We start from the raw sequence: 57,671 nt of genomic DNA, 5'->3' as shown, positions 1-57,671 counted from the left end.
CCAACCGATGAAAGATACCCTCCGTCCGTCGCCCAAGGGGACGCTTCGACAAGCGGCACCTCCCCTACCACTTTTTCATAATATGTTCCAATTGTCTTCATGAGCGGATGATCTATTTCGAGATTGCCAGGCAGCCATCTTGCCCCAAACCATTCTAATTCAATCGGTTTTTCTTTAAACCACGCATCACTCTCGTTTAAAGCATCTATTCGCTCCATCAGCGATTTTTGTGCTTCTTCCATGGTTTCTGTCGGTGCGATGCCGAATCTACCTTCCAGAACGGCTGTATCCGGCACGGAGGAAGGCCAATTCCCGCTTTGAATGCTACCTATGTTGATTGGAATGGGGATAGGGACATTTTTATAGAGTGAATGACGGAGTGACTCATTCCGTTCTTGTTCGAGCATCTTGATTTCTTTCATTACACTAACCGCTTTATCTATTGCACTGACTCCTTCATACCTATTGCCTCCATGTGCAGACTTGCCTTTTATTTTCAGTCGAAACCACATCGAACCTTGCTGTAAAGGGAATAGTTTCATATTTGTAGGCTCCGGAATGATTGCTCCATCAGCTTTGTACCCCCGTATGACTGCCGCAAGTGTGCCGGCACCACCGCTTTCCTCTTCAATCACACTCTGGAATATCACATCCCCCTTCAATTTGATTCCGGATTCGACGATCGCTTCAATGGCCAGCAATAAAGATACATTGCCGCCTTTCATGTCCGTCGTTCCCCGCCCGAAAACTTTCCCGTCCATTAACTTGCCGCTATAGGGTTCATCGTGCCATGCTGCAAGATCTCCTTCAGGAACTACATCAATATGTCCGTTTAAAATAAGGGATTTCCCCTGTCCCGTTCCCCTTTTAATAGCCACAAGATTCGGATTTCCTTTAAAATCCCGGCGGTCGCAATAAAAATGGGGATGTTTTCTTAATTGTTCATCCCCGATTTCCCAAAGATCTATTTCTAGACCAAGTTGTCTGCACTTCTCGACCACTATGGCTTGTGCACTTCCTTCTTGCCCCCTTTTGCTCGGTTCCTGAACCAGTTTTTGCAAAAGCTGAACCCCATTCATCCGATGTTCATTCAACCATGTTCTTATTTTTTCCTCATACATATCCATTCTCCTCTCTCATTCTTTTAAAATATGGATGTTTTCAGAGACGGTAAACGAGGCTTCGGTCCGATTCCTGATTTCCTGAATGCTGGACGCATCAAATACATCAGTTAAAAGGAGGCCCTCCGAAGTTACGGAAAACACGCCTAATTCGGTGATGATCATATGTACGCATTTCTTGGCAGTTAACGGCAACGTACATTTTTTGACTAATTTAGACATGCCAGCTTTATCGTTATGCTCCATCAAGACAATGACCTTTTTGGCCTTTGCCGCCAGCTCCATGGCCCCGCCCATGCCTGGCACCCGCTTTCCCGGGACAATCCAATTAGCGAGATCCCCCGCTTGACTTACTTGAAGGGCTCCTAGAATCGTGATATCCACCCTGCCACGCCGTATCATCCCAAATGCAACAGTACTGTCGCAGTAGGAAGCCCCGGCTCTAATGGTGATCGGCAGTCCGCCTGCATTGCAAAGATGCGCATCTTCCTTTCCCGTTTCAGGAGTACTGCCTATTCCCACAAGGCCATTTTCCGCATGAAACATAACTTTATGGTCATTCAACAGATGATTCGGTACAAGTGATGGAATGCCGATTCCCAAATTGACCAGCATCCCATCGCTTATTTCTGCTGCTGCCCGTTTCGCTATTCTATTCCTATCTTCTGTTCCCAAACCCATTTCCAATCGACTCCTTTTGATGGAATGATATAATCCACAAAGGCACCCGGAACAATGATGTCCTCTGGATCCATAGAGCCAAGCGGAACGATTTGCATGGCTTCGACTATAGTGATTTGTCCAGCTGCAGCAACGATTGGATTCGTGTTCCGGGCGCTTTTATCAAATTTAAGATTCCCATAAGGATCTGCCATTTCTGCGTAAACAATGGCGATATCTGCAGTTAATGCCGGTTCCACCAGATAATTTTTCTTACCTAGCTTTACGGTTTGCTTGCCGTCCCGGACGATATCTGCTTCCATTCCAATATCGGTCAATATACCGCCTAGTCCCATCCCTCCGGCCCGGATGCGTTCGACAAGTGTCCCTTGCGGAGAGAACTCCACTTCGAGTTCTCCATTGTTCATTAATAGTCCTGCATTAGGATTGGAACCGATATGGGAAACGATGATCTTTTTCGCTCGGCGTTGCGTGACCAGTTTTCCGATTCCGATATCGGGGAAACCTGTATCGTTCCCAATCAAGGTTAAATCCTTAATACCTGATTCCAAAATCAGATTGATCAATCCCGGGGGCGTCCCTATGCCACCGAATCCCCCATAGAGGATGGACTGATTATCTTTAAAGTGATGGCGGACATCCTCCAAACGACAAATCTTCTGGAATGTATTTTCCACCACTATGACTCACTTCCTTGTTGTGATGATCGTTTACCTATCGATTCATTGAATTGCCTAAAAGTTATATCGACCCTCATTAACAATTCAGCACACTCCTCTTCCGATATCGTTAACGGCGGGGAGATGATGATGGCTGCCCCGGTTACACCATCAAGGCCTGCGGCGGCGGGATAAAGAAGTATTCCATTTCTCATTCCCAATTCAATGATTTCATTGGTCACGTCTGCCTCCTTCGGAAATGGGTCCGATGTTGCTTTATCCTGGACAAATTCGATGCCAATCAATAAACCTCTCCCGCGTATATCACCGATAAAGGAATACTTCCCTGCCAACTTTTTCAATCCCCTAATCAGGTAATTCCCTCTGTCGGCCGATTTTTCGACAAGTTCATTCCTTTCGACATATTCCAAAACGGCCAAAGATACCGCACACGATAACGGATTTGCACTAAGAGTATGGCCTCCTATAATGGACTTCGAGCCTTTCAATATGGGCTCCATGACGTTTTTGGTCATTACTGCGGCTGCTATCGGGGTATACCCTCCGCTCATGCCTTTACCAAATGTTACGATATCAGGTTCCACATCCCAATATTCGGAAGCAAGCATCTTTCCGGTACGTCCAAATCCGGTCATTACTTCATCCGCAATGAATAAAATATCATTCTCTTCGCATATTTTCTTGAGTTTTCGAAAATAACCATCAGGAGGAACGATTGCCCCTCCTGCAGCGCCGATAACAGGTTCTGCAATGAATGCAGCTATATTTTCACTGCCAATACGCCGGATTGATGCTTCCAATTCCGAAGCGCAGGCCATTCCGCACGTATGTGAATCAAGTTGAAGTGGACATCGGTAACAATATGGAGGAGATACAGAAGGATATGATTCAAGCAAAGGAGTAAATCGTTCCCGGCGAATCGGATGTCCGGACATTGAAAGGGCTCCCATCGTGATGCCATGGTAGCTCATCCATCTCGATATGATTTTCTGTTTCTTTGGCTTCCCTTTTTCCTGCCAATGCTGAATGGCAATTTTCAATGCCGTTTCAGTCGCTTCGGAGCCGCTGTTTACAAAAAAACTGTATGTCAGTTCCCCTTTTGTCAATTCTGCAATTTTCCCGGCAAGTTTCTCTGCAGCATCGCTGGTAAATTGGGAACGATACACGAATGAAACCTGTTTAGCCTGTTCGACCATCGCCTCAATGATTTCCTGGACTCCATGGCCAATATTGGCTGTAACAGCACCGGAAGAAGCATCCAGGTAATCCTTTCCATCTTTATCGTACAAAAAAACTCCCTGACCATGACTGATAGTCGGGTAGGCTCCTCCCAGGACCGGTTTGATCAATGAAGACTGCTCCATAAGCCTGCACACTCCTTCTCTTTAAAAACAAATGCAATATAATAAAGTGTATGTCCAGGTAAAGGCAATCTTGCTAAGGAAATTGGCCTAGGCATGTAATCGGATAAGTTTCTTGTTTTCATGGGAGATCGAAAAAAAAATGGCCACAAAAAAAGTGTATCCGCAAGAGATACACTTTTTTCTTACAATGCGCTATTTAGTTTTTCTTCACGAATTGACTCCAAAAAACTTTCATCCTTTAAAACAGCCAGCACATTTTTATAAAAAGCAGTTTTATCGATAACTGAAGTATGTACATATTCATACTCTTTTAAAGACGGATGACGCAAAACATTTTTCATGCAGGAATGACAAACTTTTTTAGTTCCTAACTTATAGTAGTTCAAGTTACTTGCATCCCCATTAGAAGTGTCTTCGTTACATACGAAACATGTATGGCTCACACGGCCTTTTTTATTATACTCGGCCAAAGCCCCTTCTAAACGAATGGATGCTGGAATTGTTAATAACACATAATCACCTTTTCTATTTTAAATCTCTTAGTATTATATCAGAAAAATATAGAATTTGAACTATAAGACTCATATTCCCTAATAATGCTTGTAAAATAGGACAATTTCCAGGGCTTACAAGAGGAAAGACTCCTAAAATACACCATAATGCAAAATATATTCATACATATCCCGACAGATTAAGACACCGTCCACTTTTTGAACGGCGTCTTCATATTGTGTCATGAAAGGATCTGGATCGTCGCTTTTCCATTCTTCACCTTCATTACTGCTTTTGAACCAACCGGCACCGTTACAAATGGATGGACATGACCGAAGTTGGCATTAGCGATCACAGGTATGCCATTTATCTCCTTTTTGGAAGTGATGATTTCCTGCAAGGCATATTCAGTCACTCCTGAATCCTTTTGGAAACGGCCAATGACGATTCCTTTAATCCCACTTGCACCTGGCTGATGGAGCAAGGATTGTAAATCCCGGTCAAAACTGAAAGGATGGCTTTCTTCATCATCTTCTATGAAAAGGATACTGTCCTTTAAAGATGGCATGAACTCTGTCCCTTGTAATAGATTGAGTGTACAAAGATTACCTCCAATGATTGTCCCAGCCGCTTCACCTTCCTGAATGACCATATATCCACCATTCGGGTGGAAAGTTCGGTCATCCTGTTCTAAATGCCAGGAATCATCACTCCACGTTTCACTTGGCTCAAGATAAAAGCCTTCACTTTCAATTACAGCCTTTTTAAAATATTCCATCGTATATTCCAGACCAGCCTTCATCCCGAACGTCGAGAAATGAGGACCTGAATATGTAGTTAAACCTGTTTTATTATAAATGGCCAATAAAATTGCGGTTATATCACTATAACCCATCAACACTTTTGGATTTTCCTTAATCAAATCATAGTCGATATATCGTAACAATTGGTTAGCGTTATACCCCCCGATGGCTGTAAAAATCCCCTTCACATTTGGATCCCTGAACGCCTTATGCAAATCCTCGACCCGGTCTTCGATCGAATTCGAGAAAAAGTCATCATGGAACAAAGCCGTTTCACCATATGTCACTTTAAAACCAAGTTCAGTCAACCTTTCTTCTGCCAATCTGCGTTGTTCCCCTTTGACAATCGCCAAGCTTCTTGAAGGAGCAATTACGCGAATTTCATCCCCTGCTTGTAAACGGGAAGGTTTCATATCTTTATCCCCCTAAATTAATTACATTCTGTCGTTATTTTAGCAGAAATGGTGAACAAAGAAAAACCCAGAACCTTTATGGTATGTCCTTCACACAAGTTATTTTCTTGCAGATTGGCCATGCCCGTATCAGGATTGGAAATAGGGTTGGTTATGTATCGCCTGTCCACCTTGGATTTAACCTGCCTTTTCAGTCAACAACCATGGAATCTAAAAAGGTCCACCACATTCCTTACATAAGGAAAAAACCAGCTTTATCAGCTGGTCTTTAGGTTATTGTATTAGCAGCAGAATGAAGCGCCGATGATAATCAATAGAATGAACAAGACAACGATTAATGCGAAGCCTGATCCAAATCCGCAGCAACCGCCGCCGTATCCACCGCCACCATAACCGTATCCTGGTCCTGCAACATTTCCACCATATCCGTACATTAAGTTTCACTCCTTTTAGAATTCTTATTTCTCTTTACACCTTACCATATGTTAATACGCCCGCCTTGGTCTGTGCATTTGCCTATTTTTCTGGATTTAAGAAAAAACTTCAAGCAACACCATCTTCACCGTTAATTATTCAATGGCTGAAATACCGCAGTAACCAGAAAAATGTCAAAAAAACGTTTCATATTTATTGTGTTACGTTAAAATTGGGATATAATAAGGAAAAACAATTCTTAGCCTCTTTAAGCTATCTCATACCTATATGGATACATAAAAGGCAATACGGGGGAACATAATTGAAAACGAACGCAAAATCCTTCATCCCTTTCGCTGCAATCGCCACCATCCTTCTAATCAGCTATATCCTTCAAAAAGTCCCTAAAACATATGGATCAGATGATTCGATAAATGTTTATCAAAAATTCCAATCAGGCCAGGCCATTCAATATCTCGTCATTGGTGACAGTATCGGAAGAGGGTCGGGAGCTGAAAAGCCCGATCTAACATGGTTCAAACAGTTAGAAAATAAGATGAATGAAGCCAATGACATTGCTTTACACGGTGACTACGTGGTCCAAAGCGGAGCCACTGCTTTTGAAGGCCTATTCAAGCTTTCCCAAAGAAGGGAGCATGATCATAAAGATCTGATTTTCTTCGTTTTTGGTGAGAATGATCGCAAATATATGGATGTCGATGATTTTACCATGACATATGAAGCATTAATGAGAAAGGCGAAACGTCTCCACCCTAACGCTGAATTATTCACAATAACAGAGAGTTCCTTGAAATATGAGGAATTTGCGTCAGCCATCGGACTTTTATCCAAACATTACGGTGCAACCAATGTGGATATGCGGCCTATATTCAAAGATTCAGGATATACGGAAAAACAGCTGACAAGAGATTTGATTCATCCAAATGGGCTGGGTTATAAATTATATGCTGATGCAATTTATGAACGGTTCCTGGATAACACCAAACGGGAAAAGGCTGTAGCAGGCCTTCCATCTAAGCTGCATGCCCGTTCTGGATTTGAATTATCGGAAATTGACCACTATGGAAAAATGAGCGGTTTCCGTCCAAGGGGTGGCTATTTCACTAGCAGTGAAAAGGGCAGTGTGATTGAATATACCTTCAAAGGAAGTATGCTTGGTGTGAAACTGCTTAGAAGTCCTGATGGCGGGGAAGTGAATGTATGGATCGACGGAAGTGAAATTACGACTTTGAATACGTGGTGGCCATTTGCCCGTGAAAGATATTTATTTATCACAAATGGGCTCCGTCCCGGTTCACATACTGTCCGTTTTGAGGTGACTGGCAGGACTAAAGCAATGGAACTTACCACCATTCCATATGTCCGGATCGCGTCAATCATCACAGATTGAATATTACCCATAAATAACCCCCTACCATTAGCTGATAGGGGGTTTTGCATTCAATCAAACAGCTTTTTGTATTCTCCGTATCCTTCTTTTTCAAGATCTTGGAGCGGGATGAACCTTAATGATGCAGAATTGATGCAATAGCGTAATCCCGACGGCCCCGGCCCATCATTGAAAACATGACCCAGATGAGAATCGGCAGTTTTTGAGCGAACCTCTATCCTTCTCATACCATAACTCGTATCGAGGTTTTCCACTACTTCCTCTTCTTTAAGCGGTTTAGTGAAGCTTGGCCAACCGCAGCCTGAATCGAACTTTTCCTTTGAAGTGAAGAGAGGATTGCCTGAAACGATATCCACATATAATCCTTCCTCCTTCAAGTTCCAATATTCATTGTTAAAGGCTGGTTCCGTTCCATTATTTTGTGTGACTTCATATTGAATCGGAGTGAGTTTCTGTTTTAATTCTTCTTTACTTTTCATTTTTTTCCCCCCAGTGATGTTGTATAAATGCTTTCCGTCCTGAACCAATCGAATATCTTTCATAATGCTCAGGTTGCTTTTTATAATAATGCTGGTGGTATGTCTCGGCTGGATAAAACGTTTTGGCTGGTATAATCGGCGTTACGATCGGTCCTGAAAATTTCCCGCTTGCCTGCAGCTTAGCTTTGGATGCTTCTGCAATTTTACGTTGGTTTTCGTCATGATAAAAAATGGCCGTTTGATAAGAACTTCCCCGGTCATAAAATTGCCCGCCAGCATCTGTCGGGTCAATTTGCTGCCAGAATAACTCGATTATCTCCTCATATGGATATACGCTTGGATCAAAGGTGATTTGAACTGCTTCATAATGGCCCGTGGTTTCGGAGCAAACTTCTCTGTACGTAGGGTTTTCCGTAGTCCCGCCCGTATAGCCAGAGATAACGGATTCGATGCCAGGCTGTTCATCGAATGGTTTCACCATGCACCAGAAACATCCCCCTGCGAATGTTGCCTTCTCTAATTGCTTTGTCAAATGAAAATCCTCCTTTTTTACAAACAATCCATTGAATGAATTTTAACGCTTTTATATGACCCTGTAAAATAATATGCCGATCGACCCTTTTTACGAAAAATCGTCCCTCCTCTTTTTAAACGGGAGACACACGCCCAAGCATGACAACATATGATAGGAACATACTGGAAAAATGAGAGGTGTTGGAAATGAGCGGTAAACAATCATATTCACAAAAATCGATGACATATGATTTACTATCGTCTTATTACAAAAACAGCGATCCGCAATTACATGATTATTATTTCCATAAGCATTTGAAAAGTCTCGAAAAATCAACACAACAATTGAGATATGAACAAATGAATGTCCTACTGCCTGCACAAGTACGCTTTTTACATGCTGCCCCAACAGCTCCCTCATTTGATGTTTATGTAAATGAAATGCCTATCCTTAAAAATTTCTCATATAAAGAGAACAATGGTTATTTACCACTCCCCCCTGGCAATTACCCATTGGAAATATACCGCAGCGGACAAAGCGCCTTACCTCTTTTAAGCTGTAAAGTGACACTCGAAAGCGGGACTTTCTATACCATTGCTCTTGCATCTGCCCTGGCTAATGAATCATTGAACATGTTATCTTTCGAAGATAATCCATTTGTTCCTCCAAATGAAGCAAAGGTACGTTTCATCCAGCTTTCAAATGATTTACTCTCGGTGGATATTGCCGTCAAAGATGGAGATGTCGTTTTTGATCAACTCCATTTCAGGAAAGCAAGCGAATATCTTAATATACATCCCATGATAGTAGACTTCGAAGTGAGGATAGCTGGGACAAAAGAGATCGCACTCCCTTTGCCAAACAAAGCCTTCCGAGTAAATACTCCTACAACCATTTATTTAATTGGTTCGAATCGACAGTCATCCTCACTGGAAACCTTAACGCTATCTCCATAAATGGATAAAAAACCAGGATGCATCGATCCTGGTTTTTTATCCATCTATTCACTATCACTGTAATGATGATGGGATGGTCAATAAAAATGAAATATCATCATTTTTTAGATCGAATTCATTTGCCTTAACCCTAATATCGCTTTTCAGTTCCATATCCTGTAATGACACATAAATACTTTCGTCATTGGGACTGATGCTAACCCAATCCGGCATATTATAACGCTCATTTATTAAACTCATTACATATGAAACAGGAAGGTTCATTTTACCGACTGCAATTGATTTTTGCTTCAGGATCAAATCCCCATTCTTTTGGGCAATTGGTTCAAAAGTCAATTTCATTTCCACTTCACGGTTGAAAAATGGCATTGTTCCATATAATTCGACTTCATCCGTTAAATACACTTCGTAGTGAATGGATCCCGTCAATCCCTCTTTATCCAGATACTGGTTGATTAATCTTGTCAAATCTTCCCGATTCGTATGAATTTGAAATTGGATATCTTCTTCATGGCTTACTTTGGGTATCAGATCTTGATCTTTAGTCGGCAGATTAACTAAAATCGTTACAAACAGGATGACCAGGATGTTTAGGGCTAATAGGGAAATAAACAAAGTCTTCCATTTGACATTTGTCATTCTTGGTCATCATCTCCTTTGGCACTCGCTTCCAATGTGTCCTTTCCGATAGTGGTAATATCCATATCATTATAGATTCTTGTCGCGATTAATTCATATCCGCGGTCATTTGGGTGAAAATAATCCTCGGCATACAGCAAATCTTCTTCGGAATTCTCGAAAATGTCTGCTATTTCAATAAAATAGGCTGAATCATATTCTTCAATGATCTCTTTTCCGCTTTCATTCCAATCATTCATGATCATATCAAGTTCATAAAAGTCTCCGAACCATTTGGAAAATGGATTATAGACGCCTACAAGGTAAATTTGCGCAGAATCATTTTCGGAACGAACCTTATCAAGTATCTGCCTTAATCTTTTTTCATACCCTATTTTTGCCGATTCAAACTGATTCAGTTCCAAGTTGGAGAAATTCTGTTTAAAGACCTTCATGATATCATTTCCGCCGATTGTGACGACAATCGAGTCAGCTTGCTTTATGTCTTCTTTAATCCTAGTCTTATCCAGTCTTTTCAATAGTTGGTCGGTCCTATTTCCACGTATGCCATGATTAATCATCTCAACTGAAGTAATCGATGGTTCTTTTTCCAGCTTATTTTGTAAATAAGGCAGATACCCGCCATTATCTTTACTATCACCGACACCTTGAGTCAAGGAGTCGCCAATCGATACGATTTTCACAGGGTCCGGAAAAAAGCTGGCAGGAATGGTTTCCTTTTTACTCAGCTCAACTATGCTTTTCTGCTGAACAGATGGCTGATTTGAGGCTGTTTCACTTTGACTGCAGCCTGAAATCCATACTAGGCATATGAAAAGACAGGTGATTTTGTACCTCATGACCCTCACCTTCCTACCCATATATTATATCATGCAGAAAACGAAAGATTGCAAACAATATACCTTCATTGTACTTCCAGAATTGAGCATTCCTTACTATACAATATGAAAAATGCAGTGAATTAAAGCTAGTCCTATAAAAATTAGCATGTTACTTAGCATGTAAAATCATTCTTAACTACAGCTGTTTCTTCAAAAACTTATTGCTCATTTTCAGCATCGTTAAAGCTCCATTGAAATCCTTATAAAGGATGGATGAAAACAGAAAGAACAGGTCATTTAACCTGTTCAATAATTCTGTAAAATTTTAATATGCTTAATGATTTCATCAAAGGGAATATCCTGCAGGCCTGTATAATCCATGATGATTTTTCCTTCTTGATCAATCAGAAAAAAGCTGGTACCATGAATCACCTGATCTTCTGCTTCTGGTTTTTTGACGATCGTTTTAAAGTTATCCAATGCAAACTGCTCGATTTCTTCCTGTCCATAACCGGTCAGAAAGTGCCAGTTGCCGTAATCCACATTAAATTGGTCACCAAACTTTTTTAAAACATCAGGTTTGTCAATTTCCGGGTCCACGGAAAATGAAACGAACTCTACATCCATAATACCTTCATCCTTCAATTGCTGCTGCAGCTTCGTCATATTCGAAGTCATGGGGAGACAGACCGTCTCACAGCTAGTGAATATAAAATCCGCTACCCAAACCTTTCCTTTAAGATCGCTTTTTGAGAAAGGTTTACCCTCCTGATCGATGTAACTGAAATCTTCAAGGTCCCAATTTTTAGCATCAGGTACACCATTCGAACCACATGCTGTCAACAGCAAAAAAATTGATGCTCCCATAGCTGCCATAAGCAATTGCAGCTTTCTCATCCCTACCCCGTCCTTTATGTATAAAATATTCTGTTACTTCATTTATTCTAACAGACCAATCGGAATGAGAACAGCAACTATTTCTACGAATTAAAGACAATTGTAAAAGTGACAAAACCGCCGCCAAACGCAGTTTCATATGGTTTATGAATATCAATCCCAATAATACATGATTGCCATTGCGCCTTCACCTGTATGGGTACTGACAACGGCAGTCGTTGCTTCTATTTTTATGTCTTGATATCCTGTTAAGTCTGCAATGGCTTGGCGGACTTTATCCGCTATTTCAAGGCCATTCGCATGTACAAAACCAATGCCTCTAATTTTTTTGCCTTGAGTATCTTCTTTGAATTTCTTGATGATGAACTTCACGACCTGTGACTGGCTCCTAGCTTTGGATACAGGATTCAGTACACCATCATCAAGAAGTGCAATCGGCTTTATGTGCAGCAATGAACCAATAAAAGCAGAAACTTTGCCAATCCTTCCACCCTTAACGAGGTTATCAAGTGTTTCTATGACAATGATTAAACTTGACTGCTTTTTAATATGTTCCAGTCGATCAATTATCTCAGCTACGGATTTCCCTTCCTTCGCCATCTTCGCTGCCTCGATCACCTGGAATGACATCGCTTTTGAAATGAATTTCGAATCAAGAACGGTAACCTTCGCTTCAGACATGCTTGCTGCGCTTTCCGCTGAGCGAACTGTGCCGCTCATGCCACCTGTCATATGTATGGATATAATCTCGCTGCCGTCTTTTCCTAGTTCATCGTATACCTCCACAAAGGTACCTACGGCTGGTTGTGAGCTTTTTGGCAGTTCTTTTGACTGGTTCATTCTTTTCAGGAATTCTTCTTGTTCGATTTCAACCTTATCCAAAAAAGTCTCCCCATCAATAAAAATCGATAAAGGGACCATTGTAATATCATAAAATTCCAGTTCTTCTGGTGTCATATCTACTGTCGAGTCTGTTACTATCTTTACTTTATTCATCATTACACATCCCTAAATTAACATATCTATTGTATTATACCTATTCAAGGTACGCATTCAAACCAAAGGTTTTCTTTTTTTCAAGTGAAGTGATACTAGTCTTTTGAAATGATTACACAAAAAAAGACCGTCCCATGAGCTAACCTGAACACATGCCGACTTATTAATATTGCATGGCATTCGTGTCATCTCTTTTAACGGAGAAGTTAGCTTTGGAACAGTCCGCATTAAGCATTATTTAGTAAACTTCCAAAAAAAAGCTTGTTATAAACGGGCCATTTGAGTACGGATGCTAAATAATGCTTAAATGAGTAATTTTCTTTATGATCTTTATTGGCAAAAACCTTCTTTACAAATACTTCCAAACGCACGGTCAACATAAAAAAATCCGGATCACTAGGCAATAAGACAGGTATTTCTGAAATTGTGACCTTATGTCCAAAACAATCTTTGAATTCCAAGCATTTGAACATCAAAATATCAATCCTCATTTTTCACCGATTGCTTACATTATACACAATAAATCCAAAAGTATAAATATTCAAATGTGTAAAAAAACAGACAAATCAGATTGACTTTTACAAAAAAAAAGACCCAAAAAGGGCAAAATGCCTTTATGGACCTCTTTTTATAAACCTTCCTCGTAGGTGTCTTCCCGCAAGCTTTCACGTTTCACCCTTCGTTTATAGACGACTTTAGATAAAGAAATACTGATTTCATATAATAACAGCAGCGGAACCATCACCATAAAGTCTGACATAAAGTCAGGCGGCGTAATCGATATCGCTATGACAACCAGTACAAAGTATGCATACTTCCTTAACTTTTGAAGCACATAAGGATTAATTATGCCAAGAGAGGTCAAAAACATGGTAACGACAGGAAGCTCGAATAAAACAGCAAAAGGTATCGTCATATTAAATACGAATGAAAAGTACTTATCCGCTGTAAAACTGGTTATGAACATCCCATCGCCCAATTCAATCAAAAATTGAAGAATGGTCGGGAAGATGACAAAATAACCGAAAGCAAGCCCTCCGATAAAAAGCAGGAAAAGTGCCGGAATATAGGCAAGGGTCGCCCTTACTTCATTTGGCATCAAAGCGGGTTTAACGAATAACCAGATTTGCAGGGCAATTACCGGTATCGTTGCCGCAATGGCTACGACACCCGCAAGCATAAAGTAAATCCAGATTATATCGCTCGGTCCCAATACCATCAGTTCAAAATCGAGATCTTTCACGAACCAATTATAAATCTCCTCAACATAAATAAAACTGGCGATAAAAAAGATGACAATAGCAACAGCTGTAATGATGAGCCGTTTTCTCAATTCATCGAGATGATCGATGATATTTAATTCTTTATCTTCCAAAGTTGATCACGCCTTCATCTGAAAATCCGTATCTTGTTCCAGCATAAAGGCGCAAGACGATTCCATCTTACGCCCAGCATTCAATCATTCATGATTTTTTTGTTGCAGCTTCTTATCTTCTTCATAATCACCTTTTGTTAAATCACTCGTGGACTTTTTAAACTCACGAAGCGTTTGTCCAAAAGCACGGCCAATTTCTGGAAGTTTCTTCGGACCAAAGATAATTAATGCCAATATTAAGATGAGAATAAGACCAGGTACTCCAATGTTCGACATGGATACATCCCCTTTGGTGTTGTAATTAGACCTACTCCGATTATAATACCATTTCCAACCAATTGAAAGGGAACTGGCAATTCGTCATAGAATGGTAACAATTATCGACTGTATGCCCATGTACGACTGGGCCGGCAGAATAAAATGTAAAAACATAGGTATTATTCTATCCTAATTTAACATTTTGTCCATGATTAAATCAATAAGTGAAATAAATTACTGTCTTTATTGACCTCTACAAAAGAGAAGCCTTTCTTGTTCATCCTTTGAATGAGCCCTGCATAATCATTTTTATCTTTTAGCTCAATACCAACCAGGGCCGGCCCGCTTTCTTTATTATTTTTCTTCGTATATTCAAAACGGCTTATATCGTCATTCGGTCCTAACACCTCATCAAGGAATTCCCTTAAAGCTCCAGCACGTTGCGGAAAATTCACGATGAAGTAATAAAGGAGCCCTTCATATAATAAGGATTTCTCCTTAATTTCCTGCATACGCCCAATGTCGTTATTCCCTCCACTGACCATGCAAACAACCGTTTTGCCTTTGATTTGTTCTTTGTATAAATCCAACGCGGCTACAGATATAGCCCCAGCCGGTTCAGCTACGATCGCATGCTGATTATATAAATCGAGAATTGTCGTACAGATTTGGCCTGGGGGGACGACAATGATATCTTCCAGGTTTTCTTTACAAAGCTGATATGTCAACTGTCCCACACACTTGACGGCTGCTCCGTCAACGAATGTATCTATGTTTTCAAGTTCAGAAACTTTTCCTTCCTTGAAGGAGAATTCCATCGAAGCAGCACCTTGCGGCTCCACTCCAATGCATTTCGTTTTTGGGGAAACCGATTTGAAATAACTTGATACTCCGGCCATTAATCCGCCTCCGCCCATAGCGGCAAATACATAGTCGATTCCATCTTCACAATCATTCAGGATTTCTACAGCGGTTGTACCCTGCCCGGCGATTACCTTTTCATCGTCAAATGGATGGATAAAGGAACGGCCTTCTTTTTCACAGCATTCCATCGCCATGGCAAATGCGTCATCGAAAGTATCCCCGATAAGGATGATTTCCACATTATCCCTGCCGAATAGCTGAACTTGATCGACTTTTTGCCTTGGAGTTGTAGCAGGCATATAAATTTTCCCGTGGATACCCAATTGGCTGCAGGAAAAAGCTACTCCCTGTGCATGGTTTCCTGCACTGGCACAAACCACTCCATTCTTCGTCTCTTCAGCGGTCAGGCTTTTCATTTTATAGTAAGCCCCTCTTAATTTAAAGGAACGTACGTGTTGTAAGTCCTCACGTTTTAAATAAACATTACAATCATATTTTTCAGAGAGTCTCTGATTTTTTTGTAAAGGAGTATGCAAAACGATTTCTTTCAGTTCTCTATAGGCAATTAGAATATCTTCCAATTGGATCCCCCTATTCTTAGATGCAGTCTGATTCATAACAATCCCTCATTTCCTTCCTAATGAATTCAATCATTATAGCACTTTACTGTTATTAATGAAATTGATTTTTCTAAAAATTCTTTCTTTTGTTTGTTTCATACCAAAAAAAACCCGATTATGGTCATTTCCCCATAATCGGATTAGCACTTTATTTTTTTTGCAGAATAATAAAATCATGGGCATATCGATTTTTTTCATCGATGCTGCCAGGGTTTGAAGAGATTTTATCCCATTCATTTTCATCAATCACGGGAAAGAAAGTATCACCTTCAAAGGTTTCATGGATTTCCGTTATATACAAGCGGTCGGTAAAAGGAAGGATTTCCTTGAAGATTTCAGCTCCGCCAATCACGAAGACTTCCTCATCTCGGTTATCTGCAAACGTTTTGATTTCTGCTATATCATGTAAAACTACGCAGCCTTCCGCTTTAAAATCCTGATTGCGGGTAACGATGACATTTTCGCGGCCAGGCAGGACCCTCCCGATCGATTCAAATGTTTTTCGGCCCATGACGATCGGATGGCCCATCGTCACTTTTTTAAAATACTGCAAATCTGCCGGTAAATGCCACGGCAGTTTATTGTTATTACCTATCACACGACTTTGATCCATAGCCACTATCAATGATATCATATGCTAACCTCACCTTTTATATGGGGGTGGGCTTCGTAATTTTCCAAAACGAAGTCCTCGAAGCTAAAATCAAAGATATTTTTCACATCCGGATTGATTTTCATGATTGGCAATGGTTTGGGATCACGAGTCAACTGCAGTTCCACTTGTTCAAGGTGGTTAGAGTAGATGTGGACATCCCCGAAAGTATGTACAAATTCGCCAACTTCCAAATCACACACTTGGGCGATCATCATCGTTAAGAGCGCATATGAAGCTATATTAAAAGGAACACCTAAAAAGACGTCCGCTGAACGTTGGTATAGCTGGCATGAAAGCTTACCATCAGCGACATAGAATTGAAAGAAAGCATGGCAAGGCGGCAAGGCCATTTCGTCCAGTTCACCAACATTCCAAGCACTGACTATCAGCCTTCTTGAATTTGGATTCGTTTTGATTTGTTCGATCAATTCACTGATTTGGTCGATTTGCCTTCCATCAGCCGTTCCCCAAGAACGCCATTGATGACCATAAATCGGACCTAATTCTCCCTTTTCATCAGCCCATTCATTCCAGATGCGCACGCTATTTTCCTGAAGGTAGCCAACGTTCGTATCACCCTTCAAAAACCACAATAGTTCATGGATAATCGCTTTTAAACTAACCTTTTTCGTTGTAAGAACAGGGAATCCATCTTTTAAGTTGAATCTCATTTGATATCCAAAGGTACTGATCGTTCCTGTTCCCGTACGATCACCCTTTTGAGTTCCATTTTCGAGTACATGCTTACATAAATCTAAATATTGCTTCATGATAAACCACCTTTTCTACTTTCATTCTCCTTATTTTAACGTATTATTGCTCAATGTTTAATCTAATTGTTTAATAAAATTATAAGTCTTGGGTGCTTTTTGTCTAAGCAATTGATTTTGTTCATCGTTCACATAAAACATGGCAAACGTTTCTGCAAAGTATTCCTCAGGATAATTGGAAAAATACGTAATCCCAGGAAACAGCCCATCCACTTCCTTACCCCAAATCTTCAAATAATCCATGTCTTCACGGATTCCATCAAACACTATATTATCAATTGAATGCCCCAGTTCATGCAGTTCCAAATTAACGGAGCCATGCCCTTTGCCCTTGTCACTTGCCCCGATTTTAACCAATACCGTATGTGATCCGCCCATACCAGGCACATCATCCCAAGTTGTTTCTTTATTCAAATAACCACGCGGGGTTTTCCCCTTTAATTTTGCCGCGGATTGATTTTCTGTTAAATCACCATCGAATAGTTTGATCCTCACACCACTTTCAGCAGTTTTCACCAAAAGGGAATAAGGCAGTTTATTAATGGTACCAGCAATTTTAAGTGCTTCCCTTTCATCATACTCCTCTTCTGGAAATAAAAATATCCGTTGCAATTCTTTATTGCCTTTAAAAAGTTCAGCTTGTCTTAAAAGATTATCTTTGGGTAAATTCCGCCATTTCACCCCTTCATCCTTCGCTAATGAATAGGAGAGCATTGAGAATAAAAAGACAATTAATGCAAGTATGGATAACCATTTCTTCCTTTTCACACGCTTCTCCCCCCTTCTTCATTCCTCATTTATGTTAAGAAAATATATGTTATTTAAAAACTCTAAACCTTTGATACTATTATATTAGTATAACATATTACCCGTATGTAAAAACTCTATGTTTTTTTGGTAATTTCGGTTGCCATTCATCATGAGAAGAACCATTGATCCGCGCTTTTCATATATCAACAGTATATAATCGTAAAAGGTTTAAGGTGATCGCATGGAAACCAATAATAAAAAAGCCATCTTGAATGAGCACCGTGAACTTGCTGAAGAAGTGCTTGATATTTACAGTTTAAGAGTGTTCATCATTCTCGACCTTTTTCTGTTCTCCATCTTATTTGGCATACTGCTGCATCCGCTACTGTCTTCACTTTGGCTTACCTTTTTAATGCCATTTCTTTTCTTCACAACATTTACAGCCCTTCTTCAAATACTTGATATTTTCCAAAATAAAAGCTGACACCATATTTGATGTCAGCTTCAGACTGTAGGCAATTTAGATGAAAATCGAGTTTGCCTACAGTTTTTTTATAGGTGTACAATTTAGACATTGATTTCCGCTCCAGGCACTCGCTTTCCGCGGGCGGTCCGGGAGCCTCCTCGGCGCCTTTGCGCCTGCTGGGTCTCCCCTGGACTCGCTTTTCCCGCAGGAGTCTCGCACCTTCCGCTCCAATCAACTTTGTTTTAACTTTTAGATAGAACCCTTTTTTTTGCCTTAAGTCTTTTTTGTTTTAAAATAGAATTATTAAAACTTGAGGTAATGAGGACTTTCTAAACATGATTCTATTCAGCAAGATCAACTTGAAATGATTTTCAAAAGGGGTTCGGGAATTTTTTAATTCCGAACCCCTTTTGTCTACAATCTGAAGCACAGTTCTTTAAACTGTGCTCTTCCTCATGATCTTTATTAATTTATTGTACTAAAGCTCATCGTTAGTTATATAAACATCCTTTAATTTTCCGAACGGTTTTCAGTAAAAAATGTAGTTGAAATGTAAAAATCTTTCCCTACTAAAAAAAGGAGAGATGATGAAAATTATTTTTTAATATAATGAAGCATTGCAAGTTGACCTAATTTTTGTACTTTGGTTAATGTGAAATTTACAGTAATATCATCACCGATATAAAGGGAGATTCCTTTCCCTAAAATAATAGGTGCAATGGCTAGCTGGAATTCATCAATTAAATTTTCTTTAAAAAATTCACGTGCTAAGTTTCCTCCACCAATTAACCATATATCTTTACCAGGCTTATGTTTTAAATTTTTAATGAAAGTTTTGACATCTTCATCAATAAATGTAGCATATTCATCTGAGCCACTAACAGATTTAGAAAATACATAATTTTTATATTCACTATAAGGATAATTCATATCAAATCCACGGATGACATCATAAGTTCCTTTTCCCATTACAACAGTGTCAATTCTTTCCAGTAGTGATTTGTAGCCAGAGTCTCCTTCTACTTCTGTTGATTCTAACCACTCTAATGTACCATCATCATTTGCAATACAGCCATCAATTGAAGTACCAATGTATAAAATAATGTTACGCTGTTTTTTCATCAACAACAGATCCCCCTCGCAACATAAACTTGATATTTCTTTCATATAAACCACCTAGTAATTCCATTGATACTTCCTCCAGGTAAAAAACCATTCTTAACAAGATTAATTCTTCACTACATTTGATTCCCCTTCTTTCACTAACCTGCGTCGTTAGTTGAAGAAGATAATGGAATTCAAACGATAAAACAATGAGCTTTTTTATGGAAAGAACGAGAAATGGTAATATTCGTAATTGGGGAAGTCGATTTAAGAACAAAAAATCATAAAAGGGCTTTGGGATGATACCAATCCGAAACTTTGGCGACAAAAAGCTGCCATCATTTTAGATGACAGCTTTTTTAATTAGTGCTCAACCATGTTCCTTGAGCTTTTTCCCTTTCTTCAAATGGAATACGATCGTGGTGCCGAAAATCAGCAAAATAAAGGCAAAAAAGATCGCAGGCGGGATTTCTATCCTTGCAACAGCCAATAACATTTTTATTGCAATGAATCCGATAAGGACATATGCGGCAGTTTCCAATTCAGGAACCTTATCTATCAATTTTAGAAATAATCCTGCCACTCCCCGCATCATCAAGACACCAATCATTCCGCCTGTCAAAAGCACCCAGACTTTTTCACTCACCCCGAATGCGGCCAAGACACTATCGACTGAAAATGCTATATCCATCAATTCCACTGCCGCAACCGTTCCCCATAAGGTACCAAACATACGGATCAGTATGCTGTTTTTACTCATTCCCTGAATTTCTTCATCAGCTTGTTTTTTTCTTTTATCCCTAAAGTATTTAAATGAGAGCCAACCAAGATAGGCGGCCCCAATCACCTTCACCCACCAAAGCTTAATGAGGAAAACACCGATTCCAATCGCTATAAATCTAAAAGCGTAAGCACCTAATAAACCGTAAAAAAGTGCTTTTTTCCGTTGTTTTTCCGGAAGGTGCCTGACCATTACAGCTAATACCAAAGCGTTGTCCGCTGATAGCAACCCTTCCATTAATACGAGCGTTCCAATCAATCCCCAGCTCACCGGGTCGGATAAAACCTCCACCCACATATGCCAGTCAAAAAACTGTGCATACGTTTGCATGATGTTATTTAACAACTCTGACATGATAAAGACTCCTCTGCTACTATAACAGCAAAATTAGAAAACCTTTTAAAATAACATTGTTCCCGTAATGATAAAAACTCTGCTTTTATTTCAACACAAAATAAATACGTTGCATGACAACGTATCATTTCGATGCTATTAGAAATTCATTTCATTTTCATCATACTCTTACACTTACATAAAATCAACGAAACCAACCGCTATGAGACCCTTTGTTTACTCGTCCACTCTGGCGGCGTATTTTTATCCCAATATATTTTCCCTATATTATAATGGGTAGCAAATGAATCATGATGGGTATGATAATGAAAATCGAACCAATATCCTTCCAGTGGAGGATTTTCCTGCCTGACATGGAATCTGATGATATCCTTGCCGCTTTTTGAATCATAAATATGGAATATTTTTTCTGCCCTGCCCGCACTCGGCTGCTCAGTGATGGTTAATTGCTGTAATTTTTCATCTGGAAATTGGGCAGCCATTTCGGTAATGGCTTCTTCGATTTTTGGTAATATGGCCATTTTGAACTCATCGCCAATTTTAGGATTGATCTTATCGCCAAATTTCACAAATGCGTTTTCCTCTGCCTTATTCATTATGCCCGATAAAAATTCTTCCCGGTTGAATTCCTCTTCTAGTTCAGTCGAATTTTGCGAAGGAAGAAAGGATAATCCCTCTTCTTCCACTAACCCTTTTTTAGTATCCTTTAACGAATCGGCTTCTGCAAGCCAAGCCAGATCGGAAGGAGTGACAAGACCAAACGTCAAAACGGATACTAAAATGACTAGACTTTTCCTGAACCAAACCGCCGCTTTCAAATCACACTCCCCCTCCTTTTTTGTATTGTCTTTATATTTAGTATACTTTTATTTTTTGGTAATTACGAATATATAGTTACCCATGTTTTAAAAATCAAAAAAAAGGATAAATACCTATATAAAGTTTATGAACTCGAAATGAACTCGAACTTTTTCATTAAATATCAATAAATTTACATTTAAATGAAGGATTTTGACGATTTTTGGAGAACTTAATTAGATTCAAGTCTTTTTAAGGAGGGGTCTTAGATGGCTTCGACTGCCATGGTGGCTTTATGTCTTGTAACATTAGCATTTTTCGTATATTTATCATTTGCTGATTAAGAATAAATGAATACCTACGAAAAATCTCCTTGTCATTCTTCTACAATGACAAGGTTTTCTTTTCATTCAAACATAAGCCTTACCTTTTGGCATATAAAAGGACTGAATAATGGAGGAATTATTTTGGAAAACAACAATGAAATCATTAAAGATAAGGATTACAAAAGGGAAACAGCTACAGGGGGCGCAGGAATGGTCGTTACAGCTCATCCGGTAGCCACTTCCATAGGGGAAAAAGTATTACGTGAAGGTGGAAATGCTGTCGATGCGGCGGTCGCCATCCAATTTGCCCTGAATATTGTGGAACCCATGATGACCGGTATCGGCGGAAGTGGTTTCCTAATGGTATATAACGCTAAAGATAAGGAAACGAAAATATACGATGGCCATGTAAGAGCACCTAAAGCCGCATATCGAGACATGTTTCTTGATGAAACAGGGGAGGTCATCCCATTTAAAGAAAGATCGATCAAAGCAACAGCGGTAGGCATACCCGGAATACTGAAAGCTATGGATGAAGCACTCGCTGAAAATGGCAGTAAGCCATTGGCGGACCTCATCGAGCCATCCATTGAATTTGCAGAAAAAGGAGTTCCCGTCAATTGGGTTCTTTGCGACGCTCTTAAAAATTTTGAATATCGATTGGGCGATGAAGCGCGTAAGTTCTTCATGCCAAACGGAAAACCCTATCAGGATGGCGATTTGTTGATAAAAGAAAAACTGGCCAATACCTATCGGATCTTACAACGTGAAGGAATTTCCGCTTTTTATGAAGGTGAAATCGGAGAAGGCATCATTTCCTGTATACAGGAGCTTGGAGGTTTCATGGAGCTTTCTGATTTAAAGGACTATAAAGCTACTATCGATGTACCAATGTATGGGACTTATAAGGATTATCTAATTGCGTCATCAAATGCCCCAAGTGCTGGCGGATTCACGGTCATCCAAATCCTGAAAATATTGGAGAGCTTCCATATAGAACAATATAACGTCCGTTCTTGGGAAAAATATTATTTAATAGCAGAAGCGATGCGTCTGGCATTTACAGACAAAAAGGCATTTCTCGCTGATCCCGAATTTGCCGAATTGCCATTGGCGGGTCTCATGCATGATGAGTATATAGCTAAACGCCGTTCATTCATTAATTTCAAAACAAGAAATAATGCCATTGACTTCGGAAACCCTTGGATTTATGATTCCGTGAAGCAAAGGGAAGTCATTCCTCAGCCTAATGAAGAGGATATCAGTGAAACCACACACTTCACCGTCCGTGACAGATGGGGGAATATCGCAGCATGCACGTCTACAGTGGAACATCCTTTCGGATCAGGCATCATGGTTTCCGACTATGGTTTCATGCTGAATAACGAACTGACTGATTTCGATTCCATTCCAGGCGGCATGAATGAAGTGCAGCCCAATAAACGCCCAGTCAGCTGTAAAAGCCCGACCATCATCTTTAAAGACGGCGAGCCGATCTTGACGCTGGGTTCACCTGGAGGACCAACCATCATCAGTTCAGTCGTGCAAACGATCATCAATGTACTCGATATGAAAATGGATTTGAAAGCAGCCATCGAAGAACCTAGAATTTTCACTCCAATGGGCCCTCATATTGAATGGGAACCAGGAATTGATATGACCAGCAAAGGCCACTTGGAAGCAATGGGCTTCGCCTTTAATGAAGTTCCCCACTCCATAGGGAATGTCCAAGCGATTCAAATCAACCCTGATGGCTCTAACTATGGTGCTGCCGATTCAAGCCGAGAAGGCTGTGCCATGGGCCTGGACGAAACAGATTATAAATCTTGATCACTGAATGGAAATGAAGCCAAAATGAAATTTGGATGTTTTTCTCTTTATTACGTCAAATCCAAATTCCTCAAAGCGGGAGCTGCGAAAATGGTCTTTCAACACGACTCTCTTTCGCGCAACCCGCTTGGCTTCTTTCATTATTTCCACAGATAAATCCTTACCTTCCGCAAAATGAGTCAGTCCCCTGATCCCATTCGATTCCTGAATCGTTTCTTCAAACATGGGATCGAAATATACGACATCAAAATGATTATCCGGCAATGTTTTCAAAATTTCGTAATGATCACCTTGCATGACCTCTATTCTTCTCATCGCCGAAATCATCGTTTCTTCTGCATCCTCCCATGTCTTCATCCCATGGTCCACGAGCAAGGCCAAATATTGATTTCCTTCCAATGCGACAACCTGTCCATGTTCACCCACTTTGAAACTTGCGACAATCGCATCAGAGCCCAAACCCAAGGTACAATCAAGCACAGAGTTCCCTTCATTTATATCTCCGGCAATGAGAAATGGATCACTCTCTCCGCGCATTATCCTTTTTATACGGATCATCGCTAGGTTCGGGTGGAAAAAGAATGGTTCATTTTCCTGGTATCGATATAACTCCATCCGTTTTTTACCAAAAACAAGGCAATCATCTTCATTCTGTTCCGCTTGGATATCTCTCACCGATCGTTTTCTTCGGGCTATAAAGGGGATATGTAATTCTTCAGCTAACTTTTTCGCTAATATCATCGTTTCTTTATCGGCTCTTCCTACTGTTGTGACAAACATGGATCCTACCCCTTCATACTCTCTTAAATTTGAAAAGAATGCCCTGTTTCCAGGACATTCCGCTTTATCGCTTATTTCACTTGACTGAACGCTGCCAATAAATTTTCCATGATAGCTTCCATTGGCTGTCCTTCTATATCATGTCGTGGAATGAAATGTACGACCTCTGTGCCCTTTAAAAGAGCCATTGATGGTGAAGAAGGTTCTATTCCATCGAAGTATTCCCGCATTTTAGCAGTGGCTTCCTTATCTTGGCCGGCAAATACAGTTACCAAATGATCTGGCTTATTGTCTGCTTGCAGTACGGCTTGAGTAGCAGCTGGACGGGCTAACCCTGCAGCACAGCCGCAAACGGAATTCACGACCACAAGTGTCGTACCTTCTACCGATTCCATAAAGCTTTCAACCGCTTCAGCGGATTCCAACTCATCAAAACCTGCTTGCACCAGTTCCGCACGCATTGGTTTCACCATTTGTTTCATATATTCATCATATGCCATTGACATAAAAAAACCCCCTTGGTTACATTTCTTCAATTAGAATAATCATACTATATCGTTAAGTGAATATGCAAAAATGACGCTTAAAGCTTTGTAAAATTCATTGTTCCTCACAAAGAAACATGGTTGACAGAATCCACTTTCATTCTGCCACCATGTTTTAGTCTTCCTTTTAACTTAAACTTTCATCACTCCGCCTGAGCTGGCATTCGTTACAAGTTTGGAATAACGTGCTAAATAGCCCGTTCTGACTTTTGACTCGAAGCCTTTCCAATTCGCTTTGCGTTTTTCGAATTCTTCATCGGAAATTTCCAATTCGATTTTGCGATTATTCAAATCCAATTCGATGATATCACCATCTTCAACAAAGGCAATCGGGCCTCCCTCAGCTGCTTCAGGGGATATATGACCAATGCTGATGCCTCGAGATGCGCCTGAAAAGCGGCCATCAGTGATCAACCCGACTTTCGCTCCAAGTCCCCTCCCGACGATTTGGGAAGTTGGTGCCAACATTTCCGGCATACCCGGGCCACCTTTAGGCCCTTCGTAACGAATGACCACTACATCCCCTTCTTTAACCTTTCCGGTAATGATCCCGGAAAGTGCATCTTCCTGGGAATCGAAACAAATGGCAGGACCTCTATGGTAGCCACCAACTGATGCGTCAACGGCGCCCACTTTTACGATTGAACCTTGAGGAGCAAGGTTACCGAACAATACAGCAAGCCCGCCACGCTCAGAATGCGGATTATCCAATGGATGGATTACATCCTTGTCCAATATTTCACAACCAGCTACATTTTCGCGGAGCGTTTTACCTGAGACAGAAAGGCAATCTCCATTGAAGGCACCTGGTTTTTTGAGTAACTCATTAATGACGGCACTTACCCCACCGGCATTATGTACATCTTCAATATGATAATCGGATGCCGGTGCGATTTTCGCTAGATGCGGTACGCGGTTAGCTATTTCATTTATGCGTTCCATCGGATATTCAAAACCTGCTTCATGTGCCAATGCAAGTGTATGAAGAACGGTATTGGTCGAACCGCCCATCGCCATATCCAATGCAAATGCGTTATCAATTGCTTCAATCGTAACGATATCACGAGGCTTGATATCCTGTTTGATTATCTCCATCAACTGTTTAGCGGATTTCTTAACGAATTCCTTACGTTCTTCGGCTACCGCCAAAATCGTTCCATTTCCCGGAAGCGCAAGTCCCAATCCTTCAGCCAGGCAGTTCATGGAGTTTGCTGTGAACATTCCTGAACAAGAACCGCAAGTAGGGCATGCAACTTGCTCGATTTCCTGCAAATCCTCTTCATTGATATTACCTGCTTGATAAGCACCCACCCCTTCAAAAACGGATGTTAACGAAAGAGATTTACCATTTTTATCCTTACCTGCTTTCATGGGTCCGCCGCTTACGAATATTGTAGGAATATTGACACGAAGTGCTCCCATCATCATTCCCGGCGTTATCTTGTCACAGTTTGGAATGCAGACCATACCGTCAAACCAATGTGCCGATACAACAGTTTCCACGGAATCTGCGATGATTTCACGGCTTGGTAAGGAATAGCGCATACCAATATGACCCATCGCAATTCCATCGTCTACCCCGATCGTATTAAATTCGAAAGGAACACCGCCCGCTTCGCGAATCGCTTCCTTCACTATTTTTCCGAATTCCTGAAGGTGGACATGACCTGGAACGATATCGATGTATGAATTACAAACCGCGATGAACGGTTTACCGAAATCTTCTTCTTTAACCCCTGCTGCCCGCAGCAGACTTCTATGTGGAGCTCGATCGACCCCTTTTGTAATCATGTCGCTTCTCATATTTGATGTAGACATTTGTTGTACCCCCAATTTCCACTAAATGTTTAATGATTCAATATAATATAATTTTTAGTATACTCTAAAAATTCTAACATATTTACATACAAATGCAACCATTCAACACTAAAAATCTACAAAAATCATTTTACTAAAATAATAGAGATCAAATTTATATCTTAGAAACTAATGTTTTGGGATTCGACCTGAGGGGAACTTATGTCAAACGACTGGATATAACCCGCAAAAATAAAAAGGCATGCGGATGATTTAATCCGCATGCCTTTTGCCTGGGTTATTCCAAATCACTTGTCATTCGCTTGTCTTGATTCTGTCATTTGCTTCCAAACCGAACCTTTTGCTTCTTCCCCATTTTCTATACGGTCAATGGCCATCTTGACCTGAAGGGCCACTTCGAATTCAGGATCCTGTTCGGCTTGCTTCAGATAAGGGAGGGTCGTTTCATTTCCCACTTCGTATAAAAACATCGCCGCCCTCCATCTAACCAATTTATTTTTATCCGAAAGTGATTGAGACATTTCTCCCATCGCTTCTTCAAAGCCAAGATCTGATAAACAATCACCAGCCGTTCGTCTTACGGCCGCACTTTTATCTTTCAATGCTTTATACAAGCTCGGGAGTACTTTTCTATCCTCAATCATACCCAAGTATACGACCGCGAGCCTTCGAATGGAGACCTTACTGTCGGAGAGTGCCATGTCCAATACGGGTATATCATCAACCGTTGGATCTTCCATTTGTTCTAAAGCCTGATAACGCTTTTCCCAGCTTTCGTCATTCAGCATTTCTGCAGTCAGTTTAATTTTTGGTCGTTTCAGAAATGCTTCCTTCGTATCCACCATTTCATTTGCAGCGGCTACTAGCCGATTAATTCGTTCTTCCGGATAAGCTGCAATCAGCTCGTCCGATACTTCCTTCACGATATCTTCCATATCACCATATCTTACGCCATAATCCTTCCATTTTCGAAGCAGGACTACATTGTCATCTTCTTTTTGGGCAGCTGCAATGCCCTTTATGAAATAATCCGGTAAGGCAAAACGTTTTTCGTGTAAGCTATCACTAGCTTTAATTTGCATCGGAATGCCCTTGAATTGTTGAATGGCAACAGTTACTTCTCCGTAATGTTCATTTAATGTTGTTTGTTGATTTTGTTCTTCGGTTTTTTCCCCGAAAACCTGACGGATTTGGACCAAGATATCTTTCCAATCATATTTCGCATTCCGCTCAACGGCTAAGAAGTCCGCAACATGATATACCCCTTTCACTCCCTCGATCGTAAATAAATCTTTGATCAGCTGGGGTGCCTGATCAGCTTGATCTTTCTTATAATTATTGCTTTTACCAGCTAATAGCTCTTCAGTTAAGTTGATTTTCATTGTATTCGGACTTGGTGTAGGTTCTATCGACTTAATTTTCAATGCATTTCTCTCCTTTTACAAGACGTTTCATGTACTAGATATTATCACATCGGCAACAGATTCTCATGCAATTGAGATTGGCAAAAAAAAGACCGATCCAAGTTTGCTCCCTTGGACCAGTCTCCACGCTCATTCCTCTTCCAATTTTTCCGCTAAATATGTCCATCTTTCCATCAAATGCTCTAATTTATCCGTTAGTTCCTTTTCTTCTTCAAGCAGAAGGCGGACTTTTTCAAAATCGCTTCCCGCCGCTGACATTTCTGATGTTATGTCTTTCAGGCGCAGCTCGGCCCGTTCCATGTTCCCTTCGATTCCTTCCCATTCCTTACTTTCCGCATAGGTCAGTTTTTTCTTTTTCTTTTCGGTCCGGTTCATCTGAGGTTCCGGTGCTTTTACCGGCACGGTCTCTTCCGTCTTTTCTTCCAAGAACTCTGAATAATTGCCGTAATAGAAATCAATTTCACCTTTATTCTTGAAAACAAGAAGCTGATGGCACGTCTTATCCAGGAAATACCTATCATGTGATACGGTAATGACTACACCTGAAAACGTTTCTAAATAATCCTCCAGAACGGTCAAGGTTTGCGTGTCCAAATCATTCGTCGGTTCATCCAAAAGCAGGACATTAGGTGCCGACATCAATATGTTAAGGAGATATAAACGCCTTTTCTCCCCTCCTGACAGCTTGCGGATTGGCGTTCCATGCGATCCCATTGGAAACAAGAACCTTTCAAGCATCTGCGCAGCCGATATGAAACTGCCATCTTTAAGGGCGATGGAATCCGCCGTTTCACGAATATACTCTATCATGCGCAAATTCTCATCCATATCGACGCTTTCTTGCGTATAGTAGCCTATTTTCACGGTTTGCCCTTTTTCCAGGTTACCTTCATCAATGGATTCCCGTCCGGCCAGGATATTTAACAAGGTTGACTTTCCACTGCCATTATTTCCGACGATCCCAATGCGATCACCCGGTTTGAAAAGGAAGGAGAAATGGTTGATGATGGTTCGATCACCGAAGGATTTAGAAACATCCTGCATCTCAAGCACCTTTTTCCCAAGACGGGCACCGCTTAATTCCATTTCCAGGTTCTCGGTTTTCTGCTTATCCTTTACACCTGATTCCAATGTTTCGAAGCGTTGGATCCTGGCCTTTTGTTTCGTTGTACGGGCCTTGGCTCCTTTACGGATCCAGGCCAGTTCTTTTTTGAATAGACTTTCCTTTTTCGTTCTTTCAGCTGACTCGTTCTCTTCACGAATGGCCTTTGATTCTAAATAATCCGCATAGTTTCCTTTGTATTCGAAAAGCTGCGTTTGGGCAATTTCCCAAATCTTATTGGACACACGATCAAGGAAATATCGATCATGGGTTACAAATAAAACGGACTTTTGATATTTCCCCAAATATTCTTCAAGCCAAGTGATGCTTTCGAAATCAAGATGGTTGGTAGGCTCATCCAAAATCAGTAAATCAGGGGTCTCAATCAAGGTTTTTGCCAGGGCCGCACGTTTTTTTTGACCACCTGACAGTTCCCCCAATTTCCTTGAGTGATCAGGAAGACCAAGCTTGGTCAGAATCGTTCTGGCATTGGCACTTGTATCCCAGGCGCCAAGCGTGTCCATATCCTGCTGCTGTTTTAACAAACGGTCCTGTACTGCGCCATTCTGCGGATCTACCTGGAGTTGAACGAGCGTCTTTTCATATTCTTTAATCAACGAAAATACAGGAGTTGAACTTTCATACATATATTCCATGATCGTCAATTTCTCATCAAAATGAGGGTCTTGGGATAGATAGGAAATCGTGTAATCATTCGGGTGATCCTTCGTTCCTAAATCACTGTCTTCCAACCCTGCGATAATATTCAATAATGTCGATTTACCGGTGCCGTTTATTCCAACGATCCCGATTTTCTCCCCTTCGGTAATGGAAAAAGAGACATCTTTAAAAAGCAGCTTTTCCCCTTGGGTCTTCATTACATGTTCCATGCTAAAAACTTTCATAATCGTACATCCCATTCCTTATTAAATTCCTCTAAAAATCCAATCATATATTCATGCCTTTCACTTGCAATCTTCTTGGCTGTACAAGTATTGAGCATATCTTGTAAACGCAATAACTTTTCATGAAAGTGATGAATGGAAGAGCTTTTGCCATTCCTGTATTCCTTCTTGGTCATGTTTTCCCTTATGGGCAATGAAGGATCATACATAAGTTGTCCCTTTTTTCCGCCAAATGCAAATGTCCTGGCTATGCCAATGGCACCAATTGCATCCAAGCGGTCCGCATCCTGAACAATTTCAGCCTCGATCGAGGGAAGCTTCAACTGCCCTGCACTATATGAAATTGTATTGATGATCTGTTTGATGGCATCCACACTATCATTATCCAACTTTATTTCATCAAACCAAGCATCAAGCTTTTTCCAGCCTCCATCGGCTTCCTGGTTTAATTTATCATCCGGGATATCATGAAGTAGGGCCGCCAATTCAATGATGAACTCATTTCCTTTTCGTTCTTCTTTTGCAATATGTAAAGCCAGCTTACGTACACGATCGATATGGAACCAATCATGGCCGCTGGCATCAGAATTCAATTGGTCATATACATACTTCTCCGTTAATTCAATCATCGTTTGTTTCATTTCACCACTCCATGTCCTATCTATTTTACCATGGTTCTCAATAATGGTGTGCTTTAATCTTCATTGAACCAACTGATTCCAATCGTCTGTTCACCGGTATGCACCCCGATGGCACTGCCCAGTGGGGATACATAGGTCAACACATGAGGAAATTCTTCGGATATCATCTTTTTCCATCTTTGTGCCTGCTCCGACACTGCACCATATAATATGGTGCATTCTTTTACTTTTCCCGCTTCGACTGATCTGCGAAAATCAGTGAAGATCTGTTTTTCCGCTTTTTTAAGGTTCCGGGGTTTAGATTTAGTATGAAGCACACCGTTTTCGATTGAAATGATGGGTTTAAAGCTCAACAGGCTTCCTAGAATATACTGTGCGTTTGTTAGTCTGCCGCTGCGGTGCAGCTGATCTAAAGAACCTATTAATACATAGGTTTCATGGTTATCCGCATACATTCTCGTTTTGACGAAAGCCTCATTGATTGTATCGCCATTATCAATATGATGCATGAGCCGTTTCAAGATTAATAGCATCGGAAAGGAAATAAGTAAAGTATCAAAAACGTCAACGGGGATTGTAACCAATTGTGCAGCTTGCCTGCTCGCGGAAACGGTGCCGCTCAATTCACTTGAAAGGTGTACGGCTATGATTCGATCATAGCTTTTTTCAAGCTCCTTATATAACTCCTGGAATCTTCCGACCGACGGCTGTGACGTAGTGGCGGTGATTTTATCCTCACTCATCCGCCGGTATAATTCCTCAGGTAATAGGTCGACGCCATCTTCATATTCCTTCCCATCGATGATGACGACCATCGGAACGACGTATACATGTTCATTCAATGATAATTCTTCGTCTAAAGTTCCCGTACTGTCTGTTACCCATGCAATTCGTTCCATGTTTTCCCCCCTCATTTGTGTATTCCATTATATTCAACATCCCAACCATCTGTCCCCTTTTAAAAACGGATGCTGCATTAAATTTCTTATCTCAAAAAAAGAGCCCAACTGAAGCTTCCGTTGGACTCGATATCATTCCTCATAATAATTTTTTTATATCCTCTTCCATTTCCAGAGGTTTTGTTTTAGGCGCATACCGGCTGACGATATTTCCATCTCTGTCAATCAAGAACTTTGTAAAATTCCATTTTATCGATTTGGACCCCATCACTCCGGGAGCATTTTCAGTCAGGTAGCTGAATAAGGGATGGGCTTCCTTTCCATTAACATTCACTTTTGCAAACATCGGGAATGTTACACCATGATTCAATTTGCAGTATGAATCGATTTCCAGATCATCACCAGGCTCCTGATTCAAAAACTGATTACACGGAAAACCAAGTACGACAACCCCATCCTCTTTATATTGCACATACAGGCTTTGCAAATCATCATACTGTGGCGAAAAACCGCATTTGCTTGCGGTATTCACTATGATCATCACTTTCCCTCTATATTCCTCAAGCGAGATGGTTTCGCCATTAATTTTATTGACTTCAAAATCGTAAATGGACATATATGATCTCTCCCTTTAGTATGATGATTCATTTTACCGTATTTAAAGGTACGTTTACCAACTTTTATCCTTTGCCTATCATCCTGGAATCTTCACTGCTTGGATGGATTGAATCAAATACTCTACCATGTCTTCCAAATCATCCATTTGCTCTTCTTTTACAAGCCTTCCAAATGATACTTTATATATAGATGAAGTAACTGGTTGCATTTTTTTACTGACCGTATCGCTGGTCGTCACTGTAATGATTCTTTGATCTCCCCAAATTTTTTCCAGGTCGTTCAACAATTGTTCAGCATTCACTTCATCAAGCTTTTTGGGAAAAGAAATGAAAATATTGACCGTGCAGCCCGTATGCGTATCATCAATATCGGCATCGAGCAACTCCGAACTTAGGTTCTTGAGTGAAGCGTGTAACTCGATGGCACCTCTAATCGAAATAGGCGCCATTATTTTTTTCAATTCCATCTCAATCTTATATGATCTGGACATGGTTGAGAGATTCACTATATCATCACGGTTTATGACCAATATATCTCCAATGAAGTCACGATCGTAAACCGCTCCTTCCAATACCACTTTCATGTTCTCAAATGCTGTAGGATCAAACAATCTCCAAACACCTCTCCAACTTATAAGTTTATGTATTCATGATCTTCCCATTTTACCATTCCCGGGCCATTTCCTTCGGGATTTACAAGAAATTATTAAAATAGCTTTTCTATTCAATAATTTTCTATATAATTAAAATATTATGATTTTTGAAGAAGGAGGCTAATCATGCCAATCAGAATTCCGGAACAACTGCCAGCAAGGGAAATTTTAGAACAGGAAAATATCTTCGTTATGGATGAGGAAAGAGCTACCAATCAGGAAATCCGTCCATTGAATATATTAATTTTAAACCTAATGCCAGAGAAAGAAAAAACGGAGGCCCAGTTACTGCGCTTTCTTGGCAATACTCCCATTCAAGTAAATATATCATTCCTGCGCTTGAGCACACATGAATCAAAAAACACAAGTAAATTTCATTTAGATCAATTTTACAAATCATTTAATGAAATTCGCACGAAGAAATATGACGGCTTGATCATTACAGGCGCTCCAGTAGAAAAGCTGGAATTTTCAGACGTCAATTATTGGGAAGAACTGCAGAATATCATGAACTGGTCAAGCGAAAATGTCACATCCACCCTACATATCTGTTGGGGGGCACAAGCTGCCCTGTACCATCATTATGGAATAGGCAAATACGAACTTCCAGAGAAATGCTTCGGCATATACACCCATGAGGTCCTTGAACCGAATGAAAATCTAGTCCGCGGATTCGATGATTATTTTATGGCCCCTCATTCACGCTATACGGATATTGACTATCAAAGATTAGTTAATCATCCTGATTTGAAGGTTCTCGCACAGTCCGATCAAGCTGGTGTATTGATTGCAGCTTCGGTTGACGGAAAAAGAATTATGGTTACCGGCCATTTCGAGTATGATGCCGATACCCTAGGTGAAGAATACAGACGCGATAGGGAGCGTGGGATCAATACGCAGCTCCCTGAAAATTACTTTCCTGATAACGATCCGACCAAGGTACCTCTTCACCGCTGGAAGAGCCATTGCAGCTTGATGTTCTCGAATTGGCTGAACTATTATGTCTACCAATCTACCCCTTATGAGTGGGATTGAAAGAGTAAGAAAAAAGAAGCTTTCACTCTTAAGTGAATCGTTTTCTTGAAAAGCCACTTCGGATTATCATGGGAAACAACCTGAGTTTCTGACTCAGGTTGTTTGTTTCATGATTCTTTATTACCGAAGTACACCTCTTCAAAGGGTTGGACGACCACAAATCCTTGACCTTCGAATTTCATTTGAACGGATTCGCCGCTTCCCCTTCCAAAAAACGACTTCAATGAGACATCCGTTACGAATTCAGGCTGCAATTCCCCTGACCATGCTACTGTGGCATTCGGGTCCTTATAGACCGGATTCCCAGGTTCCACCATTAAAGTAAGCGGCTCATAATGAGAAGTGAATGCGACCATGCCTCTCCCCTCGAGCCTTACGTTGAACAATCCCCCGGCCAATAACCCGGCAATGCGCCGCATCATTTTTATATCCCATGAAATCCCCGGCTCAAATGCAAGTAAGTCATTTCCGTTAACACAGATCGATTCACCATTTAACTGTAAAATAGAAATCTTCTTCCCTTGATCCGCGACGTATAACTTGCCGCTTCCGGTCGCTTTCATCAATGATGCACCCTCACCAGTTAAGGCCTTTTTAAAGAGTTTACCAAGACCATGCTCCAAGATGCCTTCCCGCTCGAATTTAATATGGCCTCGATAAGAAACCATCGTCCCCATTTTTGCCCAGATCTGCTTTTCCAAATTAATCTCCAGGATTCGTTCCGTTTCAAGTTCGAATAATCCTTGCCCTTTATCCTGCTGCTTCGTCTTTTCAACGAATTGATCGATTCGATACTTCTCCATCACTGCCCCACCTCTTTTTGCAGGAGGAACAGCCACATGAACGATACAGCTTGCTTTAATTCCTTTGAAAAATGTCCCAGCTTTGTATAGTCCACCCCTCTCTTTGCAACGCCGGTATCAGCTACTGCCTTCCATCCCGTTTCTAAAGCCATTTTTTCAAATTCCCAAGGCTGCATTGTATTCATGATGACTTTATCTCCTAATAACCGTTGAAAACTGAATTTTTTTCGTGGTTCAGCTGTTGGACCAAGTATTCCAAAACAGGCATAACCTCCAGGCTTTAATACCCGTTGGATTTCCTTCATCACCGTTAATGGTTCACCGGTATATTCCAAAGAATTAATGACCATTGCCGCATCCATTTCTTCATCTTTAAATGGAAGATTATAAAAATCTCCTTGCAGGAAAGAAAGTCCTGTTTGTTGAGCGGTTTTTCCCTTTGCATATTCAATCATCACATTAGATAAATCAACTCCGGTTACTTCATAGCCCGCTTCGGCCAATTTTAAGGAACCAACTCCATCTCCACAGCCTATGTCAGCCACCTTCACTCCCGAAGGTACAAATTCAGAAAAGAACGGAATAATGTTTTTCCGGCTCCCCGTTTCCCACATTTCTTGCGAATTCTTCACCCACATAGGTGCAAAAACATCCCATTCCTTTTTCGACTCTTCATGCCATGTATGTAAATTCATCTCAAATTCATCCTCCCATTTAACCTCTAACTAAATAAGTTCCTGAAAAATATTTTGCCGAATCAAAATACCGGAGCTTCCCTATAGCTATTCTGCTCTTAATTCAAAAATCCTCTTTTAAAACCTCGCCCCTTAGTGATTTTCAAATACATAAAAAAAAACTGCCAGCGGCAGCTTATTTTGAATTTTCTTCATTTCTTTTTTGTATCTTTCGTAAATCCTCGACACGGTCAGGAGATTCTTCAAAGAATTCAACCAGGTCTCCAATCCTATCGATGGCATTCCAACTAAGGTGGTGTTCAATCCCCTCTACATCATGATAAATATTTTCTTCCTTGACCCCAATCAACCTTAACATCTGTTCTAAAAGTTCATGACGGTATACGAGCCTTTTACCAACTTTTTTCCCATTTGCAGTTAAAACGAGACCCCGGTACTTTTCATATATCAAATATTTTTCCTGATCCAGTTTTTGAACCATTTTTGTAACAGAAGATGGGTGGACGGAAAGATTTTCGGCAATATCGGAAACTCTTGCATATCCTTTTTCTTCAATAAGTAAATAAATTTGTTCTATGTAATCCTCCATGCTTGGTGTAGGCATTCGGAATCCTCCCATTCAAACGCATATCTAAAAATTTTACTATATAAACGGCCCTGAAACAAGAAGATATAAGTCTCAGGGCGCCTTTAATGATGTTTCTTCTCAAGTTTGCTTGACGTTTTGTTCTGTTGGGAATGTAAAACTGATCTTCTTTTCAGAATCGGACCACGATAAAATGGCATCAAAGGTCTTTTCCCCTTTTTTAAAACCGCTTATCAAATCCGTTTCACCGCTCGCCAACAGCTTTTTTATATTTGCTTGACTGATTTTCTTATTAAGGATTTTTTTGGAAATAGTGAAGTTACATTTTGTTTTCTGATAACTTATACATCCATAGAATTCCCCTTTATCGACAATCTTAGAACCGCATAGTTTACAGCTGCCCACAGATGCCGAGCTTCTTTTTTTAGGGCCGCCCCGTTGAATCGACTCGGTGTCCAGTCCTTGGAAATCCCAGCTTTCCGATGATTCCACGGCATCACTGATGATTTTTGCTGACATCTTTTTAACAGCTTCCATAAAGCCGCCAGCTGAAGCCTTTCCTTCACCGATTTCCCTCAAACGCTGTTCCCATTTGGCTGTCATTTCAGGTGAAGCCAGGATCTTCTCCCCGATGGCAGTAATCAGCACTTTCCCTTTATCTGTCGCAAAAACCTGATTTTTTTTGACATTGATGTATTTACGGTCTTTGAGCATGGTAATGATGCCAGCCCGAGTTGCTTCGGTTCCGAGACCCTCGGTTTTCATCAGCACTTTTTCTAACTCTTCATTATCCAGATGCTTTCCGGCTGTTTTCATCAAAGTGATCAGCTGACCTTCTGTATAGCGCTTAGGAGGCTGGGTTTTTCCTTCTTTCACCTTTATATTGGCGACCTTTCCAGTATCTCCTTTGGTAACGGACGGCAAAATGATATCATCATCATCCTTGTCATTTTGGAAAATCACTTTGCGCCATCCCTCTTGAATCTGCTGCTTGCCTTTAGAAACGAATTCGGCACGCTTATCGACAAGCGTTTTAATGGTGGTGTAATCGAAAATGGCTTTCTCATAATGAGCCGCAATCAACCGGCGTACCACCAAGTCATATATATTCCGTTCTTCGGAGGAAAGCCGCTTCGGGTCTGTTACCTGCTCCGTCGGGATAATTGCATAGTGATCAGTCACTTTTTTTTCATTTACAAACCGTTTATTATTCATGATGTTCGGTTGTGGCAAAGGAAACAGGGATTCATATTCTGAAAATCCGCTTAGTTTTTGCAAAATATCAGGAAATGTTTCGGCTTCCCCCTCCGTCACATAATTGGAGTCTGAACGTGGATAAGAAACGATCCCTTTTTGATATAAACTTTGTACTATATCAAGCGTCTGCTTCGGTGAATATTTATAAATCTTGTTTACTGTCGCTTGCAATGACGATAGATTAAATAACAAAGGCGGCTGAAATTCTTTCCTTTCAGTATCCATTTCAGCTATTTCAGCTTCCTTACCCTTGCAAAAGGCGGCAATTTTATCAGCCATCTCTTTTGTCTTTATTCTCGGATCATTGTTCTGCTGCCATTTTCCCTGATATTTCTTTCCATCCATCTTGAAGTCAGCGAACACTTCCCAGAACGGTTCAGACTTGAATTGCTCAATTTCCATTTCCCGCTTCACTATCAAAGCAAGAGTCGGTGTCTGAACCCTTCCAGCTGAAAACACATCCGAAACGCCCCTTTGTTTCAATAAAATACTATACGCTCTCGAAGCATTCATTCCCACAACCCAGTCCGCACAAGCTCTCGTGTACGCTTCATAATAGAGCGGCCTGGTTTTTTCCTCGCTCTTCAAATTTTGGAATCCCTCATAAATCGCTTTTGGGGTCAAAGAGGAAATCCATAAACGTTTCATCGGTTTATTGACATTGCATAGATTAACGATATTGCGTACAATCAATTCTCCTTCACGCCCGGCATCACCTGCATGAATGATTTCATCGACTTCCGGTTTCCTAAGCAAAGTCTTCACAACATTGAATTGCTTTGCCTTTTGTCGGGTCACTTCATATTGAAATTTCTCAGGAATCATAGGCAACGTTTCCATCGACCATTTTTTCCATTTTGAATGATAGGTTTCCGGTGAAACAAGTTGACATAAATGCCCGACGGCCCAAGTTACATAAGCTCCATCGGGAAAAAGTTCAGTCGGCATGATTTCTATATAGCCTTGCTGTTTCTTCGTTTTAAATTGAGCTGCTAGCGTTGAACCTTGATCTGGTTTCTCCGCAAGGATTAATGGGACTCCCATTTTTGAGTCAACCTCCTTTATTATACAGTATTAAAGGTATAAGTCTTGTTCGACTTTTTTATTAAGTCAAAAAAAAAGAAAACCAATTCAAACTCAATAATCATAATCATCCTTATTGGCCATTTCTTCCTCTTTAGGTTGAAACTTTACAACATTGTCTTTTTTATTATTTGTCGTAAGATTACCTATCTCTATACGTTTACCAAAATCCTCGATATAAGCAGATGGATTTCCAAAAGTTTCAGTTAAAGCATAATTCACTATGTCTGACCTAGTTTTACCACTATTCATTACATTAACTAACTCTTTTTCAGATCCTATAACAGTGTAGAATAATCCATCTAATAAAGCTTGTTGTTTGCTATTATTTTGTTCTAATATTTGCATTCGTGCATCTTTCTTTTCAAGCTGTTCTGAAAAGCTTTGGATATTACTTTGAAGTTTATTAATTTTATTTACTAGTCTGTCTAATAAATCGTTATAGGGAAGAAGATATTTGATTAAAGAATCTTTATTTCCATAGTGTTTTTCAACCACATCAAGAATATCAAATACATCTAGTTCTTCAGTTTCTGACAGGTGAATAGTTCTTTTCTTGACTAAATTATACTCGTCTACTAAATGTTTTCCTTTTGTTTTCCACCATGTATACCCCGGATAGAAATCTATTTTATCATTATTAAATTCTAATTTAACAAATTCATAGATATCTTTGTATGTAATTTTTGAATTGATGTTATGGTTCTCATCATATTCAACAATTAATTTCCTCAATTCTCTTTCTTTACCTATATCATTTAAAATACCTTTAATACCATTTTTATTCATGGTCCAAAACCCCTAACATAGACTTTAATTTTGCTATTCGTTTAACGGATAATTGAATTTCCTTTGATGTTGAGGATAAATCTTTTTTCACACTAAGATTTACGTTTTCAGAGTTGTCGAATTGAGACATAAATAGAGACTGAATGAACTTAATTTTCACTCTTGTTTCGTCATAAAGTAAATTTAAGTCGTGAGCTATCAGATTTCTTTTTTCCTCTAATTCTGGAATAAAAATGGACCAATGCTTACAAAAGTAACAACCTCTGTGTTTCCAATTGAAACTGGGGCATGGCATGGACATATCCATACAGTATCCTAAATCTAATTTTATATATTCCTCCTGATTCTTTTCATCCATACTTCCGTTTATATAATTTTTTTTACTTTGTACTTCAAAAAATCCTTGAATGTTTGGGTGGAAGAATGAAATTTCATTTTCACTAAATGTAGAGTTTATCGGTCTAAATTTACTAATCTCTTTTTCTATTTTGAGTATTTCGATATCCATCCAATTTTCCATATGATTAAAGTAGCTATATTGAGTATCCTCTGTAAAATGTCCTGCTAAACGTTGAATCTCAACTTTGTCATACCCCTGCATCATCATATTAATAATAGCTATATGTCGCAGATCGCCAGGGTTAATCATTGAATCCACACTTCCAGTAGCTTCATCTTTTATAAAAGTATCTTCTATAGAATAAAATGCTCTATAAGACTTGTTAATAGAATTAATATTGATTTTATTTTTTCTATACAAAATTTCTTTGTAAAACATTGCAAGAGAATAATGTAAATCTTTATAGTTAAATATAGTATCTTCTCTATATGGTTTTTTAAAAACCTGGTGATAAACTTTGTATGAAATTAGATGATCCGATTTTCCATAGTCTTCTGAAAGCTTTTTATAATTTAGAAAAAGATTATACAACTCTTGTGGAATGGGCAATGTGTCGTACTTAACTACAGTTCTATTGTCTCCTACACGGTCATATTTCATTCTCGGAAAAGTTATAAAATAGTTTTCTCCCTTTTTAGAAAAACAATTTCTTTTGATGTAACAAAATTCAATTATCCTCATGGGAATAATTGAAGTAAGATTCCACCATAATAATAGTGGATAATATTTAAGTAATTCTTTTCCTCCGACTTCCTTCTCTTCTTCAAACCAGTTATCTAAATAATTTTTTACTGTTAGGAAATCTTTAAACGAAGGTAATTTCCTATACTGCCTCTCCAACTTTATTTTACTTTTATATTCACTCAATTCATTTATAAGTGAAGCAGATTCCTCTCGATTATAAAATTCTAAAAAATCGACTAGATCTTTTATAAACCCATGCATTACATGATTAGTTACTTTATGAATAACATATTCAGAATTGATTTTTTTACGAAAAAGATTTTTTTCTTCTATCATTTTCAATAATTCACTATTATTATTAAGACCTTTAGTGGAAATAAAAGCTGAAACTATATTTACAAGCTTTCGCTGTGTAACCCGAATTGAGTTCTCATTTAGTTGTTTTGCTATCCAACATTTAACTGCAATAAATAAATTTTCTTTATTATCACTTTTACTAAACCTTAACGAATAGAAAATTTTTTTATAATTGAACACCACATTACTACGATTAAATTCTTCATTAAAAACCCATTCATCATCTTCAAAATTCACACAAATTTTTTTAACCCTGTTATCATTATAGGCTTCTAATAACTTCTTTGCTTCTTCTACGTTCTTATTGGCATCAAATCCTGCACTTCCTATATCCCCTGGATTAATATTACTTAAATCAAGAGTTAACGATCCCACATTCCTCTTTCTCCCCACATATATCATCCCCTTAATACTCCTAGCGTTCTATATTCCTTTAAATTCATTGTTGATAATTCATGACCTAGAGCCTTTATTCGCTCTGTTCCCCCTCTTACAAAACCATCTACTGCTTCTCTTCCGAAATTTCTTCTTGCTTGATCTACAATGTTATGCAGAAGAAAGAATTGATTTGCAAGTTTATGTTTTTCTCCGAGAGTCGCACTCTCAAACCCTTTTAAAATTTTTTCCATCATGGAAACATAATTATCCATTATATTTTCTATGGCATAAACATTAATCATTGAAGCAGCACATGAATCACACGATGGTCCTTCGCCGTATTCATTCTCATACTTACATTCAGAATAGATACACTGGTAATACCTCTGTTTTGAAGGAAGAGACCCCGTCGTGGATTGGTAAAATAGATTTCGAAGTCCTTCTAAGTCAAAACCTGCGAGATATTTTAATACATGATCTCTTTCTGTTGCTATTCTGTTGATTAAACCTGCGGTAGCTTCAATTTTAAAAACATTACCGAACTGCTTATTGACCTCTAACATTCTTTCTGTTTCGATATGTTTATTTGTTTCTGTACCAAAAAGAATATTTGTTAATGTCTGTGTTACAAATCCAAATTGATTCCTTTCAAATATTTCATCCACAAGATTTTTTACCTGCCCGTCAGAAAGCTTAATATAGTGAGTAATAGTTGTATGATCTTGTAAGTGACTTCGTGAGACTTGAGATTCTTTTAACCCATTCCCCATATGTCTAAGAACCGACCAGATTAGAGTACTAAGTGTTCTATTCAACTTCCTATTTTCAAATTTAAAGCCATCAATAAAATCAATAAAAAATTCTTTATGGGGATTATATTTAACCACTAAATGACCCGGTAAATCTATCAATGTTGAACTGCTATCCAAAGTAGCTCTTCTGCAAAATTCACATATGCTTATTGCAGTTGCAAAAGCAATTTTAATTGGTTCACTAATTGTAAAAATTCCTTCTGCACTCACATCTGTTTTGTTTATTTTCGTTACATATCTACCAATCTGATATATAATACTATTCGCATCTTCTATAGAAGGATCATTTTTCTTTAACCACTCCAAGCTTTCAATTGAAGTGGTAGATAAATCAATCCTTGGAATTTGAGATAATATCGTACTGTGTCTCCAATTATTTGTTAATTGAACTAAGATATATAACCAACAACAGTCATAACGTTTATATTTTGTATAATCCATTGTTTGAATAAGATTAGTAACATCTTGAATCGCTTTTTCTTTATGGAATGTTACACGATTGGTATGATAATATAACTCATGGTATTCCTCCAAAGAATAAATATCTGTAGCTACTTCCTTAATCCTTTTAAAATTTTTCGGATCACATAATTCATCAATGGTATACGGTGATGGGAGTCCTTCTATCGAAAAGGTTTCCAGCATTTGTTTTAGGAAGGTATAAAAATCCCTCTGATAACTTCTTCTAATATTGGTACTATCGTTTAGAAACCTTTTATTAATTTCACTTCCTGAATATGAATATATTTCTTTATTGAAAATGTTAAATATTAACTCCGTACATCTTGCAAATTGGTTTGTCTGAAATATAATCCTAGACTTATCAGACATTCTGGTATTAATAAGAAATTTCTCAACATACTGGTACCATAATAATTTTGTGTTCTTTTGTTCCGTAGTGAATTTTATATTTAGCACTTGTTCAACCTTATAAATGAAATCATCAAAAGGCTCTTCAAGTGACATAGAGTTCATGTCCCTATAAAGCTTATAGTCTTCCCACAAATGATCAATTTCATCTTTTTTATACAGTTTCATCTGAACACCAAAGTATGAAATCAACAGCAGTGGGGGGTCAACCTTTGTTATTTTTCTTCGGACTTTATCTTCTGATCCTTTAATATAATGAGCAAAAGAGTCACTATATTTCTCTTGAATTTGCTTCGCTGAGTAATAATTTCTCTTATACTTTTTAATAAGTCTTTCTTGTTCAATATGTAATTCGTGTATATGCTCTTTATCAAAAAGCTTTCTATCTCCATATTGATCTGAGACTACTAACAATTTTTCATTAATTAATCTTTGGGTAGTCGCAGAACTACAATTTAATTTCTTCATAACTTCTTCAAAGGATAAATAGCCATTACTATTTTTGTATTTTTCAAAGGTATATGTTCTCCAACCCCATCGCCCTTTACCTGCTACTTGTATTATTTCATTTAGTTTTTTTGAAGTTTCTTGCGATACAAAGATATCTATATTACCACCGAGAATTATTTCAATTGGGTTTAGGTTGTTATAATATTTATAAATTGAGTTGTGGCTAACAAATTTTTTTAATTTATTAATGAGAGATTTCTTCGATATATAGTTGCTAAAAAAATGATCAATATCTTCTTTTAAATACAATTCTTTAACAAATTGATCATATTTTTCATCATAATATTTTTCCTCTAAATTAATCATTGTTATTTTACATTCAGTTGGTAACTCCAGAATGGATTTTTTTAATTTGCTAATAAAATATTGATTATTTGAGTCTTTATTGAAATTCTCTTCAGCTATCCGATATATCGTCATATAGTCTTTGAAATCAAGTTCTAAGCCCTGCTCCATATTCTTGTACTTCCTTCCACATTCTATGATTAGTTGGCATGTTTAAATCAGCTACGTTTGCTGATTGATCTGGAGAAAGTAAACTTAAAGCCTTTCGAATGTTATAAGTAGCAGTTATGATGTCAAAATAGGATTCCATAGATTGAGTAGACCTATCACCCCGTAAGACTGCCGTCTGTTTTTCATTAAATCCAACGTCCAAACACATATTAGTAAATACTCCTCTACCAATATGTGAACGCCACTTCGTTTGTGAAAAGTCTAAATAATCCTGATATCTACCTTGTGTTCCTAGTAACATTCCTAAGTAAGTATTCTTTAATTTTAAAAATCTCTTATCATATGTATCTGCTGACATAGGATTTCCTTCCTTATCATAAAACAATGCATTGGGATACTTAGGCTTTTTTATCTTTTTAAGTACCACTTCCAAATGATGTTTATATAGATAATTTAAAATTGGATCAATAAGACAGGATTGGTCTCTTGGGCTTTTGACTTGCATTGTTGAAACATCTACAAACCTATTAAATAAATCATTTTGACGATCCCTTACGAGTACAACTAATCCTTCCACTCCGTATTTTTGCCCATTTTGTGGCTTTAAAGCAGTTCTAGTCAAGTTTACTACTTCTCCTTTACGCAACCCTCCAAAAATTTGCAAAGCCACTCCAAATGCAATATCAGGCGTTTCATGCTTTGCAACGTATAGTATTTCACGAATATATTGCAAACGAATAAAAGTTCTATTTTCGTTGGAGTCGTGATTTTGAGGGACTATATCTTTTCTTTTTATTCTTTCACGCAGAAGAGTTTCATCTGTCTTCTTATAAGTGAAATCAATTTTATATACTTTTCTAACTTCTGTTCCCTTTCTGACCGAGACTAACTTAAATTTTGGTTTATGCTTTAGTACTTTTTCATCCCATAAATAATTATAAAATTTAGATAAATAATTCTCTTTCATTTCTAAAGTCTTATTTTTATTTGATTTCTCATCTACACAATATTGTAAAAATGCATTTGCATGACTCTCTCGTAGATTTTCCAATCCTTTGATTTCTGTATATTCACTCAATTTAAGATTCACTTTATCCAAGACAAAGTTTAAAAATGGTACAATAATTTGTGCTACGTTTAGCTCATAATTGATGGAACCAGAGTTTCTATGGTATTTCTTATACAAAAAATGGCTAATGGGATGGGGGAATACTTCTTTAGTGGTCATGTTCTCTAGACCAATAATGATCGAGGGTGTGTTTACAATTTCCCCTCCTTGTTTCCTATAGTATCTTATCGCTTTCCATACATATCTATAGTTTCCAGTTTTCATTTAGTGTAACCTCCAAATCTCATACAAGAATTACTTTTCTTTTTTATAAACTTGTACGATTTAATTGATAAGTAACAAATATTCTTTGAATTTTAAACTTCTTTATTTTCAATTATTACAATTAATAGTAATTTATTACAATACTAACTACTATTGTCTAACAAATTAATCGGCTCTTCAACCAATAAGTTATTACAAATGCGTTTAAAAATTTTAGTAAGTAAAAAAAATGGTTAGGCAAACAAGTTTTAATTGTTTACCTAACCATTTTTATTTATTATATACTTCGAAAATCGCGCTAACTATTGAATAGATTAGCCTTATTTCCTTTTCAGACTTCCCTACAAGTAGGGAATCAATTAGGGCGATTATTTCTTTTTTATTTTGATAATCTTCGGTTATTTTGATATTTGAAAATGTGAAAAGTTCCTGTGGTTCCACTTCTAAACCATCAATAATTCTCTCTAATGTTTGAAGAGTAATATTTCTATCTCCTCGTTCTATACCTGCTAAGAAAGATGTTTGCAAACCACACATTTCAGACAGTGCCTCTTGAGTTAAGTTCTTTTGTTTTCTAATAGTTTTTATATTTTTACCAATTAGTGTTATTAATGTGGACACTCTAATCACCTCTAAATTAAGAGTAGGTAATAAAAATGAGTGTTCACAGATACATATGATATAACTTCCATTGATTTATGTACATATAAGTACTATATTTTTAATTATAACTATTTTAGGAGTTGTAATTTCATTGAACGATTTATTACAAAATGTCGCAGTAGAAAATGTTTTACAATTTAAAATGAGAGGACGTGTAGCTTACCAAGGAATTGTTACATCAAATAATGCAATCAAACTTTCCTTTTCAAAACCTTTTAATGATCCTTCAGGAAAGGGATATCAACGTCCTATAAATAAAAAAAGAACACAGGATTTTGCAAAATACTTATCAATGGGAGAAGATTCACTTTTCACACCAATATTATTAAACGCAGGTGGACATTGGGAATTTCAGTGCTATGATAAATCTCGTCCTAATGTTGGTAGGTTAATTTGTAAAAAACAAGCTTCATTAATGGATGGCCAACATAGATTAGGAGGAATTGAACTATACACAAAAACAACAAATACAATGTTAAATGTCCCTTTTCTTGCCTTCCATTGGTTAGATGAAGATGAGGAAATAAAATTTTTTGATATTATTAATACAAAAGCTAAAGGTATAGGTACTTCTTTAAGTAGATTTTTAAAAAGAGAAAGTGATAAACTTAGTTGGATTGCAACACAATTAATTATTGACCCTAACAGTCCCTTTTATAATAAAGGAACGTTAATTGGTAAAAGAACTAGAGAAAAGCATATCACTTTACAAAATGCATATAATTTTCTTTTGTTATTAATTAAAAATACAAAAATTGCCGAGTTACCTAAGGAAAAAATACTTAATATAACCCTTACATATTTTAATTGTTTTAAAGAGTTGTTACCTGTTGAATGGAGTGATTATAAGCAATATCGATTAACTCATATAGTCTGTTTAAATGCTTTAGCTATAGCCGGCAATAAAATTATTCCTTCAAATTATAATTTTGTTTCTAACCAGTTAAATATTAAAGAAGTAACTAAAAAAATGGGCAGTATAAAGGTATTTGATTGGTCTAGTGAAGGAACATTGAAATATCTAAAAGGTGCTAGTGGTTCTAAACTCTTAGCTGAAGACATAATTGCATCTGTAGAAAAATAATACTTGAATTCCCCATTTTCGAATTTTAAAATGGCCGAAAATCAAATTGATTTCCGGCTATTCTTATCCCTTATTCTTTGGAGGGAACTTTCCAACTCAGTTCATGTATGTATTGTGCTAAAGCATCTGTTAAAAAAGAACCAACAGTAGCTTTGAAATAAAGATTAATCAAAAGGTCCTCCTGAACCCTCATATTAGCGTAAATAAATACAATCCATTTTGAAAAGAGATTAATCAAAAAGTGTTCTTTTCTAGTGATTTAGTATACAATTTTTATAAAATAGTTTGATTATTTTTTAGTGATCATTATAGAACTAACGCACCCGTTAGTTTAAGTGAGGGACATCACAAACAGAATATTAATACATCTTAACAATATTTTATTTTATTAGGCTATGTTAAAAACTTTGGTTGAATGAAAAAACGCAAAAGATTTGGTTAATTTTTAATTTTAATGGTGGTAGTAAATATTCTATTAGCTATTTTTTAATTTAAAAACGTATATTAGCAAAGCAGTATTCGTTTCTGTGATAAGAAAAAAGTGTAACAACTTGTTTATATTTCAAGTTATCAAATCATACTAAATTAATCCTTTTTTGAACTCAATCTTTCTAACTTTTCTTTATTAATGATATAATATTTCCTTCCTTTTTTTTTCAATAATCCGTCTTCATGGAATTGGTTAAGTGTGTATAATAAATGTCGATAGCTTACCCCCACGTATTCTGCTGTTTCGGTATGCTTCTCTTGAAAGCATCCATCGTTTTCTATTTGAAGAATATATTTGGCCAATCGATTTTTGAATTCATAATCCTGCATAGCTGTGTAATGATCCGTTCTTTTAAGTAATTTATCACCTAAATATTTTGATAAATCACGGAGGAAAAGATTGTCATTTAACAGATGCTCTTTCGATGAAGCCAATGGAACCGCTAAGCAAGTGCAGTCATTTATAGCCACAACATCTTTTAAATTCTTTTCCACCTCAATCAAGGATAATTCACCAATAAAATCATCTTTCTTTAGAAACTGAATCAGCGCACGTTTTCCATTTTCGTGTACTATATATATTTTTGCCCGCCCATCCAATAATAAAAATAAGTACTGAATATCTTCATCAAAGCGCACTATATATTCATTAGAAGAAAACTTACAAATAAAAGCCTGATGTAAAACTGCTTTCGGAAAAGTTTCTTGAATATCATTATATATATCCACAAAATTTTCAGCGTAATCCTCCAAACTGATTTTTTCCATTTTATCACCTCAATATGAGATATCTCCTATTATTATATTGTTCCTTTCGATATATTACTACCAAGAGGTGGATAGGAATGAACAAATACAAACATATTATTTTTGACTTAGATGATACGATACTTGATTTTCAAGATTCAGAAGAAAAGGCTTTAAAACAAATTATTACGCTGTACGAGTTGCCCTATAACAAACAAACAATTGCATGTTATAAGCGCATTAATGATGGATTATGGCATCAATTAGAGGAAGGCTTGATTTCTCGTGAAGAAGTGCTGACAACGCGTTTTTCACTTTTTTTGAAGGAATTTCATATAGATGAAAACGGAGCAAAAGTTGAAGCTATGTACCGTGAGCATTTAAACCAAGGACATAAGACCGTTACCCATGCACATGAATTATTAAATGCTTTAAGTAAGCAAGATTATAAATTATATATTGGAACAAACGGTGTAGGAAAGACTCAAAGAAAAAGATTATTAAGTGCCAAGCTACAAGGATATTTTGAACAACTTTTTATCTCCGAAGAAATTGGTTATGAAAAACCGAATCCCCATTTCTTTTACTATATTTTTGATGCCCTGCATACAAGCCGTAAAGAAGAATTTTTAATGATAGGTGATCGTTTAACATCGGATATTCAAGGGGCTATCAATGTCGGAATTGATTGTGTATGGTTTAACCCTAAGAGAAGCATGCCTAAATCATGTTCACCTAAGAGCACATATACGATACCAAATTTAATGCAAATAATGGACTTATTAGAGGAATAATCATGAAAAAAGTAATTCAATCGATTCTACTCTATATAGTAAGTGCTATTGGCATTAGTCTTACATTAAAAGCTGATGTTGGTGTCAGCAGTTTTAATGCGATGAATTTATCAATATCTGAATGGACTTCCATCAAAGTTGGCACAATTACATTCATTGCAAATCTCATTTTTCTATTCGGTTATATCTGCCTATGCGAAAAAAAGGATTTTAGAAAATTCACTTTGATGTTCATTTCCATCTTGTTCTTTGGAATGGTTATTAATTTTTTCCTCTATACTATTTTCAGTACGATTTACGTAGAGAATTATTTAGTAAGAATCGGACTATTTATTTTCGGTGCGATACTAGCCGGTGGAACAACAGGCATTATTTTATCATTAGATATTATTCCTTTTCCTATTGAAAGTTTATGTTTACGAATAGCTGAATTAACAAAACGTCCTTTCTCTCAATACAGATATTGTGTCGATTTATTCTCCATTATTCTATCAATAACAATATCACTACTATACAATTTACCAATCAATATTCGTGAAGGAACGATTATCAGCTTCTTCTTATTGTCCGGCATTATTTCATATACACGATTGAAATTTAAAAACTATCAACAGAAACCACAAACTCAATAAATAGCATAACTAAAAAATAACCTCCTACGGTTGAGAATCCAAAGAGGTTATTTTTATCAAACTTTAATATAAATTATCGAACTTTATTCTAAATGATCAATCTTTTTTGTAACACTACAGTTAAACTAACCTTCCCCTTTAGTTCCATAAGAAAAAGCTACCTTAAAGACAGCTCCGTTCTTCAGCTAACGCACCCGTTAGTTTAAGTACAAATCTTCACAATTCTTTATTGAGAAATCGGAATAAGTCGCCACTACAACTAACTTAAAGATATCTCTTATAGAGAAGAAAAACATATTATGATCTTATAACTTTTTTTCATATTTAAATAACTGGAGTTTTTCAGTAACTTGTACTTCACCTATTTTTATATAACCTAGCTTTTCATAAAAATGGTGATTTCTTTTGTTTAAATAAGGAGTATATAAGCTCCAATCTTTTATCAACGGAAATTCGGACTCCATTAACTTGATTATCTTACTTCCTAGTCCTTTATTTTGAAATTTATTACTTAAGAATAATTTACTTAATCTTAATCGGTTTTCATCCAAGGGTCGAATATCTATGGCTCCAATAATAGCATCGTCCGACAATATTGTGTAATGAAAAAAACGCTCAATGTTTTCGATTAATTTTGCTTCTGTTTCATTCACAGGGGTTGAATCGTGGTCTTCATATAAGGCATAATCTTCTGCAAAAACTTCTTTTTGTATATCTAACAACATATCTACTTCAGTTAAACTTGTTCTTTTTATGGTAATGTCCATCTGTGATGCACAACCTTTATTTAAATTTATATGATAATTACTATTTAATATTAATATATTTTGTTCAATTAAACTGACCCGTAATTAAAACAAGAAACTACAACTGTTTATATACAAACTCTCTATACTTTATAAAATTTTGCTTTTTATAAAAGTCCTTTGCAACACTGTTCTCAAACCAATAATCTAATTCTATTAAATCTATTCCTCGATCGTTCGCAATGTCATATATACATTCCATAAGACTTGAACCATAACCCTTATTCCTCTTTGTATCCACTATGCTAATCTGGTGTACATAAACAGACTTATATCCTTTTTTAAACGCATTTTCTGGATATTCTCTTATCTCTATCCAAGCATAGCCGAGAGCTTCCTCGTTATCTTCTAACAATAGGAAAACGAAACTTTCGTTATTAACAAGACTTTTGAAAACTTCCTTCACATTTTCATAGTTATATTCCTTGAAATATTCAGGATATAAATTTGAATGTAAATCGTGCACATATTTATTTAATTTAGCAACCAAGTTGAAATTCCGAGTTTGACTAATTTTCATAACAAATCCCTCATCTAACTCATTTTAAGTAATTGTACCCTTTTATGTAATTTTAGGGAAATTTTTGGCATTTTCCTTAATGAACTATCCTGCCCCGTTAGTGCCATAAGAAAAAGGCTGCCTCAGCAACCTCCCTTATTGAACTAAAGCACCCGTTAGTTCATTAAGATTTATTGTAGAGTTGGCATCAATTTGTGCATCAATTCGGGTTTATCAAATAAAAATAAATAGCTAGGAGATAGATGCTAATGTAACCTACAGCGCATATTTTATAAAAAAGCATTAAGCAACCCTTATCACTTCGTAAGAAAATAAGTACTCCAAGAGCAATTACTACAGTGATGATATATAGAGGGCTATATGTTAGTTGAGCTAATAAAGTAGTCGTTGATTGTTCTGCTAAATCAGTCATGTTGCCTCCAAATAAGAGAAATAAATTCAATAAACTAACCTGCCCCGTTTATTACATAAGAAAAGAAGTTGCTGATCAGCTCCCGGTAATGAAGTAAAGCGTCTGTTAGTTGAAGATGAAATGTAATTATTTTTTTAATAATCTTCTAATTAAGGCGTCACCAAAAAACAATATAGTTGCACATATTATTAAAAACCACCAACCAAGTCCTTTCCAAAACGTGGTAGCTAAAATCGTAATTAGAAAATACCAACCTATATTTACTACCCAGTATAAAACTTTCATTTAAACGCCCTTTCAATAAAAACTCAGAATCGCACCCTATAGATAATTAGTGGTCTTTTTTTTAAATCCTTTAATTGTTGTATAAATCGGATATAACAATAGCAAACCTCCAAATAGCCATATCCCATATTCTTCACTAGTAAGATATTTATCTAATAAATCTTTCAAAAATAGATCTCCTATTATGATGAAGATTAGACCTGATGTTAAAAATGTTAAAAACGTGTAGAAAAAACTTTTCATTTTAAATTTCTTGTTCTTAAAACCATTAATCAATCCTATAACCACAGACAAAACAAGTAAATCAGTGATATTCATACGTCTTAACCTTCTTTTTTACTTTCAGCATAAGCGAAAAAACACCTATTTCATATATGAAAACATTTCCATCTTATGCAACTAACCTGCCCCGATAGTTCCATTAGAAAAAGGCTGCCACAGTAACCCCTTATAGAACTAAAGCACCCGTTAGTTCATTAAGAAAAGCGATTCTTATTAAAGAATCGCGCCCTTTTCTTGAATAAGGCTGAAAGTAAAAATTCAAAAAATAGACTAAAACTTTGCCACCTCATCTTTTAAAAATCCAATAAATGTCTTTGCTTCATCTGTTTCTACTTTTGTTAATACATAGGTTGAAGATGTTGGCAGGCTGATTTTATCTGGTCTTATTTCTAACAATTTATTCATTTTTATTTCTTCCCTAACCATCGTATATGGTAAATATGAAATACCAAGCCTTTGTTCTATAAATCGTTTTGTAATTTCAATTTGATTAACTTTCATTGTTCGAACAGTTGGATAACTTCTCTTAATGTCATTCAAAAGATGATTCCAATAGTCAGGATGGTTATGAGTAATTAACCTGTATTTTTGTAATATCGTCTTTTCATCATACTTGTATTTTCCTTCATCAATAGTGGGACCTACTAAAATTACAGGCTCTTCGTGTATGATATGGCAATCTATATTGGTCTGAATTGGTTTTATTCGCGTTAATCCTAGATCTGCTCTTCCTGCACTAATTTCCTCGCCAATTTCATAGGATTTAAGTACGTTAATAAAAACTTCTATATCGGGATTTTGATCCATAAAACTTCGTAATATTGAGGGCAGAATTGATGATGCAATTTGTGGCGCTGTTGCAATAATTAACTTCCGTTTATAACCTTGTTTCCACGATTCAAATTCATCTAACCCCTTTTCGTATTTCATTAGTATCTCCCTTGCATGTGGGAGAAAATTATATCCTGCGGATGTAAGAGCAATTGTTTTTCCATTCCTCTCAAATAACTGAATGTTAAGGTTTTCTTCAAGTCTTTTTATATGTTTTGTTATAGCTGGCTGAGTTAGAAAAAGTTCTTCTGAGGTTTTACGGAAATTTTCATATTTAGCTGCAACAATAAATGTTTTGATCCATTTAATATCCATACTACTCTCCCTTATAACAGATGGTTATTAATATTATTATTTTTCGTTAATATCCATTATTAATTATTTCTATTATAATCTAGTTAACAAAATTATAAATCCTATTTAAGTTTTACAAATAATTGATAAAGGGAGAGAGTGCGAATGGAAAAAAACCAAAGCACGAAGGATTATTGGAACGCAAATTTATATGACCAAAACCATTCATTTGTTTCAGAGTATGGAAATAATCTAATTGAATTATTAGCTCCGAAAAAAGGTGAGAAAATTCTTGATCTTGGTTGTGGAACAGGAGATTTGGCAAAGAAATTATATGATGTTGGTGTGAATATTGTAGGGGTAGATAAATCTAAAAATATGATTACGGAAGCACTGAGCAAGTACCCCCATATTAATTTTATGGTTCGAGATGCGACTGACCTAGGATACAATATCGAATTTGATGCAGTATTCTCTAATGCAACCCTTCATTGGGTAAAACAGCCCAAACAAGCATTAAATTGTATTTATCAGAGTTTAAAACCAGGTGCAAGGTTTGTTGCTGAATTTGGCGGTAAAGGGAACGTTCAAACTATAACAGATGAAATCATTCATCAATTTAAAGAATCAGGAATTGAATATAACATGGAACAATTCCCTTGGTATTATCCAAGTATTGGTGAATACACGTCTTTGATGGAGGTAGTAGGATTTAGAGTCATCTTCGCTCAGCACTTTGATAGACCCACTCCATTAGACGGTGAAAATGGATTAAAGAATTGGATTGAGATGTTCGGCAGTCATATGTTTGAAAATATTGATGAAGATAAAAAAGACTACATAATAACAAAGGTTGAGAATAAATCAAAAGCAATTTTATGTAAAGACGGTAAATGGATAGCTGATTACAAAAGGATTCGTGTAATCGGGATAAAAGAATAAAGAAGAGGCTGTCCAAAAGTTGAACTCGGACAGCCTCTTTATTAACATTTCATTGTTGAAACATTGTGATTTTATTTGTAGAAAAGGATTATCGAGTTTCTCTTTGAATGCCCTGTTAAGGGAATAACCTATAGCTCGTTTTATGAATAATCCCTTCTCTTATTCAACAATCTGGCCCTTTAATGGAATAATATGAATGACGTTTTTAAACAACTTTATTATGTTTTAAACGACTTTATTGTAAATTAAACAACTTTAATGTCACTTAACAGTATTCCTTATAGAACTATCCTGCCCCGTTAGTTCATTAAGCCAAAAAGGCCACCAAATGGCAGACCCGATCTCACTAACGCACCCATTAGTTAAAGAAGAAAAGCTGCCTTAAAGACAGCTCTGATCTTTAGCTAACACACCCGGTAGTTCAACAAGAAAACAGCTTAATAATAGAGTTTAGAGTTTTGTTTCAATTACCTATTAGTACAATTACTATTTTTCCCTAAGATGATTTAATAGTGCAATAGCTAATAAAAGTATTGATAAGCCAGTCCCTGAACTATCGGGTCCCTCATCGAAGAAAATTGGAGAAACAAAGTGATTTAAAACTGTAATGATTACAGCAAATGTAACCAAAGAAATATTTGTTATCTTCAAAGGAAAAATCCTCCTATTAATTATCGAAAGCAAGTAAAAATTCTCCTTTTAAATTATAACTCTTATGGAACTATCCTGCCCCTATAGTTCATTAAGCAAAAAAAGCCACCAAATGGCAGCTCCGGATCTCAACTAACGCACCCGTTAATTCATTAAGGTATGAATTACTACTTATTCCAATCCTTAGCTAACATACCGTAAACAATATGGTCAACATAATGGTCATACAACCATTCTGCTTGTCTAATACAACCTTCATTAACAAAACCCAATCTTTCAGGAATTCCTCTACTTTTCTTATTCTCCACAGCAACCCTAATTTCAACTTTATCTAGTTTCAATTCATTAAATGCATAATCAGTCAATGCCTTAGCTACTCTTGTCATAATTCCATTTCCTTGATATTCTTCTCCGAGCCAATAACCAATATATGCTGTTTTATTTGACCAATTTATTTGGTTATAACCTGCTACACCAACAATTTGCCCCTTATACATAATAACTGTATTGACACTCTTGTTTTCAGCAAAACCTTTTAAAGACATATTAATGAACCCTTTTGTATCTTCAAGTTTTGTTGTATTATCCAGCCAAGGAAGCCATTCTCGTAGATATTCTCTGGATTGATCTGTTATTTCGAAAACTCTTTCTGCATCCTTTAATTCTAACAGTTTCAATGATAGCTCCTCATCAATCTTATGTAAGAACATACTCATCCCCCTAATTTTTCTATTGGTTTATTTTGTATATTACCATATATGATTAATGGATAAATCACTTGTTTATTATGGAACTAACCTGCCCCGATAGTTCCATAAGAAAAGAGCTGCCTTAGAGACAGCTCCGATCTTCAGCTAACGCACCCGTTAGTTCATTAAGGATGAAGTGTATTAGCCATAATAACCGACGGAGTTTAAGATTATAACGCCAATGATGGTAAAACTTAATCCTCCAGCTATTATTAAGACGAATGTTCTGATTTTTTTCGTATCAAACCACGTAATTAACCCCGTTAGAATTGTGAAAATAATCCCAAAAAATATTGATGCATAAGGATTAGTCGGTTGAATCCAATCATACCAATTTAAAAAATCCATTAAATCTCCCCTATTTTCAGGCTACGTTTCGTATTAAAAGCACTAGATTCTAGATTAGTTCAGCTCTAAAAACAACCTGGATCTCCTCTCTGATCATTTGATAAGCAGACATTTCGCCTTGAATGTAACCACTTCTAAAATCTACTTCATCTTCTTTAAATTTATTTTTTAACATTTCAGCAATTTTTTTATATTTTGCTAAATTTTTTTCTATGTGAGCTATCTTGTCATTATCGGTAGATTCCAACAGTAATTCCAAGTCAATAACAATTTTTTCATAACCAAGAGCCATTCCTTCAAATAAACCTCTTTGTAATTCTTGAGGAACTTTAGCTATTTCTTCCTTAGCTTCTTCAGGTATATCGTCATAGTACATTCCATTTACTAGGTCCAAGACGTTATTTTTACTTTGCTCTTTTGCCTCGGAAGCTCTTCTTTTTAACGAACTAATTAATTCTTTTACTTTTGTATTCACCATATCTCCACCTTTGGAATAATCAAATTCTCTTACCAGTCGATTAACAATCAGACGATACGCTTTACTCATCCCCAACAATAATTGTCTTTCCTGCTCATCAGCAGTATCAAGCGTTCTACTAAGTTCTTTTTCCATATCTATAAAATCTAAAATGCAATCTTCAATCTTTGCTCCTCGAAACATTTTCTTTCTATAATCAGACACTTTAAACACCTCTTGAATTAAAACTACCATATTTATAAAAAAATGTAAATAAATATTGTTTACATTTGTTTACAAAAAAACGACTGAAATTTTTATCAGTCGTTTAAACTTATATTCATCTGCAACTATCCTGCCCCGATAGTTGCGTAAAAAAAGCGATCCTTCTTAATGAAGAATCGCTCCTGATAGTTCTATAAGTTTTTAATGATATTTTCAAGTTGGGTATACACCTTATTATTACATACTCCCCCGTGGTAGCAAATTACAGATTCAATATCGTATCTTAAAAATTTATCTAAAGAAGAAATCGCAGTGTCCATATCGAGTGTTGTTTGCTCAACGGGTCCTCTTAGATTCCCATCTATACAAATCAGTGCATCAGCAGCAACAAGAACTCTACTTTTTTTCAAATAAAGGCTAATATGTCCAGGGGTATGTCCAGGAGTAAATAGAACTTTTATCCCTCCGAAATAGGGTAGTTCTTGACCGTCCGATAAAGTAGTATCAATTTTAGCTTTTGGAGGATTTTTACAAAGTTCAAGCATTATTCTTGATTGGTCCTCTGGAAGAGAGTCCAAAATCTTAGCCATACTTTTAGGGTTCGTTTTAATAAGAGAAATTTCCCCTTCTATGTATGGCTTATCAAGTTCATGAGCGAATATTTCAATACTTCCTTTAGTTGCCTTTATGATTTCTGGCACACTTCCAATATGGTCAATATCTTGATGTGTTAATATAACTGCTTTTAATTTATCTAATGATAAACCTATTCTGTCCATTGCTGAAATTATTTGCTTATATTGTCCTGGCATTCCTGTATCTATCAAAATAGCTTCTTTATCATCCCAGAGAAGCGTCGGGTGTATGACTGCTTTCCCTCCAAACGCTTCAGCTTCTAACTCAAGCATTTCAACTCCATTAGCTATTCTCATTAAATTCCCCTCCAAAATTATTAATTAATTGCATATCTAAATAACTGTTTAGTTTAATTTACCAATTAATCAAGGAGGTTTCAATAACAAACATTTAATTATAACACATAAAATATTTTTTGTCAATATTTATTTGTTGCACTATAGAACTATCCTGCCCCGATAGTTCCATAAGAAAAAGCTGCCTTAAAGACAGCTCTGATCTTCAGCTAACGCACCCGTTAGTTCATTAAAGCTAGTTTATTATTTGTGATTCTTCAATATTTGAACCTCTTCTTCTAGTTTATCGATTTTTTGTTGAAGTTTTTTCTTAGGTTCTAAAATCCTTCGACCTAATATAACGAAGAAGCCGGTAATAGCAATAACTATCCCAGCAGAAGCTATAAACAATATCAAGGTAATGTCAAACATAGAAACAACTCCTAATTTATTCTTGGTATTTTCATATACGAAAATTGAACAAC

Annotated in this window: 60 protein-coding genes (1 of these 60 running past the window's edge); 9 read left to right on the top strand and 51 right to left on the bottom strand. The window is 37.4% G+C overall.

What is annotated here, in order from left to right; all coding sequences use genetic code 11:
• From ACIQZD_RS17590 to ACIQZD_RS17560, 7 genes are all read right to left on the bottom strand, one after another.
• A protein-coding gene (locus ACIQZD_RS17590; protein WP_402904949.1) for a peptidase crosses the window boundary here: on the bottom strand, nucleotides 1–1,127 show its 5' portion. The gene continues 145 nt to the left of window position 1, outside the view; the window shows 1,127 of its 1,272 coding nt (coding positions 1–1,127); the start codon lies at nucleotides 1,125–1,127; its stop codon lies beyond the left edge, outside the window.
• Nucleotides 1,128–1,136: 9 nt separating this feature from the next.
• A complete protein-coding gene (locus ACIQZD_RS17585; RefSeq protein WP_402904947.1) occupies nucleotides 1,137–1,802 on the bottom strand; it encodes a 3-oxoacid CoA-transferase subunit B in 666 nt (221 codons plus the stop codon).
• A complete protein-coding gene (locus tag ACIQZD_RS17580; protein WP_402905607.1) occupies nucleotides 1,769–2,458 on the bottom strand; it encodes a CoA transferase subunit A in 690 nt (229 codons plus the stop codon). Before ACIQZD_RS17580 ends, ACIQZD_RS17585 begins: the two co-directional genes overlap by 34 nt.
• A gap of 23 nt (nucleotides 2,459–2,481) precedes the next feature.
• The gene (locus ACIQZD_RS17575; RefSeq protein WP_402904945.1) at nucleotides 2,482–3,846 is read right to left on the bottom strand and encodes an aspartate aminotransferase family protein; all 1,365 of its coding nucleotides are present in this window, start codon (nucleotides 3,844–3,846) and stop codon (nucleotides 2,482–2,484) included.
• A gap of 182 nt (nucleotides 3,847–4,028) precedes the next feature.
• Nucleotides 4,029–4,358, bottom strand: a complete 330-nt coding sequence (locus ACIQZD_RS17570; protein ID WP_076366028.1) for a hypothetical protein — start codon at nucleotides 4,356–4,358, stop codon at nucleotides 4,029–4,031.
• Between the two features lie 221 nt (nucleotides 4,359–4,579).
• Complete coding sequence (locus tag ACIQZD_RS17565) at nucleotides 4,580–5,554, bottom strand: S66 family peptidase (RefSeq protein ID WP_402904944.1); 975 nt, start codon at nucleotides 5,552–5,554, stop codon at nucleotides 4,580–4,582.
• 281 nt (nucleotides 5,555–5,835) lie between these two features.
• On the bottom strand, nucleotides 5,836–5,988 hold the full coding sequence (locus ACIQZD_RS17560; RefSeq protein ID WP_063593884.1) for a YjcZ family sporulation protein: 153 nt from the start codon (nucleotides 5,986–5,988) through the stop codon (nucleotides 5,836–5,838).
• A 302-nt stretch (nucleotides 5,989–6,290) separates the two neighbouring features.
• Here ACIQZD_RS17560 and ACIQZD_RS17555 point away from each other — a divergent pair, with 302 nt between their 5' ends.
• Nucleotides 6,291–7,379: an SGNH/GDSL hydrolase family protein gene (locus ACIQZD_RS17555; RefSeq protein WP_402904943.1), complete on the top strand. Its 1,089-nt coding sequence runs from the start codon at nucleotides 6,291–6,293 to the stop codon at nucleotides 7,377–7,379.
• Between the two features lie 50 nt (nucleotides 7,380–7,429).
• Here ACIQZD_RS17555 and msrB read toward each other — a convergent pair whose 3' ends face one another.
• Together msrB and msrA are read right to left on the bottom strand one after the other, a co-directional pair.
• Entirely contained in the window at nucleotides 7,430–7,858 is a 429-nt protein-coding gene (gene msrB, locus ACIQZD_RS17550; RefSeq protein ID WP_101225279.1) for a peptide-methionine (R)-S-oxide reductase MsrB, read from the bottom strand.
• On the bottom strand, nucleotides 7,848–8,390 hold the full coding sequence (gene msrA, locus ACIQZD_RS17545) for a peptide-methionine (S)-S-oxide reductase MsrA (RefSeq protein WP_402904941.1): 543 nt from the start codon (nucleotides 8,388–8,390) through the stop codon (nucleotides 7,848–7,850). Before msrA ends, msrB begins: the two co-directional genes overlap by 11 nt.
• A gap of 188 nt (nucleotides 8,391–8,578) precedes the next feature.
• Here msrA and ACIQZD_RS17540 point away from each other — a divergent pair, with 188 nt between their 5' ends.
• Complete coding sequence (locus tag ACIQZD_RS17540) at nucleotides 8,579–9,328, top strand: DUF4397 domain-containing protein (protein ID WP_402904939.1); 750 nt, start codon at nucleotides 8,579–8,581, stop codon at nucleotides 9,326–9,328.
• Between the two features lie 54 nt (nucleotides 9,329–9,382).
• On the opposite strand, the gene ACIQZD_RS17535 is transcribed toward ACIQZD_RS17540, so the two are convergent.
• The 11 genes from ACIQZD_RS17535 to ACIQZD_RS17485 form a co-directional block, all read right to left on the bottom strand.
• Nucleotides 9,383–9,967, bottom strand: coding sequence for a YpmS family protein (locus tag ACIQZD_RS17535; protein ID WP_402904937.1), 585 nt, complete (start codon nucleotides 9,965–9,967; stop codon nucleotides 9,383–9,385).
• Nucleotides 9,964–10,806: an SGNH/GDSL hydrolase family protein gene (locus tag ACIQZD_RS17530; RefSeq protein WP_350299163.1), complete on the bottom strand. Its 843-nt coding sequence runs from the start codon at nucleotides 10,804–10,806 to the stop codon at nucleotides 9,964–9,966. Before ACIQZD_RS17530 ends, ACIQZD_RS17535 begins: the two co-directional genes overlap by 4 nt.
• A gap of 288 nt (nucleotides 10,807–11,094) precedes the next feature.
• Nucleotides 11,095–11,685, bottom strand: coding sequence for an SCO family protein (locus ACIQZD_RS17525; RefSeq protein ID WP_402904935.1), 591 nt, complete (start codon nucleotides 11,683–11,685; stop codon nucleotides 11,095–11,097).
• A 153-nt stretch (nucleotides 11,686–11,838) separates the two neighbouring features.
• The gene (locus ACIQZD_RS17520; protein ID WP_402904933.1) at nucleotides 11,839–12,681 is read right to left on the bottom strand and encodes a DegV family protein; all 843 of its coding nucleotides are present in this window, start codon (nucleotides 12,679–12,681) and stop codon (nucleotides 11,839–11,841) included.
• A 227-nt stretch (nucleotides 12,682–12,908) separates the two neighbouring features.
• Nucleotides 12,909–13,154 carry a DUF2535 family protein gene (locus tag ACIQZD_RS17515; RefSeq protein WP_402904931.1) on the bottom strand — a complete coding sequence of 82 codons (246 nt, stop codon included), beginning with the start codon at nucleotides 13,152–13,154 and terminating at the stop codon, nucleotides 12,909–12,911.
• Between the two features lie 155 nt (nucleotides 13,155–13,309).
• On the bottom strand, nucleotides 13,310–14,056 hold the full coding sequence (gene tatC / locus ACIQZD_RS17510) for a twin-arginine translocase subunit TatC (protein WP_402904929.1): 747 nt from the start codon (nucleotides 14,054–14,056) through the stop codon (nucleotides 13,310–13,312).
• Nucleotides 14,057–14,140: 84 nt separating this feature from the next.
• Nucleotides 14,141–14,332 (bottom strand): twin-arginine translocase TatA/TatE family subunit, encoded by a 192-nt coding sequence (gene tatA, locus ACIQZD_RS17505; RefSeq protein ID WP_034307557.1) that lies wholly within the window; start codon nucleotides 14,330–14,332, stop codon nucleotides 14,141–14,143.
• A 194-nt stretch (nucleotides 14,333–14,526) separates the two neighbouring features.
• Nucleotides 14,527–15,795, bottom strand: coding sequence for a threonine ammonia-lyase IlvA (ilvA, locus tag ACIQZD_RS17500; RefSeq protein WP_402904926.1), 1,269 nt, complete (start codon nucleotides 15,793–15,795; stop codon nucleotides 14,527–14,529).
• Between the two features lie 151 nt (nucleotides 15,796–15,946).
• Complete coding sequence (locus ACIQZD_RS17495; RefSeq protein WP_402904924.1) at nucleotides 15,947–16,432, bottom strand: dihydrofolate reductase; 486 nt, start codon at nucleotides 16,430–16,432, stop codon at nucleotides 15,947–15,949.
• The gene (locus ACIQZD_RS17490; RefSeq protein WP_048686772.1) at nucleotides 16,429–17,223 is read right to left on the bottom strand and encodes a thymidylate synthase; all 795 of its coding nucleotides are present in this window, start codon (nucleotides 17,221–17,223) and stop codon (nucleotides 16,429–16,431) included. The genes ACIQZD_RS17495 and ACIQZD_RS17490 overlap by 4 nt, the downstream gene beginning before the upstream one ends.
• A gap of 57 nt (nucleotides 17,224–17,280) precedes the next feature.
• Nucleotides 17,281–17,991 carry an anthrax toxin lethal factor-related metalloendopeptidase gene (locus ACIQZD_RS17485; RefSeq protein WP_402904922.1) on the bottom strand — a complete coding sequence of 237 codons (711 nt, stop codon included), beginning with the start codon at nucleotides 17,989–17,991 and terminating at the stop codon, nucleotides 17,281–17,283.
• A gap of 223 nt (nucleotides 17,992–18,214) precedes the next feature.
• Between ACIQZD_RS17485 and ACIQZD_RS17480 the strand changes: the two genes are divergently transcribed.
• Nucleotides 18,215–18,457, top strand: coding sequence for a hypothetical protein (locus tag ACIQZD_RS17480; RefSeq protein ID WP_402904920.1), 243 nt, complete (start codon nucleotides 18,215–18,217; stop codon nucleotides 18,455–18,457).
• A gap of 576 nt (nucleotides 18,458–19,033) precedes the next feature.
• Here the strand turns inward: ACIQZD_RS17480 and ACIQZD_RS17475 are convergent.
• The 3 genes from ACIQZD_RS17475 to ACIQZD_RS17465 all read right to left on the bottom strand — a co-directional run bounded on the left by ACIQZD_RS17475 (nucleotide 19,034) and on the right by ACIQZD_RS17465 (nucleotide 21,496).
• A complete protein-coding gene (locus tag ACIQZD_RS17475) occupies nucleotides 19,034–19,561 on the bottom strand; it encodes a dihydrofolate reductase family protein (RefSeq protein ID WP_402905605.1) in 528 nt (175 codons plus the stop codon).
• Nucleotides 19,562–19,913: 352 nt separating this feature from the next.
• The gene (locus ACIQZD_RS17470) at nucleotides 19,914–20,678 is read right to left on the bottom strand and encodes a TerC family protein (protein ID WP_402904918.1); all 765 of its coding nucleotides are present in this window, start codon (nucleotides 20,676–20,678) and stop codon (nucleotides 19,914–19,916) included.
• A 200-nt stretch (nucleotides 20,679–20,878) separates the two neighbouring features.
• Nucleotides 20,879–21,496: a YpjP family protein gene (locus ACIQZD_RS17465; protein WP_402904916.1), complete on the bottom strand. Its 618-nt coding sequence runs from the start codon at nucleotides 21,494–21,496 to the stop codon at nucleotides 20,879–20,881.
• Nucleotides 21,497–21,943: 447 nt separating this feature from the next.
• Here ACIQZD_RS17465 and ggt point away from each other — a divergent pair, with 447 nt between their 5' ends.
• Nucleotides 21,944–23,632 carry a gamma-glutamyltransferase gene (gene ggt / locus ACIQZD_RS17460; protein ID WP_402904914.1) on the top strand — a complete coding sequence of 563 codons (1,689 nt, stop codon included), beginning with the start codon at nucleotides 21,944–21,946 and terminating at the stop codon, nucleotides 23,630–23,632.
• On the opposite strand, the gene ACIQZD_RS17455 is transcribed toward ggt, so the two are convergent.
• The 9 genes from ACIQZD_RS17455 to ACIQZD_RS17415 form a co-directional block, all read right to left on the bottom strand.
• Entirely contained in the window at nucleotides 23,633–24,412 is a 780-nt protein-coding gene (locus ACIQZD_RS17455; RefSeq protein WP_402904912.1) for a class I SAM-dependent methyltransferase, read from the bottom strand.
• 71 nt (nucleotides 24,413–24,483) lie between these two features.
• Nucleotides 24,484–24,918 (bottom strand): BrxA/BrxB family bacilliredoxin, encoded by a 435-nt coding sequence (locus tag ACIQZD_RS17450; RefSeq protein WP_402904910.1) that lies wholly within the window; start codon nucleotides 24,916–24,918, stop codon nucleotides 24,484–24,486.
• Nucleotides 24,919–25,089: 171 nt separating this feature from the next.
• Nucleotides 25,090–26,760: a dihydroxy-acid dehydratase gene (ilvD, locus tag ACIQZD_RS17445; protein ID WP_402905603.1), complete on the bottom strand. Its 1,671-nt coding sequence runs from the start codon at nucleotides 26,758–26,760 to the stop codon at nucleotides 25,090–25,092.
• 302 nt (nucleotides 26,761–27,062) lie between these two features.
• Nucleotides 27,063–28,199, bottom strand: coding sequence for a conserved virulence factor C family protein (locus ACIQZD_RS17440; RefSeq protein WP_402904908.1), 1,137 nt, complete (start codon nucleotides 28,197–28,199; stop codon nucleotides 27,063–27,065).
• A gap of 129 nt (nucleotides 28,200–28,328) precedes the next feature.
• The gene (locus ACIQZD_RS17435) at nucleotides 28,329–30,206 is read right to left on the bottom strand and encodes an ABC-F family ATP-binding cassette domain-containing protein (protein ID WP_402904907.1); all 1,878 of its coding nucleotides are present in this window, start codon (nucleotides 30,204–30,206) and stop codon (nucleotides 28,329–28,331) included.
• A complete protein-coding gene (locus tag ACIQZD_RS17430; RefSeq protein ID WP_402904905.1) occupies nucleotides 30,203–30,847 on the bottom strand; it encodes an HD domain-containing protein in 645 nt (214 codons plus the stop codon). The genes ACIQZD_RS17435 and ACIQZD_RS17430 overlap by 4 nt, the downstream gene beginning before the upstream one ends.
• Nucleotides 30,848–30,900: 53 nt before the next feature.
• On the bottom strand, nucleotides 30,901–31,746 hold the full coding sequence (locus ACIQZD_RS17425) for a DegV family protein (RefSeq protein ID WP_402904903.1): 846 nt from the start codon (nucleotides 31,744–31,746) through the stop codon (nucleotides 30,901–30,903).
• Between the two features lie 139 nt (nucleotides 31,747–31,885).
• On the bottom strand, nucleotides 31,886–32,362 hold the full coding sequence (locus tag ACIQZD_RS17420; RefSeq protein WP_402904901.1) for a glutathione peroxidase: 477 nt from the start codon (nucleotides 32,360–32,362) through the stop codon (nucleotides 31,886–31,888).
• Nucleotides 32,363–32,440: 78 nt separating this feature from the next.
• Nucleotides 32,441–32,974: a hypothetical protein gene (locus ACIQZD_RS17415; protein ID WP_402904899.1), complete on the bottom strand. Its 534-nt coding sequence runs from the start codon at nucleotides 32,972–32,974 to the stop codon at nucleotides 32,441–32,443.
• 168 nt (nucleotides 32,975–33,142) lie between these two features.
• Here ACIQZD_RS17415 and metA point away from each other — a divergent pair, with 168 nt between their 5' ends.
• Nucleotides 33,143–34,051: a homoserine O-acetyltransferase MetA gene (metA, locus tag ACIQZD_RS17410; RefSeq protein WP_402904897.1), complete on the top strand. Its 909-nt coding sequence runs from the start codon at nucleotides 33,143–33,145 to the stop codon at nucleotides 34,049–34,051.
• 107 nt (nucleotides 34,052–34,158) lie between these two features.
• Here metA and ACIQZD_RS17405 read toward each other — a convergent pair whose 3' ends face one another.
• The 9 genes from ACIQZD_RS17405 to ACIQZD_RS17365 form a co-directional block, all read right to left on the bottom strand.
• A complete protein-coding gene (locus ACIQZD_RS17405) occupies nucleotides 34,159–34,854 on the bottom strand; it encodes an AIM24 family protein (protein ID WP_402904895.1) in 696 nt (231 codons plus the stop codon).
• Entirely contained in the window at nucleotides 34,854–35,549 is a 696-nt protein-coding gene (locus tag ACIQZD_RS17400) for a class I SAM-dependent methyltransferase (RefSeq protein ID WP_402904893.1), read from the bottom strand. Before ACIQZD_RS17400 ends, ACIQZD_RS17405 begins: the two co-directional genes overlap by 1 nt.
• A 175-nt stretch (nucleotides 35,550–35,724) precedes the next feature.
• A complete protein-coding gene (mntR, locus tag ACIQZD_RS17395; RefSeq protein WP_063234342.1) occupies nucleotides 35,725–36,153 on the bottom strand; it encodes a transcriptional regulator MntR in 429 nt (142 codons plus the stop codon).
• 102 nt (nucleotides 36,154–36,255) lie between these two features.
• On the bottom strand, nucleotides 36,256–38,436 hold the full coding sequence (locus ACIQZD_RS17390) for a DNA topoisomerase III (protein WP_402904891.1): 2,181 nt from the start codon (nucleotides 38,434–38,436) through the stop codon (nucleotides 36,256–36,258).
• A 93-nt stretch (nucleotides 38,437–38,529) separates the two neighbouring features.
• Nucleotides 38,530–39,264, bottom strand: coding sequence for a hypothetical protein (locus ACIQZD_RS17385; RefSeq protein ID WP_402904890.1), 735 nt, complete (start codon nucleotides 39,262–39,264; stop codon nucleotides 38,530–38,532).
• Nucleotides 39,257–41,080, bottom strand: coding sequence for a hypothetical protein (locus ACIQZD_RS17380; RefSeq protein ID WP_402904888.1), 1,824 nt, complete (start codon nucleotides 41,078–41,080; stop codon nucleotides 39,257–39,259). The genes ACIQZD_RS17385 and ACIQZD_RS17380 overlap by 8 nt, the downstream gene beginning before the upstream one ends.
• A 23-nt stretch (nucleotides 41,081–41,103) precedes the next feature.
• Complete coding sequence (locus tag ACIQZD_RS17375) at nucleotides 41,104–43,731, bottom strand: helix-turn-helix domain-containing protein (RefSeq protein ID WP_402904886.1); 2,628 nt, start codon at nucleotides 43,729–43,731, stop codon at nucleotides 41,104–41,106.
• Entirely contained in the window at nucleotides 43,709–45,064 is a 1,356-nt protein-coding gene (locus ACIQZD_RS17370) for a hypothetical protein (protein WP_402904884.1), read from the bottom strand. The genes ACIQZD_RS17375 and ACIQZD_RS17370 overlap by 23 nt, the downstream gene beginning before the upstream one ends.
• Before the next feature lie 270 nt (nucleotides 45,065–45,334).
• Entirely contained in the window at nucleotides 45,335–45,685 is a 351-nt protein-coding gene (locus tag ACIQZD_RS17365; protein ID WP_328176882.1) for a helix-turn-helix domain-containing protein, read from the bottom strand.
• A gap of 133 nt (nucleotides 45,686–45,818) precedes the next feature.
• On the opposite strand from ACIQZD_RS17365, the gene ACIQZD_RS17360 reads away from it, so the two are divergent.
• Nucleotides 45,819–46,811 carry a DGQHR domain-containing protein gene (locus ACIQZD_RS17360; RefSeq protein ID WP_402904882.1) on the top strand — a complete coding sequence of 331 codons (993 nt, stop codon included), beginning with the start codon at nucleotides 45,819–45,821 and terminating at the stop codon, nucleotides 46,809–46,811.
• A 585-nt stretch (nucleotides 46,812–47,396) separates the two neighbouring features.
• On the opposite strand, the gene yeiL is transcribed toward ACIQZD_RS17360, so the two are convergent.
• Nucleotides 47,397–48,068, bottom strand: coding sequence for a transcriptional regulator YeiL (yeiL, locus tag ACIQZD_RS17355; protein WP_402904880.1), 672 nt, complete (start codon nucleotides 48,066–48,068; stop codon nucleotides 47,397–47,399).
• A 77-nt stretch (nucleotides 48,069–48,145) separates the two neighbouring features.
• Here yeiL and ACIQZD_RS17350 point away from each other — a divergent pair, with 77 nt between their 5' ends.
• Together ACIQZD_RS17350 and ACIQZD_RS17345 are read left to right on the top strand one after the other, a co-directional pair.
• Nucleotides 48,146–48,841, top strand: coding sequence for a YjjG family noncanonical pyrimidine nucleotidase (locus ACIQZD_RS17350; protein WP_402904878.1), 696 nt, complete (start codon nucleotides 48,146–48,148; stop codon nucleotides 48,839–48,841).
• A gap of 2 nt (nucleotides 48,842–48,843) precedes the next feature.
• Nucleotides 48,844–49,473 carry a YczE/YyaS/YitT family protein gene (locus tag ACIQZD_RS17345; protein ID WP_402904876.1) on the top strand — a complete coding sequence of 210 codons (630 nt, stop codon included), beginning with the start codon at nucleotides 48,844–48,846 and terminating at the stop codon, nucleotides 49,471–49,473.
• A gap of 305 nt (nucleotides 49,474–49,778) precedes the next feature.
• Here the strand turns inward: ACIQZD_RS17345 and ACIQZD_RS17340 are convergent, their stop codons facing one another.
• From ACIQZD_RS17340 to ACIQZD_RS17330, 3 genes are all read right to left on the bottom strand, one after another.
• Nucleotides 49,779–50,240, bottom strand: coding sequence for a GNAT family N-acetyltransferase (locus ACIQZD_RS17340; RefSeq protein WP_402904874.1), 462 nt, complete (start codon nucleotides 50,238–50,240; stop codon nucleotides 49,779–49,781).
• A 97-nt stretch (nucleotides 50,241–50,337) separates the two neighbouring features.
• Nucleotides 50,338–50,799, bottom strand: a complete 462-nt coding sequence (locus ACIQZD_RS17335; protein ID WP_402904872.1) for a GNAT family N-acetyltransferase — start codon at nucleotides 50,797–50,799, stop codon at nucleotides 50,338–50,340.
• A 1,249-nt stretch (nucleotides 50,800–52,048) separates the two neighbouring features.
• Complete coding sequence (locus ACIQZD_RS17330) at nucleotides 52,049–52,924, bottom strand: LysR family transcriptional regulator (RefSeq protein ID WP_402904870.1); 876 nt, start codon at nucleotides 52,922–52,924, stop codon at nucleotides 52,049–52,051.
• Between the two features lie 144 nt (nucleotides 52,925–53,068).
• Here ACIQZD_RS17330 and ACIQZD_RS17325 point away from each other — a divergent pair, with 144 nt between their 5' ends.
• Nucleotides 53,069–53,845 (top strand): class I SAM-dependent methyltransferase, encoded by a 777-nt coding sequence (locus tag ACIQZD_RS17325; protein ID WP_402904868.1) that lies wholly within the window; start codon nucleotides 53,069–53,071, stop codon nucleotides 53,843–53,845.
• Between the two features lie 486 nt (nucleotides 53,846–54,331).
• Here the strand turns inward: ACIQZD_RS17325 and ACIQZD_RS17320 are convergent, their stop codons facing one another.
• The 6 genes from ACIQZD_RS17320 to ACIQZD_RS17295 all read right to left on the bottom strand — a co-directional run.
• Nucleotides 54,332–54,496 carry a hypothetical protein gene (locus tag ACIQZD_RS17320; protein WP_402904866.1) on the bottom strand — a complete coding sequence of 55 codons (165 nt, stop codon included), beginning with the start codon at nucleotides 54,494–54,496 and terminating at the stop codon, nucleotides 54,332–54,334.
• 167 nt (nucleotides 54,497–54,663) lie between these two features.
• Nucleotides 54,664–55,206 (bottom strand): GNAT family N-acetyltransferase, encoded by a 543-nt coding sequence (locus ACIQZD_RS17315; protein WP_402904864.1) that lies wholly within the window; start codon nucleotides 55,204–55,206, stop codon nucleotides 54,664–54,666.
• 180 nt (nucleotides 55,207–55,386) lie between these two features.
• Entirely contained in the window at nucleotides 55,387–55,593 is a 207-nt protein-coding gene (locus ACIQZD_RS17310; protein ID WP_402904862.1) for a hypothetical protein, read from the bottom strand.
• Between the two features lie 49 nt (nucleotides 55,594–55,642).
• Complete coding sequence (locus ACIQZD_RS17305) at nucleotides 55,643–56,275, bottom strand: hypothetical protein (protein WP_402904860.1); 633 nt, start codon at nucleotides 56,273–56,275, stop codon at nucleotides 55,643–55,645.
• A gap of 191 nt (nucleotides 56,276–56,466) precedes the next feature.
• On the bottom strand, nucleotides 56,467–57,207 hold the full coding sequence (locus ACIQZD_RS17300) for an MBL fold metallo-hydrolase (RefSeq protein ID WP_402904858.1): 741 nt from the start codon (nucleotides 57,205–57,207) through the stop codon (nucleotides 56,467–56,469).
• Nucleotides 57,208–57,450: 243 nt separating this feature from the next.
• Nucleotides 57,451–57,671 (bottom strand): hypothetical protein (locus tag ACIQZD_RS17295; protein WP_402904856.1); only part of this gene is annotated, 221 nt, incomplete at its 5' end.

This window comes from Peribacillus sp. NPDC096447, assembly GCF_044762725.1.
Lineage (GTDB): Bacteria > Bacillota > Bacilli > Bacillales > DSM-1321 > Peribacillus.
This window is presented reverse-complemented; position numbering and strand designations above follow the sequence as displayed.

Coding starts and splice junctions, on each gene's coding strand:
- ACIQZD_RS17585 (WP_402904947.1), bottom strand. CDS start 1,802: ATGGGTTTGGGAACAGAAGATAGGAATAGAATAGCGAAACGGGCAGCA.
- ACIQZD_RS17575 (WP_402904945.1), bottom strand. CDS start 3,846: ATGGAGCAGTCTTCATTGATCAAACCGGTCCTGGGAGGAGCCTACCCG.
- ACIQZD_RS17565 (WP_402904944.1), bottom strand. CDS start 5,554: ATGAAACCTTCCCGTTTACAAGCAGGGGATGAAATTCGCGTAATTGCT.
- ACIQZD_RS17560 (WP_063593884.1), bottom strand. CDS start 5,988: ATGTACGGATATGGTGGAAATGTTGCAGGACCAGGATACGGTTATGGT.
- msrB (WP_101225279.1), bottom strand. CDS start 7,858: ATGAAAAGTAAAGAAGAATTAAAACAGAAACTCACTCCGATTCAATAT.
- ACIQZD_RS17540 (WP_402904939.1), top strand. CDS start 8,579: ATGAGCGGTAAACAATCATATTCACAAAAATCGATGACATATGATTTA.
- ACIQZD_RS17535 (WP_402904937.1), bottom strand. CDS start 9,967: ATGACAAATGTCAAATGGAAGACTTTGTTTATTTCCCTATTAGCCCTA.
- ACIQZD_RS17530 (WP_350299163.1), bottom strand. CDS start 10,806: ATGAGGTACAAAATCACCTGTCTTTTCATATGCCTAGTATGGATTTCA.
- ACIQZD_RS17525 (WP_402904935.1), bottom strand. CDS start 11,685: ATGAGAAAGCTGCAATTGCTTATGGCAGCTATGGGAGCATCAATTTTT.
- ACIQZD_RS17520 (WP_402904933.1), bottom strand. CDS start 12,681: ATGAATAAAGTAAAGATAGTAACAGACTCGACAGTAGATATGACACCA.
- ACIQZD_RS17515 (WP_402904931.1), bottom strand. CDS start 13,154: ATGTTCAAATGCTTGGAATTCAAAGATTGTTTTGGACATAAGGTCACA.
- tatA (WP_034307557.1), bottom strand. CDS start 14,332: ATGTCGAACATTGGAGTACCTGGTCTTATTCTCATCTTAATATTGGCA.
- ilvA (WP_402904926.1), bottom strand. CDS start 15,795: ATGAATCAGACTGCATCTAAGAATAGGGGGATCCAATTGGAAGATATT.
- ACIQZD_RS17495 (WP_402904924.1), bottom strand. CDS start 16,432: ATGATATCATTGATAGTGGCTATGGATCAAAGTCGTGTGATAGGTAAT.
- ACIQZD_RS17490 (WP_048686772.1), bottom strand. CDS start 17,223: ATGAAGCAATATTTAGATTTATGTAAGCATGTACTCGAAAATGGAACT.
- ACIQZD_RS17480 (WP_402904920.1), top strand. CDS start 18,215: ATGGAAACCAATAATAAAAAAGCCATCTTGAATGAGCACCGTGAACTT.
- ACIQZD_RS17475 (WP_402905605.1), bottom strand. CDS start 19,561: ATGAAAAAACAGCGTAACATTATTTTATACATTGGTACTTCAATTGAT.
- ACIQZD_RS17470 (WP_402904918.1), bottom strand. CDS start 20,678: ATGTCAGAGTTGTTAAATAACATCATGCAAACGTATGCACAGTTTTTT.
- ACIQZD_RS17455 (WP_402904912.1), bottom strand. CDS start 24,412: ATGTTTGTCACAACAGTAGGAAGAGCCGATAAAGAAACGATGATATTA.
- ACIQZD_RS17450 (WP_402904910.1), bottom strand. CDS start 24,918: ATGTCAATGGCATATGATGAATATATGAAACAAATGGTGAAACCAATG.
- ilvD (WP_402905603.1), bottom strand. CDS start 26,760: ATGAGAAGCGACATGATTACAAAAGGGGTCGATCGAGCTCCACATAGA.
- ACIQZD_RS17435 (WP_402904907.1), bottom strand. CDS start 30,206: ATGAAAGTTTTTAGCATGGAACATGTAATGAAGACCCAAGGGGAAAAG.
- ACIQZD_RS17430 (WP_402904905.1), bottom strand. CDS start 30,847: ATGAAACAAACGATGATTGAATTAACGGAGAAGTATGTATATGACCAA.
- ACIQZD_RS17425 (WP_402904903.1), bottom strand. CDS start 31,746: ATGGAACGAATTGCATGGGTAACAGACAGTACGGGAACTTTAGACGAA.
- ACIQZD_RS17420 (WP_402904901.1), bottom strand. CDS start 32,362: ATGTCCATTTACGATTTTGAAGTCAATAAAATTAATGGCGAAACCATC.
- metA (WP_402904897.1), top strand. CDS start 33,143: ATGCCAATCAGAATTCCGGAACAACTGCCAGCAAGGGAAATTTTAGAA.
- ACIQZD_RS17405 (WP_402904895.1), bottom strand. CDS start 34,854: ATGGAGAAGTATCGAATCGATCAATTCGTTGAAAAGACGAAGCAGCAG.
- ACIQZD_RS17400 (WP_402904893.1), bottom strand. CDS start 35,549: ATGAATTTACATACATGGCATGAAGAGTCGAAAAAGGAATGGGATGTT.
- mntR (WP_063234342.1), bottom strand. CDS start 36,153: ATGCCTACACCAAGCATGGAGGATTACATAGAACAAATTTATTTACTT.
- ACIQZD_RS17390 (WP_402904891.1), bottom strand. CDS start 38,436: ATGGGAGTCCCATTAATCCTTGCGGAGAAACCAGATCAAGGTTCAACG.
- ACIQZD_RS17385 (WP_402904890.1), bottom strand. CDS start 39,264: ATGAATAAAAATGGTATTAAAGGTATTTTAAATGATATAGGTAAAGAA.
- ACIQZD_RS17375 (WP_402904886.1), bottom strand. CDS start 43,731: ATGGAGCAGGGCTTAGAACTTGATTTCAAAGACTATATGACGATATAT.
- ACIQZD_RS17370 (WP_402904884.1), bottom strand. CDS start 45,064: ATGAAAACTGGAAACTATAGATATGTATGGAAAGCGATAAGATACTAT.
- yeiL (WP_402904880.1), bottom strand. CDS start 48,068: ATGGAAAAAATCAGTTTGGAGGATTACGCTGAAAATTTTGTGGATATA.
- ACIQZD_RS17350 (WP_402904878.1), top strand. CDS start 48,146: ATGAACAAATACAAACATATTATTTTTGACTTAGATGATACGATACTT.
- ACIQZD_RS17345 (WP_402904876.1), top strand. CDS start 48,844: ATGAAAAAAGTAATTCAATCGATTCTACTCTATATAGTAAGTGCTATT.
- ACIQZD_RS17340 (WP_402904874.1), bottom strand. CDS start 50,240: ATGGACATTACCATAAAAAGAACAAGTTTAACTGAAGTAGATATGTTG.
- ACIQZD_RS17335 (WP_402904872.1), bottom strand. CDS start 50,799: ATGAAAATTAGTCAAACTCGGAATTTCAACTTGGTTGCTAAATTAAAT.
- ACIQZD_RS17330 (WP_402904870.1), bottom strand. CDS start 52,924: ATGGATATTAAATGGATCAAAACATTTATTGTTGCAGCTAAATATGAA.
- ACIQZD_RS17325 (WP_402904868.1), top strand. CDS start 53,069: ATGGAAAAAAACCAAAGCACGAAGGATTATTGGAACGCAAATTTATAT.
- ACIQZD_RS17315 (WP_402904864.1), bottom strand. CDS start 55,206: ATGTTCTTACATAAGATTGATGAGGAGCTATCATTGAAACTGTTAGAA.
- ACIQZD_RS17310 (WP_402904862.1), bottom strand. CDS start 55,593: ATGGATTTTTTAAATTGGTATGATTGGATTCAACCGACTAATCCTTAT.
- ACIQZD_RS17300 (WP_402904858.1), bottom strand. CDS start 57,207: ATGAGAATAGCTAATGGAGTTGAAATGCTTGAGTTAGAAGCTGAAGCG.